Genomic DNA, 56,105 nt, shown 5'->3' with positions numbered 1-56,105 from the left:
GCCTTTCCCTTTTCTGCGGCCGGGTTCAGGCCCTCGGACGGCGCCCGCTCACGCCACATCCGAAACAACGACGCCATGATTTGAGGGGGATTCCTATGCGCCGCGTTCCGCAGGCCGTACGACCCGTAAGGCCCGTAAGGCCCGAACCGCTCGTGTCGGACGGTGTGAAGAGCAGCAGAGTCCTGGACGAGCTGTCCGAGTCGCTCTTCGCCCCGCTGCCCCGCAGCGACCAACGGATCAAAGGTGCCCAGTATCTGAGCGGACTGATCGCGGCCGACGGCCGCAAGTCGGTCCGGAACATCGCCTCGCACGTCGGCGGCCCCGAACTGGCGCAGAGCCTGCACCACTTCATCGCCTCCTCCACCTGGGACTGGGAGCCGGTCAGCAGCGCTCTTCAGCGCTATGCCGACAACGAGCTGCGGTTCGCCGCCTGGGTGGTGCAGTCACGGCCCATCCCCAGGGGGACCGGGCAGGCCATCGGAGTGTGGGGTGTGGCCAAGAACGTCACCGTCCCCGTGAAATGGAACCTGCTGCGTTCCGGCCAGCAGGCCGCGGAGTGCGTCGCGTCGGCGACTCTGGGATTCGACCAGTGTGCGGTCGGGCCTCGTCCGGTGGTCCTGGACATCCCAGGGGCCGACCTGCGTCCGGCCTTCGACCGGTACATGGACGCAGGCGCGCCCCTGCTGTCCGCCGTGCCCGCCAACCTGATGGTGCAGGATCAGGCACAGGGACGGGCACGCCGTTCGCTTCCCGCCGCCCGGCTGCTCCAGCTCAGCCGCATGCTGCGGCGTCCGGTGGAGTGGACGGACCCGGCGACGGGCGACGTGCGCAGAAGCCTGGTCGCCGGTGTTCGTGTGGAATGGGCCGACCGTCCACTCCTGCTGTTGGGCCAGTGGGACACTGGACAGGAGCAGCCGGTTCGGTGTTGGCTCACCAACCTGGTGGCAACACCCCTGGGGGTCCTCCTGCGGCTTGCCAATGCCACGCAGCGCGTCGAGCAGGATTTCGCCAGTTCCGCATCACATGTGGGGACCCTCGACTACAAGGGACGGACTTCCGACGGCTGGCATCGGCACATGACCTTGGCGGCGGCCGCGCACGTCGCTCAGGTGGTCGCGGCGGCCAGGGCCCGGGTCCGCCCGTGGAGCCAGTGCATGGACTCCATGGAGCGGATCGGCCATGGGGCGTAAATGACCAAAACGGACACTGGGTTGGCTAAACATCTTTCTCCGGGCTGTGTCACCTCTCCGCGAGGTTCTGACACAAGGGACTTGATCGCATCGCCCGCGCGGCCCCTGGGGACCCATCATCGAGCCATGCGCATTCTGGTTGCCGGCGGTGGCATCGGCGGTCTGGCCACAGCGGTCGCTCTGGGGAAGAGGGGCCACCACGTTCTCGTACTGGAGCAGCGGCCGGTCTTCACCGAGAGCGGAGCGGGGGTCCGGTTGGCGCCCCATGGCTTCCAGCTCCTGGACCAGCTGGGAGTGGGCGAAGCCGTACGCGAACGGTCGCTGACGATCAGTGAATTCCGCGTCATGGACGGCTCGACCGGGGAGCCGGTCACCTCGGAGCCGCTGCCCGCCGGTCACGGGTGGCCCTGTTCGGCACACGCGACGGCTCACCGGCTGGATGTGTACGAACCGCTGCTCGAGGAGTGCTGGGATCTGGACGCCGTCCAGCTGTGTGCGGACAGCCGCGTGGTCGGCTACACCCAGCACGGTGAATCGGTGGTTGCCGCCCTCGCCGACGGACGTAGCGTCACCGGGGATGCCCTGATCCTCACCGATGGCGCCCGCTCCATCGCCCACGACGAAGCGCAACAGGCCTGCGCCGCTGCGCAGGAGCGGCGTGCGGTCTACCGCGCCGTCATTCCGATGGAACTGGTCGCCAGCCGATGGCAGCATCGCGCGGCGACATGCTGGCTCGGGGCGGAATGGCATGTGTCGCACTACCCTCTGCCCGACTACAGGTACCTGAGTCTTTCGGCCACCCGGCACCGTCACACCGGCGACAGCCTCCTCGGCGCACGAGTGGATCTGGAGCAAGTGCTCGCGGCCTTCCCGGACATCGGATACGCCGCCCGCAACGCCCTGACGATGGGCGAGCACTGGCGGGCCTGGACAGTCCCCAGCCGCAAGCCCACGTCGGGCTGGGCGGGCGGCAGGGTCGCGCTGGTCGGTGACACCACGCAGCCGGCACGTCCGCTCGAGGTGTCAGGCATGCACCACGCGCTGAAGGACGCCGTCGAACTCGGCAAGTCGTGGGACGCCTCATGCGGAGGTGCGCGGGGGTGGCTTGCCGAGTACGACACACGCCGCGGTGAGCAAGCGCGTGACATCCCTTCAGGATGCGGACCCGGGTACGGCGAGTCCCGTTGGACTGACGATCAAGCCCTCGCGCACGACTTCCTTCCGACAGGCACCGCGTCGGATCGCTTGGACGGCGTGCCATGCGGAGTTTCCCAATTCTGCGGCAGGGGTGCGGGATAGGCAGGCCGGGTGTCTGCGCGTGCGGCCGGTCGCCCTCGTGCGCGTGTTGATGACCGACGTGATGTGCGCGGGTTCCGCCGACTTGCTGACGAAGCCCTGGACTCCGGCGGCGTTCCCGTGGCGGACTCCCTGTGGGGGGTGGCCGCCCGGTCAGGGCCGCGCACGGTCAGGGCCTGTGGCGGCCCCCACTCACTCCCGCCGGCCCGTGTCGGCCGGGACCGGGTCGCCCACGGTTCCCGCGGTGGCCCTCCGTACGGCGTTCGCGATGCGGGCGGGGGCGTCGGCGAACTCCCGAGGGTCGACGCCGTCCAGGAGGGCGGCTCCGATGTACTCGTTGACGACCCGCAGAGCTGCCGAAGCCGCCGCGGCGTGCAGGCGTACCTCAAGGTCGTCGGCCTTGAGCCCCAACCGGATCGCGACGATCTCGGCCATCTCGCGTTCCACCTGGTCGCAGGCCATCAGCCAGGCCGTACGAAGGGCCGGCTCCGTGTCGGCCAGCCGGATCATCTTGACGCCCAACATGGTGTCGGCACGCTCCATCGCACTGGCCTCGCGGGCGAATCTGCTCGACTCCGCGGCGAAATGCTCTTCGAGGGAGAGATTCGGAGGCCAGCTGCGCAGGGTGGTCATCTCCCATTCCACGCTCTGCGTCACGATCGGTTCGGCGCAGCTCTCCTTGCTGCGGAAATGACGCCAGATGGTACGGGTCGACAGGCCGACCGCCGCCGCGATCTGGTCGCCGCTGGTGGCATCCACGCCCTGTTCCCAGAACAGGCGGGCAGCCTCACGCGAGATCTCCAGGCGCACGCGACGGCGCCGTTGCTCGCTCATCCCGCCTCGGCTGCGCTCGGTCGAAGCCACGCACACCACCCATCCGCTCATCGCTCATGACGGCACACCAAGTGTCACGATGACTGTAAGTGACGCTTGTTGGAGCACCGGGCGGCCCAGGCGACCACCAGGAGAGCAACGCCCAACAGCGGGTAACCCATGACGATCTTGGCCACGCCCAGCGCGTCGACCTTGTCCGCCTTGTAGAGGTACCCCTGGACAACGAACCGGGCACCGAACACGAAGGCCAGCACCAGGGTGGCGATGTCGTAGTAGAACCGGGAGCGCCTGTCCGCGCGCCAGGCATCCCCCTTGCCGGTCGCGGAGTTCCAGATCACACCGGCCAGGGGCCGGCGCACCAGCACGGAGGCGAGGAAGAGGACGGCGCCGGCCAGGCTTGCCCAGATGCCGATGAGGAAGTAGTCCTTGGCGGAACCGGTCCACCAGGAGATGCCGGCGGCGATCGCGACACCGAACACTCCGCCGAGAGCCGGCATGACCGATTCCCTGCGCGCCAGACGCTCCACGGCGATGCCCAGCGCGAGGGCGATCGAGGCGACGATCGCCGTCCTCAGCCCGCGGGCGTTGTTGGCGACGACGAAGGCCAGGACGGGCAGCGCCGAGTAGACCAGTGCCTTGGTCCCGCCCGCCTGCTCGAGGGCCGACTTCCGCTCCGGCTGACCGCTCCTCGCGGTCGCCTGCGCGTCGTTCGTCGTGTCCTGGTGGGGCGTGGTCTTCATGGTGATCATCTCTTCCGGGTTCGTAGGGGACGAGTCACGGCTCCGGTGTGTCACTTAATGACATCTTGGCGTCAAGTGACAGAGTCGGGCTACCGTCTGCGGTATGACGTCCGTCACGTGATGGAGGGAGTGCGCCGGACGTCCGGAAGGCCGCATCAGTCGAACTGGGGTGTGGCGAACAGGGACTTATGCGAATTCACGTCGGATACTCCGCTCATGGGAGATCACGGACGTTGGTGGCCATGGCTCGTGGGCGCGGCGGGACTGGCCGGCCTCACGGCACTCGTCGTCGTGGCGGTACGCACCGGTGGTGAGACCGCCGTGACGTCCCTCAGCGTGCTGCTGTCCGCGACCGTGGGCGTCCTGGGGTGGTCGCGGCACCGGTCCCGCCCCGCCCGTCCCGCGAGCGTCGACGAGCTGGACCGGGCCGCCGGGGCGCTCTCCGCCATGGTGCGCCGCCAATGGACCGAGGAGGTGGCGGCGCAAGGCCTGCTGGACCCCAGCCCGCTGGCCGTTCGCTGGCGCAGCGCCCAGACGGAGGCGGGCGACCATGTGCGCATCGTCGGCAGGGTGCTCACCGGCCGCACCGACGACATCGCGGGCTTCACGGCGGGCTTCCGCGCCCTGCCCCACCGCCGCCTGGTCATCCTCGGAGAACCCGGCTCGGGCAAGACCACGCTGGCCATGCTGTTGGTGCGCGAACTCGTGGAGCACCCCGAGCCCGGACAGCCCGTACCGGTGCTCCTCGACCTGTCGTCGTGGAACCCGCGCCACGAGCCGCTGACCGGATGGATGGCGCGCCGCATCCACGAGGACTACCCGGCGTTGCGCAACCACGAGGAGTACGGCAGGTACGCGGCCAGGAGGCTGGTCGCCGAGGCGCGGGTCCTGCCCGTGCTCGACGGACTGGACGAACTGCCCGAGGCCTTGCGGCCGGAGGCACTCACGGCCGTCAACCACGCGATCGCCGTGCACGGTCCGCTCGTCCTCACCTCGCGGGCAGCCGAGTTCGACCAGGCCGTCGGGGCCGCCGACGTGGTCACCGGGGCGGCCGTGGTGATGGCCCGGCCGGTCGCCGCCGACGACGTCAGCGACTATCTGCGGGACACGGTCGCGCCGCGTCGTATGAGCGCGTGGCAGCTCGTCATCGACGAACTCGAACGCGACCCCCAGGGAACGCTCGCGACGACGTTCTCGCTCCCGCTCAACGTCTGGCTCGCCCGCACCGTCTACGCCGCACCCGGCACCGACCCCGGCCGGCTCGCCCGCTTCACCGATCCGACAGCCCTCCAGCACCACCTGCTGGACGCGCTCGTCCCGGCCGTCTTCAACGGCACACGCACCCCCCTGGACCCCTCCGTCCCCGACGCCCGCCGCGCGGCTGCGGCGCGCTGGCACCCGGAGGAGGCCCACAACACGCTCCGCTTCCTCGCCGCGCACCTCGAGCGCCACGACACGGACGACATCGCCTGGTGGCAGCTGCACCGGACGCTGCCGCACGATCCGGCGGGGCCGCTGTCGGCGCCGTTGGCGGGGGCGGTGCTGGGGTTGGGGGCGGGGTGTATGGCCGGGGACTGGTTCAACTTCGTGTTGGGGCCGTTCGCTCGGCTTGTGGGGTTCCTGGTCATCACGATCGCCACGGGGGTGGCGGGGGCTGTGGCGATCCGGCAGGCGTATGTGGGGGGCGGGGGAGTGAGGGGGAATGGGGAGGGTTTCTGGGGTGGCCTGCGTCGCGTGGGCATCCTGTGCGCGGTCATCGCGCCGCTGGCGGTATGCGTCGGTGCGTTCATCGAGCACTGGACCGATACAGCCGCCCCGGTGTTCGACCGACCCGACCACGCCACGGGTATGGCGCCCATGACGGGGCTCAGGATGGGCCTCCTGTGGGCCGCGTTCATGGGCCTGTTCACACTGGGCGTACTGCTGGTCTCGGTGCTGCGGCGGGCACTCCACGGACATGCCGTCATTCCCCACCGGCGGCACAGGGGATCCGTGGGCCTGGCACGGCTCCGGAAAGTGCTTACCTTCGGATTTCTCTTCTGGCTGGGCACCGAACTCGCGGGAGCCCTCGCGTACCTCTCGATCCGGCAGGTGCCGGATCAGCCCGTGCTGGGACTGGAGTTCGTGGACCTGTCCGGCGATCTGTCGTTCGCCAACCAACGCGCGAGCTTCCGGGCGTTGTTGTTCCTCCTGATCATCGGTGTGCTCACCGGCCTGGGACTGAGCGGCGGCTCCTCACGGCCGACGTATCTGGACTTCCGTCTCCGGGGCCGAGGAGCCCTGCTGCTGTCGCAGTTCCCCCACACGCTCGGTCGCGGCCTGCTGTTCGGTTCGGCCCTGGGACTGGTCCTCGCCTACCTCTCCCCGTGGGACGGCCACGTTCCTGTGTGGGAGAGAATCGCGTCCGCCGTCGCTCTGGGCGCGTACTTCGGGATCCTCTTCGGTATCGGCCTTGCCATTGTCCGCTGGGCCCGTACGTCTGCCGATCTGGATCAGGCCACTCCCCTGTCGACCCTGAACGGTGACCGGAAGGTCGCCGCCACGGTCGTCGTGCTCGCTCTGGTACCGCCCATGCTCAAGTGGTGGGTCGTCTACCTGGCGGACCTGACCCACAGCATGCAGGCGGTGCATGCGATCGGCGATTGGCTGGCGAGCCCGGAGGCGTGTTTCGCCATCGGACTCGCCGCCGGTGTGCTGGTCGCCTCGGACACGGCCTATTTCATGTACCGCGAGACGTGCATGCGACTGGCCGCGACACGGAGACTTCCGCACTCCCCGGTCTCTTTCCTGGAGGACGCGCGGCTGCTCAACGTGGTGAGACGCGTGGGTTCCGTCTACCAGTTCTGTCACGCCAGGTTGAAGGACCGCATGGTTCTCACCGAAGCGGTGACGGGTGAGACCGGGTGAGGGGCAGCCTCATGCGTTCAACCGTTGCACCTCCACAGGGGACATGACGGAGAAATCGGCTCCTTCCGGGACCGAGATCAGTGTCCCCTCGGGCGGGGCGAAGCATCTGTCGCCGCATCCGGGGAGCCCGCAACTTGGCGCGCTCCACCCGGGGGCCTGCTCGGCCCACTCGAAGATCTCCTTTATCGACCACTGCCCGCCTGGGCGGGACGGCAGTTCTACGGCAAAGCCGTTCACCTGGACGGTGAAGCCGTTCTCGGCGGTCGCGGTGGGAGCCAGGTCTTCGTGCGCCATGGCACAGCCTCCTCAGGCAGGACTTGTCGGTCGGCCGTGCTCGCAACCCCCCAAGCAGCGGCCACGATCCCCTCGACCACGCTAGATCAGCCCCTTCCCCCTCGCCACCGGGAAGGGATGGCGCGGCAGCAGTGAGGCACGCAGCGAGCCGGGCTGTCCAACCTTCCAAGATCTCTCCACGGTTGGTGTCCGATTGCCTGCGAGGAGCGGACTGGCCCGGTTCCTCGGACGAGAGGCTTCGGGCGAGGCCGCCGAGGAAGAACTCCAGGCGGCGGGCGAGGAGTTGGAAAGTACCCGGGCGGCGGGTGACGCAGGCGCGTCACGGCAGCTGTCCAGGCCCGGTGGCGGCAGCGGCTGGAAGGGGCAGCTCCCGGTGACGTGGTAACGCTGCGGGTGTGTCCGACTCGCCGACTGACTGACGTCTCGAACGTCCGGGTTGGGGTTTGTCGGCCCGCCGGGCGTCACGTCGAAGGAAACAGCCGACCGTTTTCGGGCCGGTCAGCCACGCACCGCAGCCAGGCACTCGTCGTACAGGTCCATGATGTCGCCCTTGCCGTCATGGTTGACCCACGTCATCGATGCGGCATCCAGGCATGCGAACGCCGTCGTGATCACTGCGCGGGCCTTCGCGTCCACGCCGGCCGGCGTCCGGGTCGGCAGCGGGTAGCACTCAACCCCGGCGAGCGGCTCCGTCCGGCCACACGACGTCCACAGGGATGTCCGCCGCCTGTGCTTCGAGGACGGTGTCGGCGGTGCCGCCGCCCTTGCCGGTGGGGGGTTCCCCGTTCCATACGGCGACGAGGCGGTCGGCGCGTTCGATGAGCACGGCGTTGGCGGCCTCGTACGCCTGCCGGTCGGCGGTCTTGTGGGGAAGCACGAGGACTTCTTCGGCAGCTTCGACGAGGCGGTCGAAGAGGGCGGAGTGGTCGGGCTTGACCTTGTTCTGCCGGTAGTCCTGGGAGGGGATGACGACGGTCAGGCGTCCGCCGGCGGCGAGGACGGCTTCGGCGAAGAGGGAGTCGGCGCCCTTGGCGATGCAGGAGACGCCGACGAGCCGGCGGTCGTCGGCGTACTGCTTGAGCAGGTTGTCCAGGGCGGTGCGGACCAGAGGGATGCTGTCCTCGGTCAGGTCCATGTGCCCGGTCACCGCGATGGTCGTCACGGTCCTCTCCTCTTTCAGGTCGACAGCAGGTCGCGGATCCTATCGCGGGCCTCGCGCACGGGTCGGGCCGCGCTGTTGCCCACGGTGTAGGGGTAGAGCTCGCCGAGTTGTGCGCGCACGCGGCTGGAGCGTGTGGCGCGTGCTGCGTCAACCGCGTGGTGGGTTTCCTCCACGGCTCCGGTCAGGTCGCCGAGCAGGAAGTGGCACTGGGCCAGGCCGATGCGGTCCAGGGCGTGGCTGCGGCTCGCCTCGGGGCCGCGTCGGGCCAGGGCCTGGCGGATTTCGGTGGCTGCGGCTTCGGCGTGCTGTTTCGGGTTCTGGCGGGCGAGGTCGAGGAGTCGGCCTCCGGTGGTGCCGGCGAGTTCGGCCTCGTCGAAGTAGGCGATCCAGTACGGCTCTTCGCTGGGCTTGGCGGTGGCCAGGGCCTCGGCTGCCTGGACGGTGGCTCGCTGGAAGGCGGCGATGCGGCCCATTGCCGCGTACGCCCATGCCTCCCGGGTGTGGAGCATGGCGCGCGTCTTGGGGCCGGCCACGTCCCGGGCGCCGTCCTGGGCGAGACGGATCAGTTCGAGGGCGTCTTGGGGCTGGTCGCGGTAGAGCATCTGGCGGGCCATGCCGGCCAGGACGTTGGCGCCGAAGACCATGTCGTCGCCCGCGTGGGAGGCGCGCAGGGCGAGTAGGTAGTAGTTCTGGGCGCGGCGCTGGAGTCCCGTATCCCAGGCCATGGTGGCCGCCGTGCCGGCCAGCTGCGCCATGACCTGGTACAGGCGCTGCTCGACTTGCGGCGCCTGGTGTTCGTCGAGGTGAGCGGCGACCTCGCTGAGCTGGCCCAGTACGGCCTTGCGGCGCAGACCGCCACCGTACTTGTGGTCCCAGGCTCGGAACGCGCGAGCAGTGGACTCCAGCTCCTCGACCTCCCGTAGCCCGAGCCGACCGCGGCGACGTGACCGGGCGGCGGAGCCCGCAGGCTGGAGCCACCCCTCCAGGGGGTCGAGCAGGCCAGCGCCGGTGACGGCGGCCCCGGCCAGAGCGCGCGTCGCGGCTCGTCGGTCCATCACGAGATCGCTCCTCGTCAGGTTCGCGGCCAGATCCACGGTGGCATCCGGCCGCCAGGGGACCTCATCGGCGCCGGCCTGCTCACCTTCAGGGTCCGGCAAGGGCACCTCCTGGACCGGCCGGGTCTCCCAAACACGCGGAGCGAGTCCAAGAAGGTGGCCCGGGATCCGGAGTCCGTCGGAGATGCGGCAGATGACCTCGAAACTTGTGACCTGCTGCTGACCACTGATGATCGTGGAGACCTTGCCCGGTGTGAGGTGGCAGGCGGAGGCGATGCGGTTCTGGGACAGGCCGCCGTACTTCTTGATCAAGGCGAAGGCGCCTGCGAAGTCGTGCTCTGCCAGGGCTCGCCGGACATCCTCGCGTTCGAGGAGGTCGGGAGCGAGCGGGCCGGGGGTGGTGGCGTCCATGAGGCCAACTTCCGGTGTGATCGTAGGCGCGATCAAGCTTCTTACGAAGCCGGGAACGAGTGTATTCCCGCCTCGGTAACACCCGCTGGTCATACCGCAGTTGCTCACGCCCGGCGACGCTTGGTGAACACCTGAACCTCGTCGGTGACGGACCACGAAGGTTCGGCGACGAGATTCCAGCGGACGGAGGAGAGCCATGGCCCTGCACTCACATCAGCCCCGCCTGCCCCGGGCGACCTGGGCGAGGCGTCTGAGTGAGCCGACACTCTTCGCCGCCGGCCAGGACTGGGATGCCATCCGCGTAGAGGCCGCCATCGGTGTACGGGCCGTGCGCTTTCTCGAAGCCTCCGGCACTCCCGTGGGGCCCGTGCTGCACGACCAAGGCAACGGCCAGGCGTACTTCCTCACCCCGCCCGGCACCGCACGGAGATGGCAGCAGGAGCAGACCCACGCGCTCGGCGAGGGCTCGTGGGTCGTGCTGGCTCCTCCAGGGTGGGAGGACGGACTGCTGCGCTGGGTGAGCGATCCCGCCGACGGCCCCGCTCACACGGCCGCCGGCGACCTCACCATTGCACTGACCGTCGTTGGGGAGACCAGCGGGGCTGGCCGGCCCGCTTCACCGGACCGCTACTGATCGTCATGATCTCCGCGTCCTGCGGCTTGGTGATCGGCGTCGCGGTCTCGACCGTCCCGTCCACCCTTTGAATTCCTGCTCTCTGCCGGTGACCGCACTCCTTTTCAACGGCTCCCCCAGCCGCATGGTCCCGGCAGAGAGCGGGGCAAAGCCCCCGAGATTCAGCGGCCCTCAGCGCGCCTGAACGCGGTATCCGCGCAGCCAGCTGCATGCAAGCCCGTGGCAGCCGGGTGCGGGGGGCCCGCGCTCCCCCGTCCACGCTTCCCGTGGGCGGCCAACCACCCCTTCGGAGGTACTGGAATGGCAACCGCGACGCCCGAGACGGCACCCATCACCAGCGACGACTGGCAGCTCACCATCGCGATCACGGACGCGCCGGTGCCGGTGGCCGAGGACTGCGACACCAGCGACGGGTGCGAGTCCACCTGCGCTTCCTCCTGCACGAGCTGACCAACGCTCCGATCCGGTGCGGGCCGGAGCCACTCCCGGCCCGCACCGGCCTTAGCCGGACGGGAACCCACGATGACGCAGACCAGACAGCTCCAACGCGGTGACGCACTCCTGCTGCGGGCCGCCGTGCTCCCGCTCACCGCTCAGCACACCCAGTGGCCCGAGCTCGACGATCCGGCCGACTGCCGCCGTTGGCTCGCTGACGTTTGGGCCCTCCTGCCCTTCGCTGCCGCGGTGCGGGCGGCGTCCCCACAACTCGCGCGTGCCGTCGACCACATTCTTGAAGAGCACAGTGTCCAGCCGAAGCAGGCGCGGAAGGCAACGACTGCGATCGCCCGGTATCTCCTACGCGCAGCCGGACGTCCCACGCCGTTCGGTCTGTTCGCCGGCGTGACTGCCGCAGAGTGCGGTCCGGCCGAAGGCCGAGTGGGCACCGGCCACCGCGCCATTGCCCGTCCAGACACGCTTTGGCTCGACCACGTCCGCCGGGACCTCCAGCGGCGGCCGGACGTCCTGTCCCACCTGACCGTTCAGATCAACGATCTGGCGGCCCAGCACGGCGACGTACTGGTGCGCCCCCTCTCCGGTGGACGCACCGCGAGCGCAACAGTCACCCGGCCTCTCGCTACGATCCTCGCGCTGGCCGAATACCCCGTTCCGTGCCAGGAGATCACCGATCGGCTGATCGCGCTGGGCGGCACGGCCGAGCAGGTCCAGCGGCTCCTCACGGACACGTTGGAGGCAGGCCTCCTGATCAGTGACGTGTCGGCACCCCTGACGGACCCCGACCCCTTCGGGCACATGCTGCGTGTTCTGCGTCCCCTCGCAGACCGCCTGAAGCCCGAAACGGTCAGTCTGCTCGACGACTTGGAAGACGTGTGTCGTCTGCTCGCCGAGCATGATGTGGCAGGAGATCCGGCCGCTGCGCAGGAACTGCGCGGTACGGCCGAGAAGCGCATGAGTGGCGTCAGTGAACGCGGCCGCGTACGGCTCAGCGTCGACCTGCGACTCGACGCCACGGTCCGCGTCCCGACACCGGTAATGGAGGAGGCCGAGTGCGCCGCGAACGCACTGCTCCGGATGACCCGGAACGTGGGCGAGAAGCCCATGTGGGCCGCGTACCACGGCCTGTTCTGGGAACGGTACGGGGCCGGCAGCCTCGTACCGCTGCGGGATGCGGTCGATCTGGCCGCCGGGGTGGGACTGCCGGCCGACTTCCCGATGTCGGTGTGGCCAGAGCCCCCGGCGAAGGCACTTCCGCGTGATGAGCTGCTGATGACCAAGGCGTGGAAGGCAGCGCTCACCGGCGTCCGGGAGATCCGGCTCACTGACGCGGATCTTGATGAGCTGTGCGCCCACACCAGCCGTGACGACGCGGCCATCGCCCCACACGTCGAGATGGCGGTGCGGGTACACGCGTCGTCGACACAGGCCCTGGACCACGGTGACTTCACGGTGTCCGTGCGTCCCGCCTGGAGCACTGGCACCCTCACCGGCCGGTTTGCCACCGCCCTCCCGGACAGCGGCCTCGACGAGGTTTACCGGCGACTGCCCACTCTGGTCGACGGCGCGCTGCCCGCCCAACTCTCCTTCGCCCCGGTCCACCCGCACGCCGAGAACGTGGCCCGCACTCCCGCCCTGTTGCCCTACGTGATCCCCGTCGGCGAGCACCGGGCCCCGGCCGACAACTTGATCCCGCTGGATGATCTGGCGGTGCTGTCGACCAGCAAGCGGCTGCATCTGGTCAGCCTCTCGCGGCGCCGTATTGTCGAGCCGGTCGTCCTGCACCCGCTCGCCCTGGAGAAGCAGGCCCCGCCGATCGCTCGCTTCATCGCACTCCTCGGCCGCGGCTTCGCCACCGCCTGGACTCAGTTCGACTGGGGACCCCTCGCGGTCGGGATGCCGTATCTACCTCTCGTTCGCTACCACAAGGCGATCCTCTCCCCGGCCCGCTGGCGCCTGGCCGCCACCGACCTCCCACCCGGGCCCTTCCAGCCGGCCTGGCAGGCGGCGCTGGCCGACTGGGCGCGGACGTGGAAATGCCCGCAGCTGCTTGAACTCTGCGACAACGACCGCACCCTGCGCCTCGATCTGACCGAATCACTGCACGCACGGCTCCTCCACGGCCACCTCCGGCGCCACGGCAATGCCGAGCTACTCGAAGCCCCCGACGAGCGGGACTTCGGCTGGATCGGCCACGCCCACGAAATCACCCTGCCGCTCACCTCCACCCTGCCGCCCCTACCCCACCCGGACCTGGCGGCGGCCCCGGTCGTGACCAACCGGACACTGCCGATGCCCGGAGACGACCAGCAGCGGTGGGTGCAGGCCAAGTTGTTCACCCATCCGACGGTCATGGACCAGATCCTCACCCGCCGTCTGCCCGGCCTCCTCGAATCGCTGGGCGCCCCCGACAGTTGGTTCGTGCGCTACCGCACCGGGCAGGAGGAGGACCACCTCCGGCTGCGTATCGCTGCGCACCGCCCGGAACAGCACGCAACGGTGACTCAGGCCATTGCCTGTTGGGCCACGCACCTGCAGCGCGATGCGCTCGCCTCCCGGCTCGTCTTCGACGGCTATCGGCCCGAGTCCGGCCGATACGGGGCCGGGCCAACTCTGAGGGCCGCCGAGGCCGTGTTCGTCGCCGACAGTGACGCGACACGGTACGCACTCACCGACCTGACTGGCCTGGACCGGCATGTCCTGTGCGCACTCGGAATGATCGACACCGCGTGCGGGCTCCTCGGCGAGGAGGACGGAGTCCGCTGGCTGACAACCACACCCGCTCGGGGCAAGGGCATCCTCAGCGTCACCCGCCAGACGCTTCGCCGAGCTCGAGCCCGAGCCGAAGCCCTCACGCGACACCCAGAGGGGCTGGCCCGCCTGGCCAACGCGTACGAACGGCGTCGTACCGCCCTCGCCAAGTACCGGTCTCATCTCACCGACGAGCAGACTGGCCCGGTGCTGGAATCGCTGCTGCACATGCACCACAACCGGATCATGGGTCCGGGCCGGGAAGCCGAGGCAGCCTGCCGCCATGCCGCCCGGCAGGCATGCCGCTCCGTCCTGGCGCAGGGGGCAACATGGTGAACGACGCCGTCCACGACCTGGGCCGTGGGTTCGCCGGAACCGCCCTCTACCGGGTGGTCCTCGCCCAGGACAGTGGGCAATGGGACACGGCACACACCACCGCAAGGACTCTGGCCGGACAACCGGCCGCCGTCCATCCCGCCGGTGCGAGCCTCTACCGCGGGGCACCGGCCGTGGCCTACGTCCTCCACACAGCCGGCCACTCGGCCTACCGCTCCGCACTGGGCAACCTCGACAGCGTGCTCACCACGCTCGTACGCACACGACTCGCGGACGCTCATCGCCGCATGGAGGCAGGCCGCCCGCCGCGAATGCGGGAATACGACCTGATCTCTGGTCTGACCGGGCTGGGCGCGCTACTTCTGCAGCGAGGCACGCAACCGGAGTTACTCGACGATGTCCTGCGCTACGTGGTGCGGCTTCTCCAAGAGTCGATCACAGTGCACGGGGAGGAAGTACCGGGTTGGTGGACCTCGGACGGTCCGAGCGGCCGGCCCGGCACCGCCTGGCCGACGGGGCACGGCAACTTCGGCATGGCGCACGGTGTGGCCGGGCCTATCGCGCTCCTGGCTCTGAGCACTCGCGCTGGGCACAGCGTGGCCGGCCAGCACCAGGCCCTGACGCAGGGCTGCCGCCTGCTGGAAGAGCGAGCGCACTACCTCACCGACGGCAGCCCCGCTTGGCCTGAGTCCCTCACTCTCAGCGAGTGGCTCAGCAGATCACCCGTACCGGAGTGCCCCAATAGACCATCTAGACCATCGTGGTGTTACGGCACTCCCGGCATCGCACGCGCCCTGCAACTCGCAGCAATCGCGTGCTCGCGTGCGACGCCCCGGCGCCTGGCTGAGGACGCCTTCACGGCCTGTGCCGCTGATCCCGAACAACTCGCCCGGGTCGACAACGCAACGGTCTGCCACGGCTGGGCCGGACTCTGCCTTGCCGCGGAACGCTCGGCCGCCGACACCGCGCAGGACAGCGCACTCCGACGTGTTCTGCCATCCCTCCGCTCCCGCTTCGCCACCCACGTGGCCGATCAGCCGCTACCCGATACTGCCGGGCTCCTGACCGGTGGCGACGGAATCCTGCTCACGCTCCACACCCTCAACCCCGCACGCCCCATTGCCACGGGGTGGGAGACCTGCCTCCTCCTCAACTGAAAGAGCCACGGTGAACAACACCCCCGCCATCGAAGACCTGCGCAACCGACTTGTGGACGAGATCATCGCCAAGCGTCCGCTGCCCGCCCCGATCGAGCAGGCCATGCGCACCGTCCGCCGTGACCTCCACCTGCCCGGTCTTGACCCGGCCGACGCCTACACGAATCGGGCCGTCACCATCAAGGACAACCCCGGCGGCCCGCTTGCCCTGTCCTGCGCCTCCGTGCCTTCCACGGTCGCGATGATGCTCGCCCAACTCGACCCGCAGCCCGGCGACCACATCCTGGAGATCGGCGCCGGCACTGGCTACAACGCCGCTCTCCTCGCCGAACTCGTCGGTCCCGACGGGCAGGTCACCACCATTGACATCGACCCCGGCGTCGCCCTGCACGCTCGCGAGGCCCTCAACCGCACCGGATACGAACACGTCAGGGTCATGGAACGAGACGGCCTGAAGGGCGCACCCGAGCACGCCCCTTATACCCGGATGATCGCCACCGTCGGCCTGTGGGACGTCCCCACCACCTGGTGGCAGCAGCTCGCTGACGGCGGCCGACTCGTCCTCCCGCTCCGCTGGCGCGGCCAGACCCGCTCCGTCGCCCTCACCCGCCACGGCGACGCTTTGATGTCCGACGACATGGAACTGTGCGGCTTCGTCCCCATCATCGGTCAGCGCGGCGAACGCACCACCGAACTGGCCAACGGCGCCGTCCGCCTCCACCACGACCAGGACCAGCCCGTCGAACCCGGCCAGCTCGCCGAGGTGTTCTCCGCCCAGTACACCGAACTGTGGTCGCAAGCCCGGGTAGGCAGCGAGGAGACCTTCGACGGTATCTGGCTGCGCGCCACCGCGTCCGACGACACCGTCTGCCGCATCGAAGTCACCAAGCAGGCCCTGGAGGACGGTGTACGACGCCCCGCAATCCCCGGCCGCAGCCCTGCCCTCGTATCCGGCAGCTCCCTTGCCTTCCTGATCGCCGAACGTGACAACGCAGATCTCGAACGACCGTCCCGACTTGGCGCTGCTGGCTACGGGCCTCACGCGACCCCCCTGGCGCGGAACCTGATCGCCCACATCACTGACTGGGGTACCGACCGCGCTGCGGTACCGCACATGACCATCCATCCGGCCGGCGCCCCAGACAGCGAACTGCCGAAGGGGCATGTCATCGACAAGCCGGATAGCCGCAGCGTCCTGTCCCTGACCGAGACGAACGCCTAGCCGTGCGACATGCTCGCCGTCCGAGGGCGCGGCCTGATTGATTCCATGCCCTCCGGACATCAGGCGATCACCTTGCTCTTGGTCGACGAAGGGATTTTCTGTGGCTCAGCCGAAGACAGACGACCAGCCCGAAGCCCTCAAACCCGCCTCCGAATCCATGACCCTGCTGGTCGCCGCCGTCATCGTCCACGACAAGGCCACCAACCGTGTCGTCCTCCTCCAGCGCAGCGAGAACGCCAAGTTCGCCCAGGGCATGTGGGACCTCCCCGTCGGCAAGAGCGAACCCGGCGAGCCCATCACCGAAACAGCCGTGCGGGAGCTGTACGAGGAGACCGGCCTGACCGTGAAGCCGGAAGCGCTGAAGGTCGCCCACATCAACCACGGCGCCTGGGGCGTCGAAGCACCGAACGGCTTCCTCACCGTTGTCTTCGCCGCCCATGAGTGGACGGGCGAACCCGAAAACCGCGAACCCCGCAAGCACTCCCAAGTCTGCTGGGCCGACGCTGACGCCATCCCGGAAGAGTTCGTGGACACCACCGCCAGCGCCCTCCACCATTACCTGACGGACGGTCCTCAGGTCTCGCTCGACGGTTGGCGCTGACGGACTGACGGACTGACGGACTGACGGACTGACGGACTGACGGACTGACGGACTGACGGACGTGGCGGCGACGCCGGGCGCATGCACAGCCCGCTTGCCTGAGCCCAACCCATCCGCAAGTCAAGGCCGTTGACCCACCCCACCCGCACCAGCACAATGAGCCCGCGCTCGCGAGAGCGCTCTCACCTCCCGAAGGAGACCCATGACCGGCAGGCAAGGCCCGCCCCTCAGCCGCCGTACGTTCGTCGGCACCGTCGGCGGCCTCGGCCTGAGTGCCGCGGCGCTCACCGTGGCCGGTTCCGGTGCGGCTCACGCTGCCGGGAGTTCCGCGCTCCAGGACCCTCGGGGACGAGGGCACGCCTTCCTCGCCGCCGCCATGGACGCCTACCCGGACCATGGCAGCATCCGCCTGACCCAGAGCTACACCGACCAGGCGGGTCTGTTCAGCACCGCGTTCACCTACGACAACGCCCTCGCGGTCCTGGCCCACCTCGCGGCGCGTACTGAGGGGGGCGAGGCGAGAGCCGTGGCTCTCGGGGACGCGTTGCTCTTCGCCCAGGCCCATGACCCGGCGTACGACGACGGCAGGCTGCGTCAGGCCTACAACGTCGGGCCGTATGTCTTCTTCGACGGTTCGCCGCAGCCGGACGGCTTCGTGCGGGCGGACGGCACCGCCAACGTCGGCACGCAGTTCGGGTTCACGGGTACGGCGGTGGGCGACATGGCCTGGGCCGGGATCGCGTTGAGCGCGCTCGCCGGGCGGACCGGGGCCCGCCGTTTCCTCGCCGGTGCCGTGCGGATCGGGGAGTGGATCGAGCGGAACGGCTCTACCGACCAGCCCCTCGGTGGCTACACGTTCGGGGTCGACGGGGCGGGCGCGAAACTGCCCTTCACCTCGACCGAGCACAACACCGACCTGATCTGTCTCTTCGGACGGCTCGCCCGGCTCACCGGGGACCGGGTGTGGCTGGAGCGGCGCGCGCGTGCCGAAGCCTTTGTGCTGAAGACATGGGAGCCCGCCGGGGGCTTCTTCTACACCGGCTCCAACGACGGGGCGACCATCAACACCTCACCGATCCCCGAGGACACCCAGACCTGGACCCACCTCGCGCTCGGCTCCCCCACCCACTCCCGCTCCCTGGACTGGGCCCAGGCCCACCTCGCCGTCCTGGACGACGCCGGCCGTACGAACAGCACGGTGCCGGCGGGGCAGTCGTATGAGGGAGTCACCTTCAGCTCCGCGAGTCTCCTGGCGAACGAGGACGCCCCCATCGCCGAGTTCCAGCCCAGGCCCGACCGCAACGGCGTGTGGTTCGAGGGGACCGCCCACCTCGCGCTCGCCCTGCGGGACCGGCGCGGGCGTGGGGACGAGGCGCGCGCCGGGCGGCTGATCGCGTCCGTCGAGCGGGCTCAGGATCTGCTCGGCGGCGAGCAGACCGTCGGCGGCAAGGCCCTTCCCGAACGTTCCGGAGTCGTCTCCGCGAGCAGCCCGCTCGACACCGGATTCGGCTTCGGCTACTACCCCTACCGGCACACGGGCGCGACCGCCTGGTACCTCCTGGCCGCGGCCCGCTCCAACCCGTTGCGGGCCTGAACGAGCCGCGGCCGTCCCTGTCCTTCCAGTGCCGTGGCGGGACTCCTCAGGCGCCGATCCTGGCGGCGATGATCGGTGCGAGGCGGTCGGTGATGGCGCGGTGGCCCTGGTCGTTGGGGTGGACGGAGTCCGTGAGGTCGCCGGAGCCGAGCCAGCCCGTGGTGTCGACGAAGGAGAGCCGGGAGTCGCCGGCCTCCACCGCTGCCTTCACGGCGGCCTCGGTCTGCGGGACGTACCGTCCGCGGAAGGTCTCCAGCGCGAAGATCCACGCCTGCGGATAGGCGGCGCGGGCCTTGCGCAGCAGGCTGGTGTAGGCCGCCTGGAACTGGGTCGAACTCACGCCGTGTCCGACGTCGTTGGTGCCGAGGTTGATGACGACGGCGTCGGCCCGGTAGCGGGAGAAGTCCCAGGCGGGTGTCGCCGCGTTCGGGTTGAGCGCGGTGAACTGCCGCTCCAGGCCCACGCATCCGTCCGCCGCGGCGACGAGACAGGCGCCGCCCTGGGCGATCTGCGTGTGCTCGGTGCCCAGCCGTTCCCCGATCAGCCAGCCGTAGGCGGTACGGGCGTTCTGCGAGGTCGTCGTGCCCACGGTGATCGAGTCGCCGACGAACTCGATCAGCTTGGCGGGGGAGGCGGGTGCGAAGGTGGTCGCGCCGCTGTCCAGGGCCAGTCCCTGGAAGACGGCGTCACCGCGATAGGAACCCGCGACCACCTGGTAGTTGACCTGGAGGGTGTGCCGGCCGGCGGGGAGTGCGGACGGGGTCAGGTTCACCGTTCCCTTGACGTCGTCGTAGAACTTCACGGGTCCGTCGTCGATCCGCGCCCAGAAGTCGATCGTGTTCCGCTGCTTCAGTTTCACGGTCGTACCGGTGAAGCCGACGCGGTAGTACGCGCCTGCCCAGTAGGGCGTGTAGGCGGTGGTGGAGCTGGTGGTGTCCCAGCGTCCGACGAACTTGATGTTCGGGTCGCCGGGCTGGCCGGGAGCCGCCGCCGTGGCGGAGCGGGCCGTGGCGGCGCTGATGACGGGGGCCAGGCGGTTCGCGAACTTGGTGTGGCCCGCCTCGTTGGGGTGCCCGTTGCCGTCCTCGTAGTCGGCGTTGTCGGTGAGCCAGCCCGTCGTGTCGACGTAGCGCACCTTCGTGTCACCGGCACTGGTGCGGGCGTTGACGGCGGCCCGGGTCTCGGTGACGTAGCGCTTCTTCAGCGTCTGCACCGCGAAGAGGGTCGCGTTCGGGTACTTGGCGCGGATGTCTCGCAGGAACGTCGTGTACGCGGACTGGAACGCGGCGCCGGTCACCCCGTGTCCGATGTCGTTGGTGCCGAGGTTGATGACGACCGCGCTCGCCTGGTAGCGGGAGAAGTCCCAGGCCGTGTCGCCCGTGCTGGCCGTCCTGAAGAACTGGCCGCTGAGACCGGTGCAGCCGGACTGGGCCACGAGGCAGTAGCCGGAGCGGGCGACCTGGGTGTGCCGCGCCCCCAGCTGTTCTCCGGTCTTCCAGGCGTACGAGTCGAGCGCCAGCCGGTCGGTGAGGGCGCCGGCGGTGATGGAGTCGCCGACGAACTCGATCAGCCCGGACGGCGCGCCCGGAGCGACCGTGCGGGCACCGGCGTCCAGGACCAGGCCCTGGAAGGCGGTGTCTCCGGAGCGGTAGGCGATCCGCAGGGTGTGGGTGCCCGCGGGGAGGGACTGCGGAGTGAGGTTCACCGTGCCGCGTACGCCCGCGTGGAAGACGTCGGGCTTGCCGTCGATGCTCACGTAGAAGTTGACCGCGTCTCTGGCTTTCACCTTCACGGTGGTGCCGGTGAAGGACGTCTGCACGTACGCGCCGGTCCAGTTGGCCACGGCCGTCGTGCCCGAGGAGGTGTCCCAGCGCCCGACGTAGGCGATGTTGGGGTCGGACACCGATCCGTCTCCGGGCGCGGCGTGGGCGCGGGGGATGCCGGTCAGGGACAGCAGACAGGCGACGAGGACGGCTGTGAGGACGGCCGCCAGTCCTCTACCGGACGTGCGCGTTCCGGACGGGCGAGGTCTGACCGGGTGGGGGGAGGTCTGCATGCGGACTCCTTGAAGAAAAGACTGGGAGCGCTCCCATGGAGCCACCTTGGCGAGTGCACGTCAATACATCGCGCACGCGCCTCCCTCGCGCCGCTCCACGTTGACACGGGGCGTCACCGGGCGTTGACTGGCCGCGCGGCCCAGGTTCATCCCATTCCGGAGCAGAGGCCCGTCGATGTTGTGAATCCTTCTCCTGCTGCCGACCTTGGTGGGGCACCGAGGGCTTCCGCCCGACGCGACGTACAGGAAAGCGACATCACATGATGTACGACCAGACACGCGCTCAGCAGCCCGCTGACAACCGCTCCGGCTCGGCCGGGCGCCGCACCACGGGCCCGGAGCCGTTGCTCCCGTCGGACGAACGGGCTGAGCTCACCCTGCGCCTCCAGCACGCCCTCAACACCTTCGCCGACAGTCCGCGCGAGGCGCTGGAAGAGGCCGAGGGCGCCTTCGACGAAGCCATCGCCCGCCTGATGAACACCCTCGCGGAACGGCGACGCGACCTGCACGAGGGCTGGCGGGATCCGGACCCCGAAAAGTCGGACGCGCTCCGGTTCGCGCTGAGGGAGTACCGGGAGATCACGCAACGGCTGCTGCGCCTGTAAGCGGCTGCTGCGGCGTACGGCTGGCTGCCGCGTGGCGTACGGCTGGCTGCTGCTGTGGCGTACAGAAGGGCGCATACGAAGGGCGCATACGAAGGGCGTACAGAAGTGCGTCCTTACGGGCGTACTTATAAGCGTACTTAAGACGTCCTTACCGTGAACGGCTAGCATCGCGGGCGCAATGGTCGGCCGGGATGGGGTGAGGGACGTGCGGGTGCCGAGGATCGCCGTCGCCGTGGTGACCATGGGCAACCGCCCCGACAAGGTCGACGCGCTGCTGGAGTCCGTGGTCAAGCAGGACCTCGCCCCCGCACGGATCGTGATCGTCGGCAACGGCTGCCGACTGCCCGAGTTCGCCGAGCGACTCTCCCTGCCCGGTGAGGTCACCGCCATCGACATCGAGGAGAACCTCGGCTGCCCCGGCGGGCGGAACGTCGCCCTCGCCCGGCTGAGGGAGTTCGGCGACGTCGACGTCGTGGTCGAACTCGACGACGACGGGCTGCTCGTCGACGGCGATGTGCTGCGCCGCGTGGGGGACTTGTTCGCCGCGGACCCGCGCCTCGGCATCGTCGGCTTCCGCATCGCCGACGAGCAGGGGGAGACCCAGCAGCGGCATGTACCGCGGCTCGGCTCGGCCGACCCCCTGCGCGGCGGATACGTCACCGGGTTCCTCGGCGGCGGGCACGCCCTGCGCACGGCGATGCTCGACGAGATCGGGGACTGGCCCGCCGAGTTCTTCTTCGCCCACGAGGAGATCGACCTGGCCTGGCGGGCCGCCGACCGGGGGTGGCGGATCCTGTACGCCCCCGAACTGCTGCTCCAGCACCCGAAGACCTCGCCGGCCCGGCACGCCATCTACTACCGCGTGAACGCCCGCAACCGGGTGTGGCTGGCCCGCCGCCGGCTTCCGCTGGTGCTCATCCCCGTGCATCTGGGCGTGTGGACGCTGCTCACACTGCTGCGGGCGCGATCGGCGGACGGGCTGCGCGCGTGGTTCGGCGGATTCGCGGAGGGCGTACGGGAGCCGGCCGGTGAGCGCCGGCCGATGCGCTGGCGAACCGTGTGGCGGCTCACCCGGCTGGGCCGGCCCCCGGTCATCTGAGGGGGCGCGCGGAGATCACGCGCTCTCCCCTCACCTCAACTTCCCTCAACTTCCCTCAACTCCCTTTATCCGCCGCTCACTTCGCATCCGCATAACACTCCACCACCGCCGTAGTGAACGGAAACCGCACCGGCGTCTGCCCGAACGTCAGGCGACCGGCCAGGTCCGCCGCCTCCCGGATCGCCGCCACGACCGTCTCGGTCTCCTCCTCGGGGCAGTGCACGATCACCTCGTCGTGCTGGAAGAAGACCAGTTCGGCCGCCAGGTCCGCGCAGGTGCGCCGCAGCGCGGCGAGCAGCAGCAGGGCCCAGTCGGCGGCGCTGCCCTGGACGACGAAGTTGCGGGCGAAGCGGCCACGGGCGCGGGCGTTGCTGGAGGCGTACCCGGGCACCCACTCCTGGCCGCCGGCCTGCCCACCGGCCTGCCCGCCGGACTCGTCCTCGGTGGCCGGGATGCCGGCCTCCTCCGCCGCGTCGTCGCCCGCCCCGGCGGCCGGTGGGCAGGTCCGCCCGAGCCAGGTCCGGACGAGACGCCCCTCCTCGCCGGCGCGGGCCGCGTCATCGACGTACGCCACCGCGCGCGGGAAGCGGCGTCTGAGCGCGGCGAGGTTCTTGAGGCCGTCGCCGGAGGTCTGGCCGTAGACCGCGCCGAGCACGGCCAGCTTGGCCTGGGCGCGGTCGCCGGAGAAGGCGCGGTCGGACACCGCCTGGTACAGGTCGCTCTCCCGGCCGGCCACCTCCATCAGGCCGGGGTCGCGGGAGATCGCGGCCAGCACGCGCGGTTCCATCTGGTCGGCGTCGGCGACGACGAGCCGCCAGCCCGGGTCGGCGACGACGGCACGCCGGATGACCTTGGGGATCTGCAACCCGCCCCCGCCGTTGGTGACCCAGCGACCGGTGACCGTCCCGCCCGCGAGGAACTCGGGCCGGAAGCGGCCGTCGCGCACCCAGTCCTGAAGCCAGGACCAGCCGTGCGCGACCCAGATCCGGTACAGCTTCTTGTACTCGACCAGCGGTTTGACGGCCGGATGGTCGACCGACTCGATCTCCCAGCGCCGGGTCGACTTGACCTTGATCCCGGCCTGCGCGAACGCCTTGATGACATCGGCGGGCAGATCGGGGCGGACCCGGCGGCCGAAGGCGGCGGACACCTCGTCGGCGAGCTCGGCGAGGCGACGGGGCTCGCCGCCGGCGTAGCGCTCGCCGAGCAGTTCGTGCAGCACCCGGCGGTGCACGTCGGCGCTCCACGGCAGCCCGGAACGGTTCATCTCGGCGGCTACCAGCATCCCCGCCGACTCGGCGGCGGTCAGCAGGCGCATGCGGTCGGGCTGCGCGGTGGCGTCGTGGCGGCGCTGCTGCTCGGCGTGGACCTTGGCGAGGTCGGCCGGCGGCACGTGCACGGTCTGCGGCTCGAACAGGGGTGACTGGGAGCCGGGTTCGGCGGAGCGCTGCCGTGGATCCGGCGGTACGGGGCCGCCGCGCAGCCGGGCCAGGGCGGCGGCGGCCGACCGGGGCTCGCCGTACCGCCCCTCGTGGCCCAGCAGCAGCGTCTCCGCGGCCTCGATGTCGTAGCACCGCTCCACTCGCACCCCCGTGGCGAGCAGACGCGGATACATCTCGGCCGTGGACCGCCACACCCAGCGCGCGACGTCCGGCAGGCCCCGCACCGCCTCGGCGGAGTCGGGCGCCCGCCGCACCGGCCCGGCGAGCAGCCCGTCCGGACCGAGGGGGGCGAACTCCACGCCACCTTCCTCGGCCGGAGCGAGAACCCACCGGTCGGTCATGAAGGCGAGTGTGGCACCAGGGTCTGACAATGGCCCTCCGGTCCTGCTGCCCCACGCTGCCCACGGCCCTTCAGTCCTGCTTCTCCGCCGCGGCCTTCTCCGTGATCTTGGTGAGCGCGGCGGCGATGTTCGCCTCCACGGCCGGCTTGGCGATGCCGAGGCTCGCGAGGATGCCCTGGCCGTCCTCGAACTCCAGCAGGGCCAGCAGGATGTGCTCGGTGCCGATGTAGTTGTGGCCGAGGCGGAGGGCCTCGCGGAAGGTGAGCTCCAGGACCTTCTTGGCGTCGGAGCCGTAGGGGACGAGCTCCGGGACCTCGTCGGCCGCGGGCGGCAGCCCGGCGGTGGCGGCCTGGCGTACGGCGTCCAGGAGGACGCCCTGCGCGGTGATCGCCTTGGCGGCCAGGGCCTCCGGCTCGGCCAGCAGGCCGAGGAGCAGGTGTTCGGGGCGGCCCTCGGGGTTGCGGGCCGCGATGGCCTCGTTGTGGGCGGCCATCACCACGTTGCGGGCGCGTGGCGTGTAGCGGGCGAAGCCCTGGCTCGGATCGAGGTCCGCCGACTCCTTCGGCACGAACCGCTTCTGCGCCGCCTGCCGGGTCACCCCCATGCTCTTGCCGATGTCCGTCCAGGAGGCGCCGGAGCGCCGGGCCTGGTCCACGAAGTGGCCGATCAGGTGATCGGACACCTCGCCGAGGTGCTCGGCCGCGATGACCGCGTCCTGGAGCTGGTCGAGGGCGTCCGCGTGAACCTTCTTGATGGCCGCGATGAGGTCGTCGAGGCGTACGGATGACGTGATGTTGGGGTTCGTCGTCATGTGTCAACCCTAGGTTGACAGCCTCTGGCGCGTCAACCCGAAGTTGACACTACTTCGGCGACGCGGCCAACCGCACCGCCAGCCCCGCGAACACCGTCCCGGAGACGACGTTCAGTGCCCGGTTCACCCGCGCACTGCGCCTCAGGACGGCCGCCAGGCGCCCGGAGAGCAGCCCGACGAAGCCGTCCCACAGGAAGCCCATCACCACGATCGTGAAGCCGAGCAGCAGGAACTGGCTCCGCACATGGCCGAGCGACGGATCCACGAACTGGGGCAGGAACGCCACGTTGAAGAGGATCACCTTGGGATTGAGCAGGTTGGTGGCGGCGCCCTGCCAGAAGGCCCGCCGCATCCCCGGCCCGGCCGCGGCCCCCTCCTCGCCCGGCACCGAGCGGTCCCGGAACGCCTGCACCGTCAGGTAGAGCAGATAGGCCGCGCCCGCCCAGCGCAGCACCTGATACAGCGTCGGCAGCGTCAGGAACAGCGCCGACAGACCGAGCGCCGCGGCGACCGCGTGCACGAGCATGGCGCAGGCCACGCCGAACGCGGCCATCACCCCGGCCGTGGGCCCGCCTCGTCCGCCCATCGCCACGATGAACATCATGTCGGGGCCGGGAGTGACGCAGAGCGCGAAGGCGGCTACGAGGAACGCCGTGTACAGATGCATGTCCACCATGCGGGCCATGCTCGAAGCCGCCTGACGGGGCGGCGACCGAATTTCGGGGAGTGAGACGATCGCCGGGTGAGCAGCACGAACGACACGAACAGCAGGAGCAACCCGGGCGACCCGGGCAAGGCGGGCAGTACGTCCGGCACCGTCGAACGCGCCTTCCAGGCCGCCCTGTACGCCGACACCGACACCGCCCTCGACACCGGTGCCTCGCTGCTCGCCGCCGATCCCGCGGCGGACGCCGAACTGGCCCGGCGGGGCGAGGATTTCGTGGCGATGGCGTGGCGACGCGGCTGGCAGCCCGCGGACGTCGTACGGATGGTGAGGCGCGAGCTGGACGAGGCGCACGCGCGCGTGCTGTCCGCGCTGATCCGCTCCCAGGCGCCGCACGACCGCCGGCGCGGCCCCCGCTGGACCGGACAGCTCGACGGGCTGCCCGCCGAGCCTCCGCCCCGCACGGACCGCTTCTCGTACGCCACCACCGTCCTGGAGCTGTACCGCCTCCTCCTGAGCCTGCCGGCCATCGAGCCCTTGGAGGAGCCCGCCGCCGCCCGGCACCACTCCAAGTCGGAGTCGCGCATGCTCACCCGCATCCGCGCGCTCCTCGCCAAGGCGGAGGCGACCGGCTTCCCCGAGGAGGCCGAAGCGCTCAGCGCCAAGGCGCAGGAGCTGATGGCCCGGCACAGCGTCGACGAGGCGCTGATCGCGGCCGGGGCGCCCGCCGCCGACGCGCCCGGCGCCTGCCGGATCAGGGTCGAGCCGCCGTACGAGCAGGCCAAGGCGGTGCTGCTGGACGCGGTCGCCGACGCCAACCACTGCCGGGCCGTGTGGAACGAGGCCTTCGGCTTCTCCACCGTCGTCGGCTTCGAATCCGACCTGGATGCGGTCGAGCTCCTCTACACCTCGCTCCTCGTGCAGGCCCAGTCCGCCCTGACGAAGGCGGAGGCGGCGCAGCGGGCGGGCGGCCGCAGGCGGACCAAGACCTTCCGGCAGTCCTTTCTCGCGGCCTACGCCCACCGCATCGGCACGCGCGTGCGTGCCGCCGCGAAGACCCCGGTCAGCGAGGACCTGCTCCCGGTCCTCGCCTCCCGCGAGGTCGCGGTGACCGAACGCCTGGACCGCATGTTCCCGCAGACCACCACGACCCGGCTGCGCGGAGCCGACGACGAGGCGGGCTGGACGGAAGGCGCACAGGCGGCCGACCGGGCGCAGGTCGGGCACCGACGACCCCTGGAGTGACGTACGCCCCGACGGGCTCGGTCGCCGATGGGCTCGGCCCTCGATGGGCTTGGCCGCCGATGGGCTCGGCCCTCGATGGGCTTGGCCGCCGATGGGCTCGGCCCTCGATGGGCTTGGCCGCCGATGGGCTCGGCCCTCGATGGGCTCGGCCGCCGATGGGCTCGGCCCTCGATGGGCTCGGCCCTCGACGGGCCCAGCCCTCGACGGGCCCAGCCCTCGACGGGCTCAGTCGCCGACGGGCTCGGCCACCAACGAGCTCAGCCGCCGGCAGGCTCAGTCGCCGGCGTGGGTGAACGGCCCCACCGAGGCGTCCGGTTCGCTGCCCTTGAGCGCCACCGGGCCGTACGACCACGGGAAGGTCTGCTCGTCGTCGGCCCCCGGCATGCTGATGTGCAGCGTCTTGACGGCGAGGCTCTTCGCGCCGGCGGCCCCGCCTCGGACGTAGGTGACGGTGAAGGTCAGGCTGTCGCCCTTGGCGAGGGTCAGCTTCTCGGACTTGGCGCCGTCGGTGGGGGCGACGGTCGCGGACTCGTTGCCCGCGTGGAGGGCGATCCCGGCGAAGCCGTTCAGGGTGCACGGTCCGCTCTGGTTGGTGAGCGAGACGGGGACGTCGCCCGTGTCACCGGCGGCCGGGGCGACGCCGGCCGGACCGACCTCGACGCCGAGCGAGCCGATCCGGCAGGCGTCGCCGTCCTTGCCGGAATCGCCGCCGTCACCGCCCTTGTCGCTGCCGCAGGCGGTCAGGAGGAAGGTCGCGGCGAGGGCGGTGACGGCGAGGGGAGTGGCGCGCATGTGGGGTCCTCTGGGGCGTGATGTCGGTACGTGAGGTCGGTAACCGGGTGCAACGATCATCACGTACCGAGGGGGCGGCACGCTCGCCGACCCCCTGGGCCGGTTACGACCCAAGGAGCCGGTTACGACCCAAGGCTCGCCGTCGGCAGCCCGCTGGGCAGCGTTCCGCCCTCCGAACGGGTGTAGGTCTCCGCGCCGAGACCGTCCTTCCAGGTCACCTTCAGGGTGGTCTTGTCGACGGAGTCGACCGTCCCCGTAGCGCGGTCCTCGCTGCCGTCCGTGCACTTGAGCGCGATCGTCTCCGTGCCCGACTCCTTGCCCGCGGTGCCGGTGCACACGGTCCCGCCGGTGGCGAAGAGCCCGGCCTCGGTGCCGGTGATGACCAGCGCCACGGCCTTGCCGCCGGTCGTCGCCAGCCAGCTGCCGGCCAGCCCGTCGGACCCGCCGGACCCGCCGGACCCGTCGGCGTCTCCGGTACCACCGCCGGTCTCCGCGCTCGCGCTCGCGCTGGGACCGGCGGAGGAACCGTCCTTGGAGCCGGAACTGGAGCTGGAGTCGGACCCGGAGCCAGAGCCCGAGTCCGAGCCCGAGTCCCCGTCGCCGCTGCACGCCGTCAGCGCCAGCACCCCCGCCAGGCACCCGGCGGCGGCCGCGATCCGCACCCGCCGCCGACGCGACACCGGCCCCGAGAAGAACGTATCCGCGCGCGAAGAGCGCGAAGAGGCCGTATCCGCGCGTGAGGAGGCCGTACCCGTGCGCGAGAAGGTCGCAGAAGTCACTGGAAGCTCCCAAGCTGTAGCCGGTCGGCCCGGCCGGCCCGGTCGGCCGGAAGGACCGCAGCACGCTACCAGGGCGCCTCCGAAGAGTACTTACCGCACATCCGCCAAGGCACCTACCAGGACGACTTGCGAACCCCCGGCAGGAACCCGGCGTGCGCCTGCTGCCGCAACCCCACCCGGGACAGCCCGAAGGCCCGGAAGTACCCGCGGGGCCGCCCGTCCACCTGGTCGCGGTTGCGTACGCGCGTGGCGCTGGCGTCGCGCGGCTGCCCGCGCAACTCCCGCTGGGCGGCGAGCCGTTCGGCCTCCGTCGACGAGGGCAGCCGGATGATCTCCTTCAGCTCGGCCCGGCGCTCGGCGTACCGCGCGACGACTTCCTGTCGCTTCTCGTTCTTCGCGATCTTGCTCTTCTTCGCCATCAGACCTTCACCCCGCGCGCGCGGATGCGGGCCACGGCCGCCTCGACGCCGATCGTGTCGATGGTCTTGATGCCCTTGGTGCTGAGCCGCAGCCGGACGTGCCGGCCCTCGCTCGGCAGCCAGTAGCGCTTGGACTGGATGTTGGGGTCGAAGCGGCGCGAAGTGCGCCGGTGGGAGTGCGAGATGCGGTTGCCGAAGCCGGGCTGGGCGCCGGTCAGCATGCAGTGGGCGGACACGGGTGATGCACCTCTCTCGAAGTGGGGATGTAAATGGTATTCATTTTCAGTAAGATACCAGCATGGCACGCAACGAACTCCGACCGGTCATCAAACTCCGGTCCACCGCCGGGACGGGCTTCACCTATGTGACCCGCAAGAACCGCCGCAACGACCCGGACCGCATGACCCTGCGCAAGTACGACCCGGTCGTCGGCCGCCACGTCGACTTCCGAGAGGAGCGCTGAACCGCCATGCGCAAGGCAATCCACCCCGCCTACGGTCCCGTCGTCTTCCGCGACCGTGCCGCGAACTACGCCTTCCTGACCCGGTCGACGCTCTCGGCCACGGCGCGCGACAAGACGATCGAGTGGGAGGACGGCAACACCTACCCCGTCGTCGACGTCGAGATCTCGGACGTCAGCCACCCCTTCTACACCGGCACCGCCCGCGTCCTGGACACCGCCGGACGCGTGGAGCGCTTCGAGCGCCGGTACGGGAAGCAGGGCTGACCAAGTGCCCGAGCTCTCCGTCGTGATCGTCGGCGGGCTGCACGCCGACGCCCGCAAGGCGGCCGTCGAGCGGCTGCTCGCCGACGTGCCCGGCAGCGTCGTACTCCACCACGACCTGGCGACCGCCGCGGCCGGCACGGTCGTACGGACCATCCGCGACGCCACCGGCATCGTCGACGCCGGCGAGGCCCCCCTGGTCAACGACTGCGCGTGCTGCGCGCTCCGCGAGGACCTGGTGCCCGAGCTGCGCCGGCTCGCGGACGCGGGGGACACCCGTCTCGCGGTCGTCGAACTGTGGGACTCCGTCGAGCCCAAGGCGATGGCCGAGGTGGTGACGGCCGGCGGGCTCACCGTCACCGGCGTGATCACCGCCGTCGACCCGGCGCTCGTCCTGCCGTACCTCGGCAACGGCGACGACCTGGCCGAGGGCGGCCTCGCCGCCGCGGCCACCGACCAGCGGACGGTCGCCGACACCTTCGCGCGACAGCTGGAGTACGCCCCCGTCCTCGCCCTCGCCGACTCCCCGGAGGCCGACGACGAGGACCGCGAGCTGCTCGCCCAGCTGCACCCGACGGCCCGTCAGGTCCCCATCGAGGGCGGCCACCCTGGGGACCTGGCGGGTTCCTCCCCGATACGCCGGGACACCGAGGGGCGGTCGGGGCCGCACTCCGCGCTGGCCGCCGCCGCCCTCGCCGGGTTCGACGTGGAGGCGGCCGACGCCGCCCAGCACCCGGCGAGCGCGCTGCTGCCCGCCGAGGCGGACGCGCACGGCGTGTCGACCCTCGTCTGGCGCCGGCACCGGCCCTTCCACCCGGAGCGCCTGTACGCGGCCCTGGAGGACATCACCTGCGCCGCCGCCCGCAGCCGGGGCCGCTTCTGGCTAGCCGACAAGCCGGACACGCTGCTGCACTGGGACGCGGCGGGCGGCGCCCTGTGCGTGGAGAGCGCGGGCCCCTGGCTCGCCTCCCTGCCGGACGCGGCCTGGGACATGGTCCCGCCGGTGCGCCGGGCCGCCGCCGCGCTGGACTGGCACCCCGAGCACGGTGACTGCTGCCAGCACCTCGTCTTCACGTCCCCGGGCCTGGACCGCGACGGACTCGAAGCGCTGCTGGAGTCCTGCCTGCTGACCGACGCCGAGTACACCGCCGGGCGCGACGCCTGGAAGCGGCTGCCGCCCGCCTTCGACACCCTCCTGGAGGTCTGACCCGCCATGCCCCGCAAGCCCGAACGCAAGCCCGCCAAACAGCGCCCCAACCCGCTGGACCAGGCCAAGATCACCTATATCGACTACAAGGACACCGACCTGCTGCGGAAGTTCATCTCCGACCGCGGCAAGATCCGCAGCCGCCGCGTCACCCGCGTCTCGGCGCAGCAGCAGCGGCTGCTGGCCCGCGCCATCAAGAACGCGCGGGAGATGGCGCTGCTGCCGTACTCCACCCGTTGACGCGTCCCACGACCCCCACGACCCCCACGAAGAGCGGGGCGGCACCTTCTCGGTGCCGCCCCGCTCTTCGTGTGTGAAGTGCGTATCCCAAAAGACGGAACACGAACAGCTTCTGACGCGTCTCTCCATAGAGCACACGGTTTCGTGCACGCTCCTGCGGTTAGACGTCGGCCCAAGCTGTCAGGCGACCGCCCAAGCTGTAACCGCAGGAACACCCCGCGTGCACGTGCATCTGCCCATGCATCTGCACATGAACAGGGCTATGATCCGGATCAGTTGACCACCTGCATCCATGGCCTCACCAGCCAGTGCACCACCGGGGAGCGACCTGTGGACCACGACGTGTACGACGTTGCCGACGCGTCCGGCGTTTACAACGGCATGGCCGCCACCCGGCTGGACGGGGTGGCCTGGCAGAAGAGCCGGCACAGCAACTCGCAGGGTTCCTGCGTGGAGTTCGCCCGGCTGCCCGGCGGGGAGGTGGCGGTGCGCAACTCGCGCTTCCCCGACGGCCCCGCGCTCGTCTACACCCGCGCCGAGATCGAGGCGATGCTGCTCGGCATCAAGGACGGCGAGTTCGACCACCTGATAGTGGGCTGAGGCCCGGCCGGCCCCCGAACGGCCGGGCAACTCAGGGCAATCGAGGCAACACGCCCCGTAACGCGCGTAGAAATCCGGGATCAGAAAACGCCGCGGGGCGTCACTCGGCCGACCCCGGCAGGTGCAACCGGAACAGCGCCCAGACGACCTTGCCGCCCAGCGTGCCGGCGAGCGGGTGCCAACCCCAGCTGTCGGCGAAGGAGTCGACGAGGAACAGGCCGCGGCCGGACTCCGCCGAGAAGTCGTCCGTCTCGCGTGCGACGGGGCTCTCCTGACTGGGATCGCGCACCGCGCACACCAGCCGCTCGGTCCACCGCATCATGTGCAGCCGCACGGGCGGACCTTCGTCCGGGATGCGCGGGGCATTGGCGGGCAGCGCGTGCCGCAGGGCGTTGGTGACCAGTTCGGAGACGACCAGGCACACATCGTCGAAGCGGTCGGACAGCTCCCACTGGTCCAGCGTCCTGCGGGTGAACTGCCGCGCCTCGCGCACCGCTTCGTAGCGGGCGGGCAGCGCGCAGGACGCGGCGTTGGACACGGCCGCGGGGTCCAACGGCGGAAGGCCCTGCCGTAAAGGCTTGAGCATGGTCGATCCATTCGTCCCCATGCGAGGCACTCCCGGGAATTCGCGGTCGTTGCGATCAGCGGTGGCGCGAGACCATGGTTTCGGATGCGTAGGGCAGATGCAAGGGCAGATGCACGTGCACGCGACCGAATTGGACCCACCCGTACCGCTTGTTGGCCATTTTTTCCGCCATCTTCTCCCCCTCTTCTTGCCTCCTCCTTCCCGGAACCTGTCTCGTGTCTGTGCCGAAACTCTGATTTCTTTCCATCTCTGTAATCGGACGAGTACTGCTTGGAGTGTTTTAGTGGCAGACTTCGGGCCCTGAAGACGTTGGGGAGGCTGGCGAACGTGAGCGCGGGAGAGCCCGGATCGGTGGTGCGGCGGATGCTGCTCGGCTCGCAACTCAGGCGACTGCGTGAGGCACGCGGCATCACGCGCGAGGCGGCGGGGTACTCGATCCGCGCCTCGGAGTCGAAGATCAGCCGGATGGAGTTGGGCCGGGTGAGCTTCAAGACGCGGGATGTGGAGGACCTGCTGACGCTGTACGGCATCACGGACGAGGCGGAGCGCGCTTCCCTGCTCTCCCTCGCCAAGGAGGCCAACGTCGCGGGCTGGTGGCACAGTTACTCGGACGTCCTGCCGAGCTGGTTCCCCACCTATGTGGGCCTGGAGGGCGCGGCAGCCCTGATCCGCGCGTACGAGGTGCAGTTCGTGCACGGACTGCTGCAGACCGAGGCGTACGCCCGCGCGGTCGTCCGGCGCGGCATGAAGGGCGCGAGCCAGGCCGACATCGAAAAGCGCGTCGCCCTGCGCCTGGAGCGGCAGAAGTACCTCGTCTCCGAGGGCGGCCCCGAGTTCCACATCGTCCTGGACGAGGCAGCCCTGCGCCGGCCGTACGGCGACCGCGCGGTGATGCGCGGTCAGCTCCAGCACCTGATCGAGGTCTCCGAGCGGCCCAACGTACGGTTGCAGATAATGCCGTTCGGCTTCGGCGGCCACTCCGGCGAGTCCGGAGCGTTCACCATCCTGTCCTTCCCGGAGTCCGACCTGTCGGACGTCGTGTACCTGGAGCAGCTCACCAGCGCGCTGTACCTGGACAAGCACGAGGACGTCGCCCAGTACGAGAAGGCGCTCAAGGAGCTCCAGCAGGACAGTCCGGGGCCGCACGAGAGCCGTGATCTGCTCCGGGGCCTCCTCCAGCTGTCTTGAGTGGTCTCTCCTTCAACTCTCCTCATACACAAGTACGATGACGTGTGATCAGACCGTGACGTAGTTGATCGTGTCTGCTAGTGATTGAGGGATCACATGTCGTCCTACTTCACCGACCTTGCTCAGCAGTACATCGACGGTGAATGGCGCCCGGGCACCGGCTCCTGGGACATCATCGACTTCAACCCGTACGACGACGAGAAGCTCGCGTCGATCACCATAGCCACGGTCGACGAGGTCGACGAGGCCTACCAGGCCGCCGCCCGCGCCCAGAAGAAGTGGGCCGCGACCAACGCGTACGCCCGCCGCACGGTCTTCGAGAAGGCCCTCCGACTGATCGAAGAGCGCGAGCAGGAGATCAGCGAGGCGATCATCGCCGAGCTCGGCGGCACCCGTCTGAAGGCCGCCTTCGAGCTCCACCTCGCCAAGGAGTTCCTGCGCGAGGCGATCCACCTGGCGCTGCGCCCCGAGGGCCGGATCATCCCGTCGCCGATCGAGGGCAAGGAAAACCGCGTCTACCGCCTGCCGGTCGGCGTCGTGGGCGTGATCAGCCCCTTCAACTTCCCCTTCCTGCTGTCGATCAAGTCGGTCGCCCCGGCGCTCGCGCTCGGCAACGCCGTCGTCCTCAAGCCGCACCAGAACACGCCGGTCGTCGGCGGCTCCCTGGTTGCCAAGATCTTCGAGGACGCGGGCCTGCCCGGCGGTCTGCTGAACGTCGTCATCACGGACATCGCCGAGATCGGTGACGCCTTCATCGAGCACCCGGTCCCGAAGGTCATCTCCTTCACCGGCTCCGACAAGGTCGGCCGCCACGTCGCCACCGTCTGCGCCGCGAACTTCAAGCGCTCAGTCCTCGAACTGGGCGGCAACAGCGGGCTGGTGGTCCTCGACGACGCCGACATCGACTACGCCGTCGACGCGGCGGTCTTCAGCCGGTTCGTCCACCAGGGCCAGGTCTGCATGGCCGCCAACCGTGTCCTGGTGGACCGTTCGATCGCGGACGAGTTCACCGAGAAGTTCGTCGCCAAGGTCAAGACGCTGAAGGCGGGCGACCCGCGCGACCCGGAGACCGTCATCGGTCCGGTCATCAACTCCTCCCAGGCGGACGCCATTTCGGGCGTCGTGGAGCAGGCCGTCGCCGAGGGCGCGACCGCCCTGCTGCGCGGCACGACCACCGACAACCTGGTCGAGCCGTCCGTCCTCGCCGACCTGCCCGCCGACTCCGCCCTGCTCCGGCAGGAGGTCTTCGGCCCGGTCGCCTTCCTCATCACCTTCGACGGTGAGGAGGAGGCCGTACGCCTCGTCAACGACACCCCGTACGGCCTGAGCGGCGCGGTCCACACGGGAAACATCGAGCGGGGTGTCGCGTTCGCCAAGCAGGTCGACACCGGCATGTTCCACGTGAACGACGGCACGGTCCACGACGAGCCGATCGTCCCCTTCGGCGGCGAGAAGAGCTCCGGCATCGGCCGCCTCAACGGCGACACGATGCTGGACTCGTTCACCACGCTGAAGTGGATCTCGGTGCAGCACGGGCGGAGCGGGTTTCCGTTCTGAGGGGCTGAGGCTTGAGGGGCGGGGCGGGTCAGAGGCCGGCCCGTCCCTGTCTGATCTACCGGCAACGAGCCGCCCACTGAAGTGTAATCCAGCTGTACACTAGATTCATGTCTGCTACGTACCCCATCGCTGAAGCCAGAGGCAAGCTCGGGGACCTCGCTCGCCGGGCCGCCCAGCACGAGCACATCACGCTGACGGACCGTGGCGTCCCCACCGCGGTGCTCGTCTCTCCCGCGGAACTCGAAGACCTCGAAGACGCGCTCGCGCTCGCCCGCCTGGAGCGTGACCGTGCTCTCGGGATCGCCGGAGCCCCCGTCCCGCACGCCGAGGCGCGCCGGATACTGCTCGAAGCCGCTGGGAGGAGCCAGGCGTGACCTGGGTTGTCCAGTGGGAGCCGATGGCGCTCAACGAGGCCGCCGGTCATCTCAAGGACGACCCGCAAGGTGTGGACGGGCTACTACAAGCCGCCGACCAACTGACTGAGAACCCCAGGCCTGAAGGGGCCCGTGCCTGGGGCACCGACCAACGCCGCCTCTATCACGGCCCCTGGCGGATCCTCTATCGCGTCGATCAGGACGCTCGGATCGTCCGCATCGAGCACATCGGGCGCACTGGCGCCTGACCGGGCAGGGAGCGGGCTCGCGATTGAGTTCCTCAGGCCCGCTCCTTGCGGACAGAATCTGACCGCATGGGCCCGTAACTTCGTCGGTGCCAGGGGGAACTCCCCGATCCCGACGAAAGGCGGCCGGTCATGGTCACTCACGTGCGAGCCGAGGCACAGGGCGACGAGCGCGGAGCACTGCTCTCCTTCCTCGCGGAACAGCGCGGCGGCATCCGGCGCGCGGTGCTCGGGCTGACCGAGGAGCAGGCTGCCGGCAAGCCCAGCGCCAGCGAGCTCTCGCTGGCCGGTCTGCTCAAGCACGTCGCCGAGGTGGAGCAGGGCTGGATCGCCCGGGCCAAGGGCGAGCCGCCGGCCGTCAAGCGGGACGAGTCGAACTGGCACGAGTGCTTCCGGCTGACGGGTGACGAGAGCGTCGAGTCGCAGCTCGCGTACTGGGAGAAGGTCGCCGCCGAGACGGAGGCGTTCGTCCGCTCGGTGCCGACCCTCGACGACACCTTCGCGCTCCCCAATGACCCCTGGTTCCCGCCGGACGAGCGGGTCTCGATGCGCTGGGTGGTCCTGCACCTGATCCGCGAGACGGCCCGGCACGCCGGCCATGCCGACATCATCCGAGAGTCCCTGGACGGCGCCTCGGCCTGGGACCTGGTGGCGAAGGAGCAGGGCACCTCCTGGGGATGACCGGCGGCGGCCTAATCTGGACCCCATGTCAGCGATCCGTCTCCTCGTGCTGGGCGCGGTGCGCCAGCACGGGCGGGCCCACGGCTACCAGGTGCGCAACGACCTGGAGTACTGGGGCGCGCACGAGTGGTCCAACGCCAAGCCGGGCTCGATCTACCACGCCCTGAAACAGATGGCGAAGCAGGGACTGCTGGTCGCGCACGAGATCGCGCCGTCCACCGCGGGCGGCCCGCCGCGCACCGAGTACGAGATCACCGAGAAGGGCACCGAGGAGTACCTCTCGCTGGTCCGCCAGTACCTCACCGCCTACGACCAGAGACCGGACGTACTCACCGCCGCGCTCGGCGCCATGGTCGACCTGGACCGCGCGGAGGTCATCGGCCTCCTGGAGGAGCGCGTGCGCAGGATCGAGGAGTGGCGCAAGTCGGTCACCGAGTACTACACGCCCGAGGAGGGCCCCGGCCAGCTCGGGCACATCGGCGAGATCATGAACTTCTGGGTCCACTCCGCCGACACCGGCGCGGAGTGGACCCGGGGTCTCATCGAGCGCATCCGTGGCGGGGCGTACACCTTCGCGGGGGAGGGCGAGCCCTTCGTCGGCGTCCTGGCGGTGGGTGAGAAGAACCCGTACGCGACCGGGGGACGGCATCCCGGGGACGCGAGCTAATCAAGTTTGACCAAAGCGGATGGACGCGCTACCTTCTGCCGAACTAGTCAAGTTTGACTAACGAGGGAGTGGAGTGACAGTGGCCGACCCGGCGATCACCGTCGAAGGCGCACACAAGAAGTACGGCGACAAGAAGGCACTGGACGGACTCGACCTGCTGGTCGGGCGAGGCACGGTGCACGGCGTCCTCGGGCCGAACGGCGCGGGCAAGACGACCCTGGTCCGGATCCTCTCCACCCTGCTGCGGCCCGACGCGGGACGGATCGAGGTGGCGGGGCACGACATCGTCACCCAGGCCCAGGCGGTCCGCTTCCGCATCGGCCTGCTCGGCCAGCACGCGGCTCTCGACGAGGAGCTCTCGGGCCTGCAGAACCTGGACATGTTCGCCCGCCTCTACCACCTGGGCCCCCGCCACGCGCGCGTGCGCGCCGACGAACTCCTGGAGCGCTTCAGCCTCTCCGGCACCGGCCGCAAGCCGGTCAGTGCCTACAGCGGCGGCATGCGGCGCCGCCTGGACCTCGCCGCGTCCCTCATCACGGACCCGGAGGTCCTCTTCCTGGACGAACCGACGACCGGCCTCGACCCGCGCGGCCGGGCCGAGGTGTGGTCCGCGGTCCGCTCCCTGGTCGGCGGCGGTACGACGGTCCTGCTGACCACCCAGTACCTGGAGGAGGCCGACCAGCTCGCCGACCGCATCTCGGTCGTGGACCACGGCCGGGTCATCGCCGACGGCACGGCGGACGAGCTGAAGGCGACGACCGGCGGCGACCGGGTCGACGTGGTCCTGCGGGACGCGGGCCAACTGGGCGCCGCCGTGGCCCTGCTGCCCATGCCGAAGGACGACATCTCGGTGGACGCCGACCGCCGTCTGCTCAGCGCCCCGGTCACCGACCGCATGGCCGCGCTGTCCGCGGTCGTACGGGCCCTGGAGGAGGCCGGCATCGAGGCGGAGGACGTGGCGCTGCGCCGCCCGACGCTGGACGAGGTGTTCCTGCACCTCACGGGAGACGAACACCGAGTCAAGGAGGCCGCGTGAGCACCTACGCACTGACCGATTCCTGGACCATGACCCGCCGCGAACTCGCCCACTGGGCACGGCAGCCCGTGCGGGTCGTGGTCGGCCTGGTCTTCCCCGTGATGCTGCTGCTGATGTTCGCCTACCTCATGGGCGGCGGCCGGGGCGTCGAGGGCGACTACGTCGACTACCTGGTCCCCGGCATGCTCGCCCTCACCATGGCCTTCGGCCTCGAGGGCACGATGCTCGCCGTCACCCAGGACCTCAACAAGGGGGTCATCGACCGCTTCCGCTCGATGCCCATGGCCAACGGCGCGGTGCTGGTGGGCCGTTCGGCGGCCGACATGCTCCAGTCGGCGCTGGCCCTGGCGATCATGATCGGGGTCGCGCTCGCACTCGGCTGGCGGGCGCACGGCGGGGTCGCCGGCTTCCTCGCAGCCGTGGGTCTCCTGCTGCTGTTCCGCTTCGCCATGCTGTGGATCGGCATCCACCTGGCGATGGTGGCCGGGAAGCCGGAACTGGTGCAGGCCGTACAGATCCTGGTCTGGCCGGTCGGCTTCCTGTCCAACGCCTTCGCGACCCCCGAGTCCATGCCCGACTGGCTGGGCACGGTCGTCGAGTGGAACCCGATGTCCCAGACGGCGACAGCCGTACGGGACCTGTTCGGCGGGCCGGGCGGGGAGGCGGGGCACGTCTGGGCCGCGGTGGTCTGGCCGGTGGCGCTGCTGGCGGTGTTCTTTCCGTTGGCGGTACGGCGGTTCGGGGCGTTGAGCAAGTAGGGCGGGACGGGGCGGGACGGGTGCAAGGGCCCGGGGTTATCGGGAACCCCGTCGTCAGTGATGGAACCCCGTCGCCGCCTCCTTGTCCCGAGTCAGCGGCTGCGACTGCCGCCGCAGCTCCGGCAGCAACCGCCCCAGGTCCTCCACGAACAGCTCTGCGAGGTCGCTGGAGAAGCCGTTGCGGCACACCACCCGCAGCACGGACAGGTCCTCCCGGTTCGGCGGGAAGGTGTACGCGGGCACCAGCCAGCCCCGCTCGCGCAGCCGCCGGGAGACGTCGAAGACGTCGTACGACTCCACGCCCGGCGCGGTCGTGAACGCGAAGACGGGCAGCTCGTCGCCCCGGGTCAGCAGCCGGAAGTCGCCGAGCGCCTCCACGCGTTCGGCGAGGCCCAGGGCCACGTCACGCGTCGCCTGCTGCACCGCCCGGTAGCCCTCGCGCCCCAGCCGCAGGAACGTGTAGTACTGCGCGACCACCTGGGCGCCCGGCCGGGAGAAGTTGAGCGCGAAGGTCGGCATGTCGCCGCCCAGGTAGTTGACGCGGAAGACCAGTTCCTCGGGCAGGGCCTCCGCGTCGCGCCACAGCGCCCAGCCGACGCCCGGGTAGACCAGCCCGTACTTGTGTCCGGAGGTGTTGATGGAGGCGACCCTCGGCAGCCGGAAGTCCCACACCAGGTCCTCGTCGAGGAAGGGCGCGACCATGGCGCCGGACGCCCCGTCCACGTGCACCGGGATGTCCAGCCCGGTCCGCTCCTGGAGGGCGTCGAGGGCGGCGCACAGTTCGGCGATCGGCTCGTAGGAGCCGTCGAAGGTGGAGCCGAGGATGCCGACGACCCCGATGGTGTTCTCGTCGCACAGCGCGGCGGCGGCCTGCGGATCGAGGTGGAACCGGTCGCCGTCCATGGGCACCAGGCGGGCTTCCACCTCCCAGAAATTGCAGAACTTGTCCCAGCAGACCTGGACGTTGACGCCCATGACGAGGTTCGGGCGGGCGCCCCCGGCGGGATACCGGTCGGCGTTGCGCCGCGCCCACCGCCGCTTGAGCGCCATCCCGGCGAGCATGCACGCCTCGCTCGACCCGGTCGTCGAACAGCCCACGACCGCCGCCGGGTCGGGCGCGTTCCACAGGTCGGCGAGCATGGCCACACAGCGCCGCTCCAGCTCGGCGGTGCGCGGATACTCGTCCTTGTCGATCATGTTCTTGTCCCGGCACTCGCCCATCAGGGCCCCGGCCTGGGGTTCCATCCAGGTCGTGACGAAGGTGGCGAGATTCAGCCGCGCGTTGCCGTCCAGCATCAGCTCGTCGTGCACGAGCTGGTAGGCGGTCGTGGGCGGCAGGGGAGCGTCCGGGAGGCGGTGCTTGGGCGGGGCCTCGGTCATGCCGCCGACCGGATTGGCCTCGCCGTGGAAGGGGTTGACGGCGAGCCTGCGCCCGTCGCCCTTGACGTCCGGTGCTCCGCTGTCGCCTGGGTGCAGTGGCATGCGTACGACGGTAGATCCGGGCCGCCGGACTTGCACCTCACGCCACGTAAGGATTCATCGTGAAAGGCGTAGGAAGGGAGCGGACGAAGTGAGCTACTCCGTGGGACAGGTCGCGGGCTTCGCCAACGTCACGGTGCGCACGCTGCACCACTACGACGACATCGGCCTGCTCGTCCCGAGCGAGCGCAGCCACGCGGGCCACCGGCGCTACAGCGACGCCGACCTCGACCGGCTGCAACAGGTCCTGTTCTACCGGGAGCTCGGCTTCCCGCTCGACGAGGTCGCCGCCCTGCTCGACGATCCGGCCGCGGACCCGCGCGCGCACCTGCGCCGCCGGCACGAACTGCTGACCGCCCGGATCGAGAAGCTGCGGAAGATGGCGGCGGCCGTGGAGCACGCCATGGAGGCACGCACGATGGGAATCAATCTCACGCCGCAGGAGCGGTTCGAGGTCTTCGGCGACAAGGACCCGGAGCAGTACGCCGAGGAGGCGGAGCAACGCTGGGGCGGCACGGAGGCGTACGCCGAGTCGCAGCGGCGCGCGGCCCGGTACACCAAGGAGGACTGGAAGCGCCTGATGGCCGAGGCCGACGAATGGAGCGAGCGTTACACGGCCCTGATGGCCGAGGGCGAGCCGCCGGCCGGCGAGCGGGCCATGGACATGGCCGAGGAGCATCGACGGCACATCGGCACGTGGTACTACGAGTGCCCGTACGAGATGCACCAGTGCCTCGGCGAGATGTACGTGTCCGACGAGCGCTTCAAGGCGTTCTACGACGCCATGCGCCCGGGCCTCGCCGAGCACCTGAGGGACGCGATCACGGCGAACGCGGCCCGCCACTCCGCGTAACCCCCTGGCCCGGGACGCCTACTCCCGGGCCAGGACCACCGCCGTCCCGTAGGCACACACCTCGGTGCCGACGTCCGCCGCCTCGGTCACGTCGAAGCGGAACATCAGCACTCCATTGGCCCCACGCGCGCGTGCCTGCTCAACCAGCCGCTCCATGGCCTGGTTCCGGGTCTGCACGAGCGTCTTGGTGAGCCCTTTGAGCTCACCGCCGACCATCGACTTCAAGCCGGCGCCGATCTGGCTGCCGAGGTGCCGGGAGCGCACCGTCAACCCGAAGACCTCACCCAGCACCTCCTGGACGCGATAACCGGAAACGTCGTTCGTGGTCACCACCAGCACATCGGGCTCCGGGCCCTGGCCACCGCCGTAGTCTTCGATACCCATGGCTCACAGCATCGCCCCAGGCGGACCACGGCGCATCCTGGAGTCACCGGTGGAACCTGGGCCGGACACATTGCGTTGATAGCGTTGTGCGGCCGCACAAGAACGCCGTACCTTCCTCCACCCTCAGGAGCCCGGAACCGTGATGACGATTGCCCTCGGACCGAGCTGGCTGGACCCCAACTATCTGCTGGACACCTACAGCATCTGGGGTCTGCTGCTCATCGTCTTCGCGGAGTCGGGGCTCCTCATCGGCTTCTTCCTGCCGGGTGACTCGCTGCTCTTCACCGCCGGCCTGCTGATCACGTCGGGCCAGCTGGACTTCCCGCTGTGGGGGGCGATCGCCCTCATCTGCGTCGCCGCCATCCTGGGCGACCAGGCGGGTTACATGTTCGGCAAGAAGGTCGGCCCCTCGCTCTTCAACCGCCCGGACTCCCGCCTCTTCAAGCAGGAGAACGTCGTCAAGGCGCACGAGTTCTTCGAGAAGTACGGCCCCAAGTCCCTGGTCCTGGCCCGCTTCGTGCCCATCGTGCGCACCTTCACGCCGATCGTCGCCGGCGTCAGCGGCATGCGGTACCGCTCGTTCCTGGTCTTCAACGTCGTCGGCGGCGTCCTGTGGGGCGCGGGTGTGACGTTCCTCGGCTCCTGGCTGGGCGACATCGACTTCGTCAAGACCAACATCGAAGCGATCCTCATCCTGATCGTCCTCCTCTCGGTGGTCCCGATCATCATCGAGTTCCTGCGGGCCCGCTCCAAGTCGAAGAAGAACCCGCCCCAGCCTCCCGCCCCGCAGCCCCCGATGATGGACGACGCGACGACCCAGCTCCGCCGCATCCCCCCGACCGACCAGCCCCAGAACCCCCAGCAGTACGGCTACAACGACCAGTACTACAACCAGCCCCCACAGCAGCCGTACAACGACCAGTACCCCTACAACCGCGGCCACTGAAGCGCCCCTAAGGGGCGCGGGGAACGGCGCGAGCAACCACAACGAACCCGCACTCGCCGTCGGACACAAGGCACCGAGCCAGTAGGCGCTCAGAACCCCCGCGTCCGCTTAGCAGCGCGCCTCCCCGCCGCACTCCCCATCCCCGGCAGCCGAAGGAACAACCGCGAAATCTCCGACCCGAGATTGACCCCGATGGCAATCGCCATCGCCAGCGCCGCCGCCTTCGACAGTGAGACCAGCCCCGCGTCGACCTCGTTCTGCGCGATCGACAACAAGCCGAAATACGTGGCCGATCCCGGCAGCAGGGGCCCGATCGCGGCCGTCGTGTACGGCAGCGCGGACGCGAACCGGTACCGGGACAGCAACTGCCCGAACAGCCCCACCAGCCCCGCCGCCACGGCCGTGGAGGCCACCGGCGAGAGCTCGCCCGCATAGTGCATCGCGCCGTACACCGACCACGCGACGCCGCCGTTCAAGGTCACCGCGAGCACAGTGGAACGTTCCTGCTGGAGCAGTATCGCGAAGCTCAGTGCCAGCAGCATCGACGCGCCGATCTGCCACAGCGGCCCTTGCTCCCCGCTGCTGAGGACGGCTTCGGGGGTGAGGCGGGCGCCCAGTTGCACGCCGACGTAGAGCATGATCAGCACCCCGACGACGATGCCCACGAAGAGGTAGATGACCTCCAGCAGGCGCGCGGACGCGGTGATGTAGAAGCCCGTCAGACCGTCCTGCACGCCCGCCACCAGCGCCCGCCCGGGCAGCAGCGCGAACAGCCCACCCGTGATCACGGCGGACGCCTGTACTTCCACATGCGCCAGCGTCAGCGTGATGGCGATCGCGGCCGGCGGCATCGCGGCGACCGTGAACTGGTAGAACTCCGGCAGCCCGCGCCCCGCGCACAGCCACGCCAGCCGGTCGCCGAGCATCGCGCCCAGCGCGGCCGCGATGAAGACGACCACGGCACCGCCGACGAGCACGGAGGCCGAACCCGCCAGCAGCCCGCTCGCGACGGTCAGCACCCAGCCGGGATACGGGTGCCGGTTGCGGCGGATCTCCGCCAGCCGCCGGTAGGACTCCTCCAGGGAGAACGTCGTCTCCGGGTCGCTGAGGTCGTCCACGAGCTGGTACACGCCCGCCAGGCGCGTGTAGTCGGTGCCCCGGCGGCGCACGGTCCGTGAGGCCGTCACCGGGTCGTCGACGAGGGACGGCTGGTACGAGATGGACAGCAGGGTGAAGGTGACGTTCGGTTCGCAGCGGTCGAGGCCGTAGGACCGGCAGACCGCGAACATGGCCGCCTCGACGTCCTCGGCGCCCTCCCCGCCGGCCAGCAGCAGCTCGCCGATACGCAGGGTCAGGTCGAGCACGCGCGGAACGGCCGGCCCTTCCTCCTCCGCCGCCTTGTGCACGAGCTCCGGCGCGGGCCGCTCGGCCACGGGCAACCGCAGCATCGTGCGCATCCGGTCCTGCCAGGGCAGGTCCTTGGTCAGGCTGACGATGGGGATGCCGGTCGGCGGCGTGAACGCGGGCGGGGCGTGCCTGGCGCTGTAGGTGCGCGGCGGGGTGAAGGCCGAGCCCTCGGACTCGGCCGGCGGCGCGTGCGGGACATCGAGCCCCTCGGGGACGGCGAACTCGGACGTCGTCTCCGGCTCCGCGCCGGTCGTCGAGACCGCGAGCCCCTGGGGGATCGCGAACTCGGACGTCGTCGACGACTCACTGTCCGAGCCGCCCCAGCCGCCCGCGCCGCCCGAATCGTCCGTCCTCGGGGGAGCGAACATGCTCCTCGCCTCGTCCGACCGCGGCTTGCGGTCCTCCGCGTGGGTCACTCCGCAGGCTCCCTGTACGACACTTCAGCAAGCCTCAGTATGCGCACAGATGCGCGAAGGGACCGCACGCGCCTGCGTGCGGCCCCTTCGCGACAGCGGGCTCAGTGACCGCCCTGCTCCTTCAAGCGCTTGTACGACCGCTCGATCTCGGCCTCGGCGTCCGCGCGGCCCACCCAGTTGGCGCCCTCGACGGACTTGCCGGGCTCCAGGTCCTTGTAGACCTCGAAGAAGTGCTGGATCTCCAGCCGGTCGAACTCCGACACGTGGTGGATGTCCCGCAGGTGCTCCACGCGCGGGTCGTGGGCGGGCACGCACAGCAGCTTGTCGTCGCCGCCGGCCTCGTCCGTCATGCGGAACATGCCGATCGTGCGGCACTGGATGAGGCAGCCGGGGAAGGTCGGCTCGTCCAGGATGACCAGCGCGTCCAGCGGATCGCCGTCCTCGCCGAGGGTGTTCTCGACGAAGCCGTAGTCGGCCGGGTAGCTGGTCGAGGTGAAGAGGCGACGGTCCAGGCGGATCCGACCGGTCTCGTGGTCCACCTCGTACTTGTTCCGCGAACCCTTCGGAATCTCGATCGTGACGTCGAACTCCACCGGTGGCTCCTCCATGATCAACACATAGTTCTGGTGGTTAAGTGTCCCTCACGCAGGTGTGTGATCGCGAAAGGGGCTGGTGGTCGTGCCAGAGCTGAGGCCTTGGCGAGCCGCGAGACCGCGTGTGGCGCGGCTCGCGAACGCCGTACGACCGCGTCTGGCGCAGGCCGCGAACGCCGTACGGCCCCGGGTCACGCGAGCCGCCGACGCCGTACGACCGCGTCTCGCGCGGGCCGCGACGGCCGCGAAACCGCAGGTCGCACGGCTTGCGCGGATTTCGATGCCGAAGACCGTCAAGACCTGGCAGTACACCGCTGGTGCCGCCACCGCCGGGCTCGCGCTGGCTGCCACCGTGGTGACCGCCGCCGGCCCGTGGGACTCCACCGGCCAGCGTACGGCGGAGCGGGACCGGGTCGCCGCCCTCGAGCGCACGGGTGGCGCAGATCACGACGGCTCTTCCGGTGCCTCCTCCGTCACGGCGGACGGGGCGCCCCTGCCCGCCCCCAGCGCCGCCTCCGTCCTGGCCGGCCTCGGCGGCGCCACGAACACCGTCAAGTCGGCCCCGACCGGACGGGCCCTCGCCGGCGTCCTGGCCCCGCTCCTGAAGAACCCGGCACTCGGCACCCGCCGCACGGCCGCGGTCGTGGACGTCGCCACCGGCAAGCGCCTCTACGCCGCCGGCGCCGACCTGGCCCTCACCCCCGCCTCCACCACGAAGATCGCCACCGCCGTGGCCGCGCTCTCGGCGCTGGGCGCCGACCACCGCCTCACCACCCGGGCCGCCCTCGAACCCGACACCAACGAACTCGTCCTCGTCGGCGGCGGCGACCCCACCCTCACCGCCCACCCGGACGCCGAGGGCTGGGCCAGCCTGCGCACCCTCGCCGACGGCACGGCCGCCGCCCTGAAGAAGCGGGACATCCGCGAGGTGACGCTGTCGTACGACACCACCCTGTACGCCGGCCCCGGACTTCACCCCATCGGAGTCAACGACAACCTCGCTCCGGTCACCGCCCTGATGACCGACGAGGCCCGCACGGACGACTCCACCAGCGGGCCCGTGCCCCGCGTGGCGGACCCGGCTGCGGACACGGCCCGCGAGTTCGCCGTCCTCCTCAAGGACCGAGGCATCAGGACGACCTCGCCCGGCCCCTCCAAGGCGACCGGCCGCGCCGCGACCCTCGCCACGGTCTCCTCACCCCCGCTGTCCGCCCTCGTCGAGCGCATGCTCACCAACAGCGACAACGACATCGCCGAGGCCCTCGCCCGCCAGACGGCCGTCGCGAGCGGCGAACGCGCCGACTTCGCCGGCGCCGGCAAGGCGATCGGCGGGCAGCTGGCGAAGCTCGGACTGCCCATGGCGGGCGCCCACTTCAAGGACGGCAGCGGCCTCGACCGCGCCGACCGACTCACCGCAGGCCTGCTCACGGCCCTGCTGACCAAGGCGGGCGACCCGGCCCACCCGGAACTCCGCCCGGTCCTGACGGGCCTCCCGGTGGCCGGCTTCACGGGCACCCTGACCAGCCGTTACGCGGGCGGCGCGGCCGGCATCGTACGAGCGAAGACGGGGACGTTGACGGGCGTGAACACCTTGGCGGGCACGGTGGTCGACCAGGACGGCCGCCTGCTGGCCTTCGCCTTCCTGACGTCGAACACGACGGATCCGATGGCCGCCCAGTCGGCGCTGGACCGGACGGCGACGGCCCTGGCGGCGTGCGGTTGCAGGTAGCCGCGCCGCGGCGGCGATGCCACCGACCTCAGCCCGCCGGACTCTACGGCCTGCCCCCAACGGCAGGGCTCACGTACGGTTGACGCATGACGAGCATCGGTGGTGCCGAGATGGTCGACTGGAATCTCGCGGTGGCGACCGCGACCCGCCTGGTGCGGCCGGGCCCCGACGTGAGCCGTGACGAGGCCAGGGCCGTCGTCGCGGAGCTGCGCCGACATGCCAAGGCCTCGGAGGGACACGTCCGGGGCTTCACTCGTATGGGCACGGAGAACATCCACGACACCCCGATCCTGGTCGTCGACCGCCCCGGCTGGGTGCGGGCGAACGTCGCCGGGTTCCGGGAGATCCTCAAGCCGCTGCTCGACAAGATGCAGGAGCGGCGCAGCAGCACCCCCGGCGGCGCGGTCCTCGGCGCGGTCGGCGGCAAGGTCACCGGCGTCGAACTGGGGATGCTGCTGTCCTTCCTGGCCTCCCGGGTCCTCGGCCAGTACGAGACCTTCGCCCCGGCCACCCGCGAACTCCCGGCCGGCGGGCCCCCTGACGCACCGGGCGGCGGCCGGCTCCTGCTCGTCGCCCCGAACATCGTGCACGTGGAGCGCGAACTCGACGTGGAGCCCCACGACTTCCGCCTGTGGGTGTGCCTGCACGAGGAGACGCACCGCACGCAGTTCACGGCGGTGCCCTGGCTGCGGGACCACCTGGAGGGCGAGATCCAGTCGTTCCTGGGGGAGACCGAGGTCGACCCCATGACCGTCCTGGAGCGCGTGCGGGAGGCCGCCCAGTCCTTCGCGGGCGGTCGCCCCGAGGGCGAGGAGGACGAGGGCGGACGGTCCCTCGTGGAAATCGTGCAGACGCCCGCCCAGCGGGAGATCCTCGGCCGTCTCACCGCCGTGATGTCCCTCCTGGAGGGCCACGCCGACTTCGTGATGGACGGCGTGGGCCCGGACGTCGTGCCGAGCGTCGCCGAGATCCGCGAGAAGTTCCAGCAGCGTCGCGCCAAGGGCGCCTCCCGGCTGGACATGGCCCTGCGCAAGCTGCTGGGTCTGGACGCCAAACTCAGGCAGTACAAGGACGGCGAGCGCTTCGTACGGGCCGTCGTCGAACAGGTCGGCATGGACGGCTTCAACCGCGTGTGGACGTCCCCCAACACCCTCCCGACCAAGACGGAGATCGCCAAACCGGCGGACTGGGTCGCGCGGGTGCATCGCAAAGCCGAGTCGTGAACACGGTGCCGAGGTCGTGAAGCGAATCCCGCCGACGGCAGGCGAACGCCCCTTCAATCACCCGTCCGAGGGACCGTGAGCCTTGCGTAGGCGTGCAATGCTCGGGGAACGGCCCGGTTCTGTCACCATCTACACACTCTGAGTGACCGAACTCGGGCTCACCCCCCGAAAAAACTTCATGAAGGGAACCGGACATGGGTCCCCATCCTGCGGTCGCGGCGATACGCCTGGCGGTCCGCCGCGTCCTCCACGACATCCTCACCGAACACAGCCGTACCTCCGAAGACACCCCGCTCTCCGGAGACACCTCGCACGAGCGCCCGTCGGCGCCGCTCGTGCTGGTCGCGTGCTCCGGTGGCGCCGACTCGATGGCCCTCGCCTCCGCCCTCGCCTTCGAAGCCCCCAAGCTCGGCATCCGGGCCGGCGGTGTCACCGTCGACCACGGCCTCCAGGCCGGCTCCGACCTGCGCGCCGACGAAGTCGTGCTGCGCATGCGCGAACTCGGTCTGGACCCCGTCGAGTCCACCGCCGTGGCCGTCGGCCGCGAAGGCGGGCCGGAGGCCGCCGCTCGCGACGCCCGCTACGCCGCCCTCGACGCCGCCGCCGTCCGCCACGGCGCCGTCGCGATCCTGCTCGGCCACACCCGCGACGACCAGGCCGAGACCGTCCTGCTCGGCCTCGCCCGCGGCTCCGGCATCCGCTCCCTGTCCGGAATGGCGGCAGTGTCCGGGGGTCCGGGCGCCACCCGCCGCTACCGCCGCCCCTTCCTCCAACTCGACCGGCAGACCGCCCGCAAGGCCTGCATGGCCCAGTCCCTGCCCGTCTGGGACGACCCCCACAACGCCGACCCGGCGTACACCCGCTCCCGGCTGCGTCACGAGGGCCTGCCCGCCCTGGAGAAGGCGCTCGGCAAAGGCGTCGTCGAAGCCCTCGCCCGCACCGCCCAGCTCTCCCGCGACGACGCCGACGCCCTCGACGCCTGGGCCCGCCAGGTCGAGGCCTCGGTGCGCGACGCCGCCGGCCTCCTGGAGTGCGCCAAGCTGTACGCCCTGCCGCCCGCCGTGCGCCGTCGGATCCTGCGCCGCGCCGCCATCGAGGCCGGGGCGCCCGCCGGTTCGCTGTTCGCCCGGCACATCGAAGAGGTCGACCGGCTGATCACCGGCTGGCGCGGCCAGGGAGCCATCAATCTGCCGGGCAAGGTCGTCGCCCAGCGGCAGGGTGGCAGACTGGTGATTCGGCAAGGCTGAATCCGGACCTTCCCACGGGGCGGTCCGAGTGGCCGGTGGGACGGACGACCGAAAGTGATGCGGGTGGACGCGAAAGACATGGGTGCCGACCTCCAGACGGTGCTCATCACCAAGGAAGAGATCGACGCGAAACTGGTCGAGCTGGCCGCGAAGATCGACGCGGAGTACGCGGACAAGGACCTGCTGATCGTCGGCGTCCTCAAGGGCGCGGTGATGGTCATGGCGGACCTGGCCCGGGCGCTGTCCACCCCTGTCACGATGGACTGGATGGCGGTGTCCTCCTACGGGGCGGGCACCCAGTCCTCCGGTGTCGTGCGGATCCTCAAGGACCTCGACACCGACATCAAGGGCAAGCACGTCCTGATCGTCGAGGACATCATCGACTCCGGTCTGACCCTGTCCTGGCTGATCTCCAACCTCGGCTCGCGCGAGCCCGCCTCGCTCAAGGTGTGCACCCTGCTGCGCAAGCCCGATGCCGCCAAGGTCGCCATCGACGTGGAGTGGGTCGGCTTCGACATCCCGAACGAGTTCGTCGTCGGTTACGGTCTGGACTACGCCGAGAAGTACCGCAATCTCCCATTCGTGGGTACGCTCGCGCCTCACGTGTACGGCGGCTGAGCCAGACGGGCCAAACCCTGTAAGACGATCGGGAACCCCAGCGGGTTTCACGGCGTTGGAGCATGCAGACGGGTTGACCAGACGGCCTGTGCGGCTTCGGCCCACAATGCTGGGGTACCGTCAGAAGAACTGTCTTATCAAACTCACTATGGCAGGAGGGACGGGGCGGCACCGCTCCGTATGGATGGACGTGAAGCGATACTTCCGTGGGCCGGTCATGTGGATCGTGCTGGCCGTCCTTGCCGTGGTCGTGTTGATGCAGGTCGTCGGCTCGTCCGGTGGCTACAAGACGGTGGACACCGGCCAGGTGATCCAGGCGATCAATGACAACAAGGTCGAGTCGGCCAAACTGACCACCGGCGACGAGCAGACCGTCAAGGCTCAGCTCAAGGACGGCGTAAAGATCGAGGGCAGCTCGAAGATCCAGGCGAGCTACATCGGTGATCAGGGCGCGACCCTCGCCGGCACGCTGCAGAACAAATACCAGGACAAGCAGATTCCGGACGGCTACACGGTTTCGCCGACGAAGCAGAACGCTTTCGTCGGGATCCTGCTGTCCCTGCTCCCCTTCGTCCTCATCGTGGTCGTCTTCCTGTTCCTGATGAATCAGATGCAGGGTGGCGGCTCCCGGGTCATGAACTTCGGGAAGTCCAAGGCGAAACTCATCACCAAGGACACCCCGAAGACGACGTTCTCGGACGTCGCAGGCTCGGACGAGGCCGTCGAGGAGCTCCACGAGATCAAGGAGTTCCTCCAGGAACCGGCGAAGTTCCAGGCCGTCGGCGCCAAGATCCCCAAGGGCGTACTGCTGTACGGCCCTCCCGGCACCGGCAAGACCCTTCTCGCGCGTGCTGTCGCGGGTGAGGCGGGCGTCCCCTTCTACTCGATCTCCGGTTCCGACTTCGTCGAGATGTTCGTCGGTGTCGGTGCCTCCCGAGTCCGTGACCTGTTCGAGCAGGCCAAGGCGAACGCTCCGGCGATCGTCTTCGTCGACGAGATCGACGCGGTCGGCCGCCATCGCGGCGCCGGCCTCGGCGGCGGTCACGACGAGCGGGAGCAGACCCTGAACCAGCTCCTCGTCGAGATGGACGGCTTCGACGTCAAGGGCGGTGTGATTCTCATCGCCGCCACGAACCGTCCGGACATCCTCGACCCGGCGCTGCTGCGTCCCGGCCGCTTCGACCGCCAGATCGCGGTCGACCGTCCGGACATGCAGGGCCGTCTGGAGATCCTCAAGGTTCACCAGAAGGGCAAGCCGGTCGCACCTGACGTCGACCTGTCGGCGGTCGCCCGCCGTACACCGGGATTCACCGGTGCGGACCTGGCGAACGTGCTGAATGAGGCCGCGCTCCTGACGGCGCGCAGCAACAAGAAGCTGGTCGACAACAACATGCTCGACGAGGCGATCGACCGTGTCGTGGCGGGCCCGCAGAAGCGGACCCGGATCATGTCGGACAAGGAAAAGAAGATCACCGCGTACCACGAGGGCGGCCACGCCCTGGTCGCGGCGGCTTCCCCGAACTCCGATCCGGTCCACAAGATCACGATCCTGTCGAGAGGCCGTGCGCTCGGCTACACGATGGTGCTGCCGGACGAGGACAAGTACTCCACGACGCGCAACGAGATGCTGGACCAGCTGGCTTACATGCTGGGCGGCCGCGCGGCCGAGGAGCTGGTCTTCCACGACCCGACGACCGGCGCTGCGAACGACATCGAGAAGGCCACCGCAACGGCCCGCGCGATGGTCACGCAGTACGGCATGACCGAGCGTCTTGGCGCCATCAAGTTCGGCGGCGACAACACGGAGCCGTTCCTTGGACGTGAGATGGCTCACCAGCGCGACTACTCGGAAGAGGTCGCCGCGCTGGTCGACGAAGAGGTCAAGAAGCTCATCGAGACCGCGCACAACGAGGCCTGGGAGATCCTGGTCGAGAACCGAGACGTTCTCGACAACCTGGTCCTTCAGCTGCTGGAGAAGGAGACGCTGGGCAAGGAGCAGATCGCCGAGATCTTCGCTCCCATCGTCAAGCGTCCGCCCAGGCCCGCCTGGACGGGCTCCTCCCGCCGTACGCCGTCCACCCGTCCGCCGGTGCTTTCCCCCAGGGAGCTGTCACTGACGAACGGTGCCAATGGCGCGACGCCGGCGATCAGCACCGCGAAGGCCACCGCGGCGGAGCCCGCCCCGGCGGCCGAGCCGGCTCCCGAGGAGCGCCCGGAAAGCTGACACTCCGGACGGCTCCAGGGCCCCGGTGACCTCACCAGGCCCGGAATGGATGCCGCGCCCCCCAGGTTCTAGCCTGGGGGGCGCGGCATTTTCGTATGCCTATGCGAGACAGAACAGGAACGAGGCACCACATGACCGACCCCGTGACGCTGGACGGCGAGGGCACGATCGGCGACTTCGACGAGAAGCGCGCCGAGAACGCCGTACGCGAACTGCTGATCGCGGTCGGCGAGGACCCCGACCGCGAGGGTCTGCGGGAGACGCCGGCGCGGGTGGCGCGGGCGTACCGGGAGATATTCGCGGGGCTGTGGCAGCGGCCCGAGGACGTGCTGACGACCACGTTCGACCTCGGGCACGACGAGATGGTGCTGGTGAAGGACATCGAGGTCCTCAGCAGCTGTGAACATCATCTGGTGCCGTTCGTCGGAGTCGCCCATGTCGGGTACATCCCGTCGACCGATGGCAAGATCACGGGTCTGTCGAAGCTGGCCCGGCTGGTGGACGTCTACGCTCGCCGGCCTCAGGTGCAGGAACGGCTCACCACGCAGATCGCCGACTCCCTGATGGAGATTCTGGAGCCGCGCGGGGTGATCGTCGTCGTCGAGTGCGAGCACATGTGCATGTCGATGCGGGGAGTCCGCAAGCCCGGGGCGAAGACCATAACGTCGGCGGTGCGTGGCCAGTTGCGTGATCCCGCGACGCGCAACGAGGCGATGAGCCTGATCATGGCCCGCTGACGCCGTCCGGCGCGATACGCCTCACGCCGCCGGAGCCGCCCCCGCGCCGTTGCCGTTGTGTTCGTCGTCCTCCGGGAGCTTGCAGACGCGCTCCAGGAAGATGGCGGCCGCTATCACGGCGATGCCGGCCAGGACCGAGAAGCCGGCGTAGATCGCCTGGTCGCGGCGGGCGGGGATGTCGAGGGACTCCAGAAGGAAGACGCCGGTGCCGCCGTACATGCCGGACACCAGGGCGGCGACCAGCGCGCTGGCCTGTCCGAAAACGACCGCGCGGGCCGCCATCAGCGGGTCGACGCCCTTGGCCTCGGGGCGCCGCTCGCGCTGGGCCTTGAGGCGGGCGCGGATCGAGAGCGCCGTGGACAGCAGCACCGTTGCGATCAGGGCGAGGACGATCGGGGCGGCCAGGGGGACCCTGGGGAGCGTCCCGATCGAGTTCCACAGGCGGGCGCCCGCCCAGGACAGGATCCCGGCGACGACGAAAACGCCCGCCAGCACCCTGATACGCAGTTCTCTCACGGTGTCCCTTCAACTCCCCGGACTCAGTGGTCGTCTTGACCTTAACGGCTACTCGGGCAGCCGGAGTTCCAGGTCCTTGCGGGGTTCTACGCCTTCGCGGGTGACGATGTCGAGGAGGCCGGCGATCTCACCGCGCCCGGGCAACTGTGCGGCGGGCTCCAGATCGTGCCAGGGGGCGAGGACGAAGGCGCGTTCGTGGGCGCGCGGGTGAGGGAGGGTGAGGTGCGGGTCGTCGGTGACGATGTCGGCGTACGCGACGATGTCGACGTCGAGGGTGCGGGCGCCCCAGCGCTCGTCCCGTACCCGGTGGAAGGCCTCTTCGATCGCGTGCGCCCGCTCCAGCAGGGAGGACGGGGGAAGCGTCGTCTTCAGGACCACCACCGCGTTGAAGTACGAGGGCTGGCTGCCGGGCTCGACGCCCCACGGCTGAGTCTCGTACACCGGGGAGACCGCCTTGACGCGGACGCCCGGGGTGTCCTCGAGGGCGTCGATGGCTCCCTGGAGCGTCTCCAGACGGTTGCCGAGGTTGGCGCCGAGGGAGATCACGGCCTGTTTCGGATTCTGCAGGGTGGTGTCGGCGGCGTCGACCTTCTCGACGACGGAGGCGGGTACCGGCTGTACGGTCGGATCGCTGTGACCCTTGGCGAACGAGGCAGTCATACTCGGCTCCGGGTGATGGTGACGGTCACGTCGTCGAAGGGGACCGTGATCGGGGCGTCCGGTTTGTGGACGCAGACCTCGACCTCCTGGACCCCTTCGTGCTTCAGACAGGCCTGGGCGATGCGTTCGGCGAGCGTTTCGATGAGGTTGAGGGGCTCGCCCTGGACGACGGCGACCGCCTCCTCCGCCACGATGCCGTAGTGGGCGGTTTTCGCCAGGTCGTCGTCGGCGGCGGCGGGCCGGGTGTCCAGGCCCAGGACCAGGTCCACGATGAAGGTCTGGCCCTCCTCGCGCTCCTTGGGGAACACGCCGTGGTGCCCGCGGGCCTTGAGGCCGCGCAGCGCGACACGATCCACGCGAATCACTCCTGCAATCGTCGGTGACGGCCGGTTCGTACCGCGTGGGGGCGGCACACCGGCCTCGAACGAATCTACCTGCGGGCACCGACAGGGCCGGGCCGCGGGGGCGCGTGCCCGAGCCGGGGTCAGGAGGTTTCACCGTATGTTTCCCCTGGGGAACCCGGCGGCTCACGGGCTGGTAGCCGCCCCTACCCACGGGTTCGTGATTCCAACCACTTGCAGGAGTCGCCTACCCACTCAGGCGGGTGTGTCGTCGCCTTCCTCCTCATCGGTTTCGGCCAGAACCGGAGAGGCGTGGTGGGACCAGAGCTTCCAGCCGGCGGGTGTGCGGCGGAACACGTTCGTGGCGACCACCAGCTGGCCGACGAGCGGGCCGAGTTCCTCGCCGCCCTCGGGGGCGGGGCCGCCGCTGAGGATGTTCTCGGTGCAGGTCACCAGGGCGGTGTCGCCGGTGACGGACACATGCACGTCGGTGAGGAAGAACTGGATGTAGTCGGTGTTCGCCATGATCAGGGCGTACGACCTGAGGACCTCGCCGCGGCCGGTGAGCACGGGCCAGCCGGGGTGCACGCAGGAGACCACGCCGGTGTCGGCCGGGTCGTGGTACGTCTCGTCGACGCCCAGGTCGGTAGGGGTGAGCCAGAGCGAGGACACCTCATCGAAGTCGCCGCGCTCCATTGCCTCGTAGAAGGCGGTGTTGGCGAGTTCGACCGCTTCGACATCGGTGTGGGGGGCGCTCACCGGGCTCCTTCTGCGCCATCGCCGGCGAGGTCCGTGTCCGCGACACGCGCTCCGTGCACGGCGCGTGCGACCCGTACCGCGTCCGCCGTCGCGCGGACCTCGTGGACGCGCACCGCCCATGCGCCGGCTTGCGCCGCGAGTGCGGAGACGGCGGCCGTGGCCGCGTCGCGCTCGCGCGCGGGCGGCGGCGCGCTCCCCGGGCCGGCCAGCACGCGACCGAGGAACCGCTTGCGGGAGGCGGCGACGAGCAGCGGGTGGCCGAGGCCGAGCAGACGGTCGAGGTGGGCGAGGAGCGTGAGGTCGTGCTCGGCGTCCTTGGAGAAGCCGAGGCCGGGGTCGACGACGATGCGGTCGGCGGCGACACCGCCGGCCAGGACGGCCTCCACGCGCGCGTGCAGTTCGTCGACGACTTCGGTGACGACGTCGTCGTACACCCCCTTGACGTTGCCGCCCTCCAGGAAGCCGCGCCAGTGCATGACGACGAAGGGGGCGCCCACGGAGGCGACGACGGGGATCATCGCGGGGTCGGCGAGGCCGCCGCTGACGTCGTTGACGAGGGCGGCGCCGGCCGCGAGGGCCTGTTCGGCGACACGGGCGCGCATGGTGTCGACGGAGACGGTGACGCCCTCGGAGGCGAGGCCGCGCACGACGGGGATGACGCGTTTGAGTTCCTCGGCCTCGTCGACGCGGGTGGCGCCCGGTCGGGTGGACTCGCCGCCGACGTCGACCAGGTCGGCCCCCTCGGTGACCAGTTCGAGGCCGTGCTTGACGGCGGCCGTCGTGTCGAACCAGCGGCCGCCGTCGGAGAAGGAGTCGGGAGTCACGTTCACGACCCCCATGACCGCACAGCGGTCCCAGTCCGGAAGGCCCGCGACGCGCCCGCGTGCGCTCTTCGTGCTCATACGTTCAGCGTAGGCCCAGCGCGGGACCGGAAGATGCCGCCAGTCCGCGTCAGGCCGCCCGGACCGTGCGTTCCGCCGCCTGGTGGGCACACGCGCGCCGGGCGGCCGTACGGCGGCGCAGGAAGCGCGGCAGCGGGAGGGCGAGGTTGACGAAGCCTTCCGCCTGCATCGCGGCGAAGCCGATGCGCGGCAGGTCGCCGGAGGCGCGGTAGACGACGAAGCGGGGCTCCCAGCGGGGCTGGAACTTGGCGTTGAACTTGTACAGGGACTCGATCTGGAACCACCGGGAGAGGAAGACCAGCAGCCCCCGCCAGGCGC

59 protein-coding genes (1 of these 59 only partly in view) are annotated in these 56,105 nt (G+C 70.1%); 34 read left to right on the top strand and 25 right to left on the bottom strand.

The genetic code is table 11. From position 1 onward, the window contains the following. The first annotated feature begins 164 nt into the window (after positions 1-164). Positions 165-1,190 (top strand): transposase, encoded by a 1,026-nt coding sequence (locus AB0I77_RS39310; protein ID WP_363287603.1) that lies wholly within the window; start codon positions 165-167, stop codon positions 1,188-1,190. 126 nt (positions 1,191-1,316) lie between these two features. Next, positions 1,317-2,489, top strand: a complete 1,173-nt coding sequence (locus tag AB0I77_RS39305; RefSeq protein ID WP_363287602.1) for an FAD-dependent monooxygenase — start codon at positions 1,317-1,319, stop codon at positions 2,487-2,489. 189 nt (positions 2,490-2,678) lie between these two features. Here AB0I77_RS39305 and AB0I77_RS39300 read toward each other — a convergent pair whose 3' ends face one another. Further along, complete coding sequence (locus AB0I77_RS39300) at positions 2,679-3,350, bottom strand: helix-turn-helix domain-containing protein (protein ID WP_363287601.1); 672 nt, start codon at positions 3,348-3,350, stop codon at positions 2,679-2,681. A gap of 44 nt (positions 3,351-3,394) precedes the next feature. Further along, a complete protein-coding gene (locus tag AB0I77_RS39295) occupies positions 3,395-4,060 on the bottom strand; it encodes a DUF3159 domain-containing protein (RefSeq protein ID WP_363287600.1) in 666 nt (221 codons plus the stop codon). A gap of 216 nt (positions 4,061-4,276) precedes the next feature. Here AB0I77_RS39295 and AB0I77_RS39290 point away from each other — a divergent pair, with 216 nt between their 5' ends. Further along, positions 4,277-6,967 (top strand): NACHT domain-containing protein, encoded by a 2,691-nt coding sequence (locus tag AB0I77_RS39290; RefSeq protein ID WP_363287599.1) that lies wholly within the window; start codon positions 4,277-4,279, stop codon positions 6,965-6,967. A 9-nt stretch (positions 6,968-6,976) separates the two neighbouring features. On the opposite strand, the gene AB0I77_RS39285 is transcribed toward AB0I77_RS39290, so the two are convergent. The 4 genes from AB0I77_RS39285 to AB0I77_RS39270 form a co-directional block, all read right to left on the bottom strand. Continuing rightward, a complete protein-coding gene (locus AB0I77_RS39285; RefSeq protein WP_363287598.1) occupies positions 6,977-7,261 on the bottom strand; it encodes a hypothetical protein in 285 nt (94 codons plus the stop codon). Between the two features lie 498 nt (positions 7,262-7,759). Next, positions 7,760-7,897, bottom strand: coding sequence for a hypothetical protein (locus tag AB0I77_RS39280; RefSeq protein WP_363287597.1), 138 nt, complete (start codon positions 7,895-7,897; stop codon positions 7,760-7,762). A 34-nt stretch (positions 7,898-7,931) separates the two neighbouring features. Continuing rightward, entirely contained in the window at positions 7,932-8,423 is a 492-nt protein-coding gene (locus tag AB0I77_RS39275; protein WP_363287596.1) for a hypothetical protein, read from the bottom strand. 14 nt (positions 8,424-8,437) lie between these two features. Further along, positions 8,438-9,889, bottom strand: coding sequence for a hypothetical protein (locus AB0I77_RS39270; protein ID WP_363287595.1), 1,452 nt, complete (start codon positions 9,887-9,889; stop codon positions 8,438-8,440). Between the two features lie 196 nt (positions 9,890-10,085). On the opposite strand from AB0I77_RS39270, the gene AB0I77_RS39265 reads away from it, so the two are divergent. The 7 genes from AB0I77_RS39265 (at position 10,086) to AB0I77_RS39235 (ending at position 18,637) form a co-directional block, all read left to right on the top strand. After that, the gene (locus tag AB0I77_RS39265; RefSeq protein WP_363287594.1) at positions 10,086-10,523 is read left to right on the top strand and encodes a hypothetical protein; all 438 of its coding nucleotides are present in this window, start codon (positions 10,086-10,088) and stop codon (positions 10,521-10,523) included. 300 nt (positions 10,524-10,823) lie between these two features. Next, positions 10,824-10,973, top strand: coding sequence for an FxLD family lanthipeptide (gene fxlA, locus AB0I77_RS39260; protein ID WP_363287593.1), 150 nt, complete (start codon positions 10,824-10,826; stop codon positions 10,971-10,973). Positions 10,974-11,045: 72 nt separating this feature from the next. After that, positions 11,046-14,063: a lantibiotic dehydratase gene (locus tag AB0I77_RS39255; protein WP_363287592.1), complete on the top strand. Its 3,018-nt coding sequence runs from the start codon at positions 11,046-11,048 to the stop codon at positions 14,061-14,063. Next, on the top strand, positions 14,057-15,220 hold the full coding sequence (locus AB0I77_RS39250; protein WP_363287591.1) for a lanthionine synthetase C family protein: 1,164 nt from the start codon (positions 14,057-14,059) through the stop codon (positions 15,218-15,220). Before AB0I77_RS39255 ends, AB0I77_RS39250 begins: the two co-directional genes overlap by 7 nt. A 10-nt stretch (positions 15,221-15,230) precedes the next feature. After that, positions 15,231-16,442 carry a methyltransferase, FxLD system gene (fxlM, locus tag AB0I77_RS39245; RefSeq protein ID WP_363287590.1) on the top strand — a complete coding sequence of 404 codons (1,212 nt, stop codon included), beginning with the start codon at positions 15,231-15,233 and terminating at the stop codon, positions 16,440-16,442. A 100-nt stretch (positions 16,443-16,542) separates the two neighbouring features. Further along, a complete protein-coding gene (locus AB0I77_RS39240) occupies positions 16,543-17,043 on the top strand; it encodes an NUDIX domain-containing protein (protein ID WP_363287589.1) in 501 nt (166 codons plus the stop codon). 202 nt (positions 17,044-17,245) lie between these two features. Further along, positions 17,246-18,637, top strand: a complete 1,392-nt coding sequence (locus tag AB0I77_RS39235) for a Tat pathway signal sequence domain protein (RefSeq protein WP_363287588.1) — start codon at positions 17,246-17,248, stop codon at positions 18,635-18,637. Positions 18,638-18,683: 46 nt separating this feature from the next. Here the strand turns inward: AB0I77_RS39235 and AB0I77_RS39230 are convergent, their stop codons facing one another. Then, positions 18,684-20,693: a GDSL-type esterase/lipase family protein gene (locus AB0I77_RS39230; RefSeq protein WP_363287587.1), complete on the bottom strand. Its 2,010-nt coding sequence runs from the start codon at positions 20,691-20,693 to the stop codon at positions 18,684-18,686. A gap of 263 nt (positions 20,694-20,956) precedes the next feature. Here AB0I77_RS39230 and AB0I77_RS39225 point away from each other — a divergent pair, with 263 nt between their 5' ends. After that, positions 20,957-21,298, top strand: coding sequence for a hypothetical protein (locus AB0I77_RS39225; RefSeq protein ID WP_363287631.1), 342 nt, complete (start codon positions 20,957-20,959; stop codon positions 21,296-21,298). Between the two features lie 205 nt (positions 21,299-21,503). Beyond that, the gene (locus AB0I77_RS39220; protein WP_363287586.1) at positions 21,504-22,397 is read left to right on the top strand and encodes a glycosyltransferase; all 894 of its coding nucleotides are present in this window, start codon (positions 21,504-21,506) and stop codon (positions 22,395-22,397) included. Between the two features lie 76 nt (positions 22,398-22,473). Here AB0I77_RS39220 and AB0I77_RS39215 read toward each other — a convergent pair whose 3' ends face one another. The 3 genes from AB0I77_RS39215 to AB0I77_RS39205 form a co-directional block, all read right to left on the bottom strand. Continuing rightward, entirely contained in the window at positions 22,474-24,180 is a 1,707-nt protein-coding gene (locus AB0I77_RS39215) for a bifunctional 3'-5' exonuclease/DNA polymerase (RefSeq protein ID WP_363287585.1), read from the bottom strand. Between the two features lie 70 nt (positions 24,181-24,250). Further along, positions 24,251-24,991: a Clp protease N-terminal domain-containing protein gene (locus AB0I77_RS39210; RefSeq protein ID WP_363287584.1), complete on the bottom strand. Its 741-nt coding sequence runs from the start codon at positions 24,989-24,991 to the stop codon at positions 24,251-24,253. Between the two features lie 49 nt (positions 24,992-25,040). Further along, entirely contained in the window at positions 25,041-25,667 is a 627-nt protein-coding gene (locus AB0I77_RS39205) for a LysE family translocator (RefSeq protein ID WP_363287583.1), read from the bottom strand. 165 nt (positions 25,668-25,832) lie between these two features. Here AB0I77_RS39205 and AB0I77_RS39200 point away from each other — a divergent pair, with 165 nt between their 5' ends. Then, positions 25,833-26,900, top strand: a complete 1,068-nt coding sequence (locus AB0I77_RS39200) for a DUF2786 domain-containing protein (RefSeq protein WP_363287630.1) — start codon at positions 25,833-25,835, stop codon at positions 26,898-26,900. 273 nt (positions 26,901-27,173) lie between these two features. Here AB0I77_RS39200 and AB0I77_RS39195 read toward each other — a convergent pair whose 3' ends face one another. The 4 genes from AB0I77_RS39195 to rpmB form a co-directional block, all read right to left on the bottom strand. Next, entirely contained in the window at positions 27,174-27,692 is a 519-nt protein-coding gene (locus AB0I77_RS39195) for a DUF4232 domain-containing protein (protein WP_363287582.1), read from the bottom strand. Positions 27,693-27,814: 122 nt separating this feature from the next. Next, the gene (locus tag AB0I77_RS39190) at positions 27,815-28,372 is read right to left on the bottom strand and encodes a hypothetical protein (protein ID WP_363287581.1); all 558 of its coding nucleotides are present in this window, start codon (positions 28,370-28,372) and stop codon (positions 27,815-27,817) included. A gap of 212 nt (positions 28,373-28,584) precedes the next feature. Continuing rightward, a complete protein-coding gene (gene rpsN / locus AB0I77_RS39185) occupies positions 28,585-28,890 on the bottom strand; it encodes a 30S ribosomal protein S14 (protein ID WP_363287580.1) in 306 nt (101 codons plus the stop codon). Further along, a complete protein-coding gene (gene rpmB, locus AB0I77_RS39180; protein WP_363287579.1) occupies positions 28,890-29,126 on the bottom strand; it encodes a 50S ribosomal protein L28 in 237 nt (78 codons plus the stop codon). Before rpmB ends, rpsN begins: the two co-directional genes overlap by 1 nt. 62 nt (positions 29,127-29,188) lie before the next feature. On the opposite strand from rpmB, the gene rpmG reads away from it, so the two are divergent. From rpmG to AB0I77_RS39155, 5 genes are all read left to right on the top strand, one after another. After that, positions 29,189-29,353: a 50S ribosomal protein L33 gene (gene rpmG / locus AB0I77_RS39175; RefSeq protein WP_019753828.1), complete on the top strand. Its 165-nt coding sequence runs from the start codon at positions 29,189-29,191 to the stop codon at positions 29,351-29,353. A 6-nt stretch (positions 29,354-29,359) separates the two neighbouring features. Beyond that, positions 29,360-29,617, top strand: a complete 258-nt coding sequence (locus AB0I77_RS39170) for a type B 50S ribosomal protein L31 (protein ID WP_363287578.1) — start codon at positions 29,360-29,362, stop codon at positions 29,615-29,617. 4 nt (positions 29,618-29,621) lie between these two features. Further along, positions 29,622-30,821, top strand: coding sequence for a GTP-binding protein (locus tag AB0I77_RS39165; RefSeq protein ID WP_363287577.1), 1,200 nt, complete (start codon positions 29,622-29,624; stop codon positions 30,819-30,821). Positions 30,822-30,827: 6 nt separating this feature from the next. Continuing rightward, entirely contained in the window at positions 30,828-31,061 is a 234-nt protein-coding gene (gene rpsR / locus AB0I77_RS39160; RefSeq protein WP_363287576.1) for a 30S ribosomal protein S18, read from the top strand. Between the two features lie 330 nt (positions 31,062-31,391). Beyond that, the gene (locus AB0I77_RS39155) at positions 31,392-31,661 is read left to right on the top strand and encodes a DUF397 domain-containing protein (RefSeq protein WP_363287575.1); all 270 of its coding nucleotides are present in this window, start codon (positions 31,392-31,394) and stop codon (positions 31,659-31,661) included. Between the two features lie 100 nt (positions 31,662-31,761). Here the strand turns inward: AB0I77_RS39155 and AB0I77_RS39150 are convergent, their stop codons facing one another. Continuing rightward, positions 31,762-32,247 (bottom strand): ATP-binding protein, encoded by a 486-nt coding sequence (locus AB0I77_RS39150; RefSeq protein WP_363287574.1) that lies wholly within the window; start codon positions 32,245-32,247, stop codon positions 31,762-31,764. A 363-nt stretch (positions 32,248-32,610) separates the two neighbouring features. Between AB0I77_RS39150 and AB0I77_RS39145 the strand changes: the two genes are divergently transcribed. The 8 genes from AB0I77_RS39145 to AB0I77_RS39110 all read left to right on the top strand — a co-directional run bounded on the left by AB0I77_RS39145 (position 32,611) and on the right by AB0I77_RS39110 (position 38,753). After that, positions 32,611-33,435 (top strand): helix-turn-helix transcriptional regulator, encoded by an 825-nt coding sequence (locus AB0I77_RS39145; protein WP_363287629.1) that lies wholly within the window; start codon positions 32,611-32,613, stop codon positions 33,433-33,435. 96 nt (positions 33,436-33,531) lie between these two features. Then, entirely contained in the window at positions 33,532-34,992 is a 1,461-nt protein-coding gene (locus AB0I77_RS39140; RefSeq protein ID WP_363287573.1) for an aldehyde dehydrogenase family protein, read from the top strand. Between the two features lie 107 nt (positions 34,993-35,099). Continuing rightward, the gene (locus AB0I77_RS39135; protein ID WP_363287572.1) at positions 35,100-35,366 is read left to right on the top strand and encodes a type II toxin-antitoxin system prevent-host-death family antitoxin; all 267 of its coding nucleotides are present in this window, start codon (positions 35,100-35,102) and stop codon (positions 35,364-35,366) included. Beyond that, positions 35,363-35,614 (top strand): type II toxin-antitoxin system RelE/ParE family toxin, encoded by a 252-nt coding sequence (locus AB0I77_RS39130; protein WP_363287571.1) that lies wholly within the window; start codon positions 35,363-35,365, stop codon positions 35,612-35,614. The genes AB0I77_RS39135 and AB0I77_RS39130 overlap by 4 nt, the downstream gene beginning before the upstream one ends. A gap of 129 nt (positions 35,615-35,743) precedes the next feature. Then, on the top strand, positions 35,744-36,292 hold the full coding sequence (locus AB0I77_RS39125; protein ID WP_363287570.1) for a DinB family protein: 549 nt from the start codon (positions 35,744-35,746) through the stop codon (positions 36,290-36,292). A gap of 25 nt (positions 36,293-36,317) precedes the next feature. Continuing rightward, positions 36,318-36,959 (top strand): PadR family transcriptional regulator, encoded by a 642-nt coding sequence (locus tag AB0I77_RS39120; protein ID WP_363287569.1) that lies wholly within the window; start codon positions 36,318-36,320, stop codon positions 36,957-36,959. A gap of 79 nt (positions 36,960-37,038) precedes the next feature. Beyond that, entirely contained in the window at positions 37,039-37,995 is a 957-nt protein-coding gene (locus AB0I77_RS39115) for an ATP-binding cassette domain-containing protein (protein WP_363287628.1), read from the top strand. After that, positions 37,992-38,753 carry an ABC transporter permease gene (locus AB0I77_RS39110; protein ID WP_363287568.1) on the top strand — a complete coding sequence of 254 codons (762 nt, stop codon included), beginning with the start codon at positions 37,992-37,994 and terminating at the stop codon, positions 38,751-38,753. Before AB0I77_RS39115 ends, AB0I77_RS39110 begins: the two co-directional genes overlap by 4 nt. 54 nt (positions 38,754-38,807) lie before the next feature. Here the strand turns inward: AB0I77_RS39110 and AB0I77_RS39105 are convergent, their stop codons facing one another. After that, the gene (locus AB0I77_RS39105; RefSeq protein ID WP_363287567.1) at positions 38,808-40,235 is read right to left on the bottom strand and encodes a glutamate decarboxylase; all 1,428 of its coding nucleotides are present in this window, start codon (positions 40,233-40,235) and stop codon (positions 38,808-38,810) included. 88 nt (positions 40,236-40,323) lie between these two features. On the opposite strand from AB0I77_RS39105, the gene AB0I77_RS39100 reads away from it, so the two are divergent. Further along, complete coding sequence (locus tag AB0I77_RS39100; protein ID WP_363287566.1) at positions 40,324-41,085, top strand: MerR family transcriptional regulator; 762 nt, start codon at positions 40,324-40,326, stop codon at positions 41,083-41,085. A gap of 18 nt (positions 41,086-41,103) precedes the next feature. Here the strand turns inward: AB0I77_RS39100 and AB0I77_RS39095 are convergent, their stop codons facing one another. Beyond that, positions 41,104-41,469 carry a YbjQ family protein gene (locus AB0I77_RS39095; protein ID WP_363287565.1) on the bottom strand — a complete coding sequence of 122 codons (366 nt, stop codon included), beginning with the start codon at positions 41,467-41,469 and terminating at the stop codon, positions 41,104-41,106. Positions 41,470-41,608: 139 nt separating this feature from the next. On the opposite strand from AB0I77_RS39095, the gene AB0I77_RS39090 reads away from it, so the two are divergent. Next, entirely contained in the window at positions 41,609-42,415 is an 807-nt protein-coding gene (locus AB0I77_RS39090; RefSeq protein WP_363287564.1) for a VTT domain-containing protein, read from the top strand. An 89-nt stretch (positions 42,416-42,504) separates the two neighbouring features. Here AB0I77_RS39090 and AB0I77_RS39085 read toward each other — a convergent pair whose 3' ends face one another. Together AB0I77_RS39085 and AB0I77_RS39080 are read right to left on the bottom strand one after the other, a co-directional pair. Then, the gene (locus AB0I77_RS39085; RefSeq protein ID WP_363287563.1) at positions 42,505-44,238 is read right to left on the bottom strand and encodes a threonine/serine exporter family protein; all 1,734 of its coding nucleotides are present in this window, start codon (positions 44,236-44,238) and stop codon (positions 42,505-42,507) included. Between the two features lie 101 nt (positions 44,239-44,339). Continuing rightward, the gene (locus AB0I77_RS39080) at positions 44,340-44,831 is read right to left on the bottom strand and encodes an inorganic diphosphatase (protein ID WP_164412192.1); all 492 of its coding nucleotides are present in this window, start codon (positions 44,829-44,831) and stop codon (positions 44,340-44,342) included. 124 nt (positions 44,832-44,955) lie between these two features. Here AB0I77_RS39080 and dacB point away from each other — a divergent pair, with 124 nt between their 5' ends. From dacB to folE, 6 genes are all read left to right on the top strand, one after another. Beyond that, the gene (gene dacB / locus AB0I77_RS39075; RefSeq protein WP_363287562.1) at positions 44,956-46,560 is read left to right on the top strand and encodes a D-alanyl-D-alanine carboxypeptidase/D-alanyl-D-alanine-endopeptidase; all 1,605 of its coding nucleotides are present in this window, start codon (positions 44,956-44,958) and stop codon (positions 46,558-46,560) included. 86 nt (positions 46,561-46,646) lie between these two features. Beyond that, a complete protein-coding gene (locus tag AB0I77_RS39070; RefSeq protein WP_363287561.1) occupies positions 46,647-47,783 on the top strand; it encodes a zinc-dependent metalloprotease in 1,137 nt (378 codons plus the stop codon). Positions 47,784-47,977: 194 nt separating this feature from the next. Continuing rightward, positions 47,978-49,030, top strand: coding sequence for a tRNA lysidine(34) synthetase TilS (tilS, locus tag AB0I77_RS39065; RefSeq protein WP_363287560.1), 1,053 nt, complete (start codon positions 47,978-47,980; stop codon positions 49,028-49,030). Positions 49,031-49,087: 57 nt separating this feature from the next. Then, positions 49,088-49,648 carry a hypoxanthine phosphoribosyltransferase gene (gene hpt / locus AB0I77_RS39060; protein WP_363287559.1) on the top strand — a complete coding sequence of 187 codons (561 nt, stop codon included), beginning with the start codon at positions 49,088-49,090 and terminating at the stop codon, positions 49,646-49,648. A gap of 184 nt (positions 49,649-49,832) precedes the next feature. Further along, positions 49,833-51,872, top strand: a complete 2,040-nt coding sequence (ftsH, locus tag AB0I77_RS39055; RefSeq protein ID WP_363287627.1) for an ATP-dependent zinc metalloprotease FtsH — start codon at positions 49,833-49,835, stop codon at positions 51,870-51,872. Between the two features lie 131 nt (positions 51,873-52,003). After that, positions 52,004-52,609: a GTP cyclohydrolase I FolE gene (gene folE, locus AB0I77_RS39050; RefSeq protein WP_363287558.1), complete on the top strand. Its 606-nt coding sequence runs from the start codon at positions 52,004-52,006 to the stop codon at positions 52,607-52,609. Positions 52,610-52,630: 21 nt separating this feature from the next. Here the strand turns inward: folE and AB0I77_RS39045 are convergent, their stop codons facing one another. From AB0I77_RS39045 to AB0I77_RS39020, 6 genes are all read right to left on the bottom strand, one after another. Next, on the bottom strand, positions 52,631-53,125 hold the full coding sequence (locus tag AB0I77_RS39045) for a DUF3180 domain-containing protein (protein WP_363287557.1): 495 nt from the start codon (positions 53,123-53,125) through the stop codon (positions 52,631-52,633). A 48-nt stretch (positions 53,126-53,173) separates the two neighbouring features. Beyond that, entirely contained in the window at positions 53,174-53,785 is a 612-nt protein-coding gene (gene folK, locus AB0I77_RS39040) for a 2-amino-4-hydroxy-6-hydroxymethyldihydropteridine diphosphokinase (RefSeq protein WP_363287556.1), read from the bottom strand. After that, entirely contained in the window at positions 53,782-54,141 is a 360-nt protein-coding gene (gene folB, locus AB0I77_RS39035; RefSeq protein WP_363287555.1) for a dihydroneopterin aldolase, read from the bottom strand. Before folB ends, folK begins: the two co-directional genes overlap by 4 nt. Before the next feature lie 240 nt (positions 54,142-54,381). Next, positions 54,382-54,885: a nuclear transport factor 2 family protein gene (locus AB0I77_RS39030; RefSeq protein WP_363287554.1), complete on the bottom strand. Its 504-nt coding sequence runs from the start codon at positions 54,883-54,885 to the stop codon at positions 54,382-54,384. Next, positions 54,882-55,787 (bottom strand): dihydropteroate synthase, encoded by a 906-nt coding sequence (gene folP, locus AB0I77_RS39025; protein ID WP_363287553.1) that lies wholly within the window; start codon positions 55,785-55,787, stop codon positions 54,882-54,884. The genes AB0I77_RS39030 and folP overlap by 4 nt, the downstream gene beginning before the upstream one ends. 49 nt (positions 55,788-55,836) lie before the next feature. Further along, positions 55,837-56,105: the end of a phosphatidylglycerol lysyltransferase domain-containing protein gene (locus AB0I77_RS39020; protein ID WP_363287552.1), read on the bottom strand. Its footprint extends 1,543 nt past the window's final position; 269 of the gene's 1,812 nt are visible here — the last part of the coding sequence; its start codon lies beyond the right edge, outside the window; the stop codon is at positions 55,837-55,839.

Origin of the sequence: Streptomyces sp. NPDC050619 (assembly GCF_040654815.1) — a bacterium.
Taxonomy (GTDB): domain Bacteria; phylum Actinomycetota; class Actinomycetes; order Streptomycetales; family Streptomycetaceae; genus Streptomyces.
Note: the sequence above shows the minus strand (reverse complement) of the source record. Positions and strands in the feature narration are given on the sequence as shown.

Coding starts and splice junctions, on each gene's coding strand:
- AB0I77_RS39305 (WP_363287602.1), top strand. CDS start 1,317: ATGCGCATTCTGGTTGCCGGCGGTGGCATCGGCGGTCTGGCCACAGCG.
- AB0I77_RS39295 (WP_363287600.1), bottom strand. CDS start 4,060: ATGAAGACCACGCCCCACCAGGACACGACGAACGACGCGCAGGCGACC.
- AB0I77_RS39290 (WP_363287599.1), top strand. CDS start 4,277: ATGGGAGATCACGGACGTTGGTGGCCATGGCTCGTGGGCGCGGCGGGA.
- AB0I77_RS39285 (WP_363287598.1), bottom strand. CDS start 7,261: ATGGCGCACGAAGACCTGGCTCCCACCGCGACCGCCGAGAACGGCTTC.
- AB0I77_RS39270 (WP_363287595.1), bottom strand. CDS start 9,889: ATGGACGCCACCACCCCCGGCCCGCTCGCTCCCGACCTCCTCGAACGC.
- AB0I77_RS39265 (WP_363287594.1), top strand. CDS start 10,086: ATGGCCCTGCACTCACATCAGCCCCGCCTGCCCCGGGCGACCTGGGCG.
- fxlA (WP_363287593.1), top strand. CDS start 10,824: ATGGCAACCGCGACGCCCGAGACGGCACCCATCACCAGCGACGACTGG.
- AB0I77_RS39255 (WP_363287592.1), top strand. CDS start 11,046: ATGACGCAGACCAGACAGCTCCAACGCGGTGACGCACTCCTGCTGCGG.
- AB0I77_RS39250 (WP_363287591.1), top strand. CDS start 14,057: ATGGTGAACGACGCCGTCCACGACCTGGGCCGTGGGTTCGCCGGAACC.
- AB0I77_RS39235 (WP_363287588.1), top strand. CDS start 17,246: ATGACCGGCAGGCAAGGCCCGCCCCTCAGCCGCCGTACGTTCGTCGGC.
- AB0I77_RS39230 (WP_363287587.1), bottom strand. CDS start 20,693: ATGCAGACCTCCCCCCACCCGGTCAGACCTCGCCCGTCCGGAACGCGC.
- AB0I77_RS39225 (WP_363287631.1), top strand. CDS start 20,957: ATGTACGACCAGACACGCGCTCAGCAGCCCGCTGACAACCGCTCCGGC.
- AB0I77_RS39215 (WP_363287585.1), bottom strand. CDS start 24,180: ATGACCGACCGGTGGGTTCTCGCTCCGGCCGAGGAAGGTGGCGTGGAG.
- AB0I77_RS39210 (WP_363287584.1), bottom strand. CDS start 24,991: ATGACGACGAACCCCAACATCACGTCATCCGTACGCCTCGACGACCTC.
- AB0I77_RS39205 (WP_363287583.1), bottom strand. CDS start 25,667: ATGGTGGACATGCATCTGTACACGGCGTTCCTCGTAGCCGCCTTCGCG.
- AB0I77_RS39195 (WP_363287582.1), bottom strand. CDS start 27,692: ATGCGCGCCACTCCCCTCGCCGTCACCGCCCTCGCCGCGACCTTCCTC.
- rpsN (WP_363287580.1), bottom strand. CDS start 28,890: ATGGCGAAGAAGAGCAAGATCGCGAAGAACGAGAAGCGACAGGAAGTC.
- rpmG (WP_019753828.1), top strand. CDS start 29,189: ATGGCACGCAACGAACTCCGACCGGTCATCAAACTCCGGTCCACCGCC.
- AB0I77_RS39170 (WP_363287578.1), top strand. CDS start 29,360: ATGCGCAAGGCAATCCACCCCGCCTACGGTCCCGTCGTCTTCCGCGAC.
- rpsR (WP_363287576.1), top strand. CDS start 30,828: ATGCCCCGCAAGCCCGAACGCAAGCCCGCCAAACAGCGCCCCAACCCG.
- AB0I77_RS39150 (WP_363287574.1), bottom strand. CDS start 32,247: ATGCTCAAGCCTTTACGGCAGGGCCTTCCGCCGTTGGACCCCGCGGCC.
- AB0I77_RS39145 (WP_363287629.1), top strand. CDS start 32,611: ATGCTGCTCGGCTCGCAACTCAGGCGACTGCGTGAGGCACGCGGCATC.
- AB0I77_RS39140 (WP_363287573.1), top strand. CDS start 33,532: ATGTCGTCCTACTTCACCGACCTTGCTCAGCAGTACATCGACGGTGAA.
- AB0I77_RS39135 (WP_363287572.1), top strand. CDS start 35,100: ATGTCTGCTACGTACCCCATCGCTGAAGCCAGAGGCAAGCTCGGGGAC.
- AB0I77_RS39125 (WP_363287570.1), top strand. CDS start 35,744: ATGGTCACTCACGTGCGAGCCGAGGCACAGGGCGACGAGCGCGGAGCA.
- AB0I77_RS39120 (WP_363287569.1), top strand. CDS start 36,318: ATGTCAGCGATCCGTCTCCTCGTGCTGGGCGCGGTGCGCCAGCACGGG.
- AB0I77_RS39105 (WP_363287567.1), bottom strand. CDS start 40,235: ATGCCACTGCACCCAGGCGACAGCGGAGCACCGGACGTCAAGGGCGAC.
- AB0I77_RS39095 (WP_363287565.1), bottom strand. CDS start 41,469: ATGGGTATCGAAGACTACGGCGGTGGCCAGGGCCCGGAGCCCGATGTG.
- AB0I77_RS39070 (WP_363287561.1), top strand. CDS start 46,647: ATGACGAGCATCGGTGGTGCCGAGATGGTCGACTGGAATCTCGCGGTG.
- tilS (WP_363287560.1), top strand. CDS start 47,978: ATGGGTCCCCATCCTGCGGTCGCGGCGATACGCCTGGCGGTCCGCCGC.
- hpt (WP_363287559.1), top strand. CDS start 49,088: ATGCGGGTGGACGCGAAAGACATGGGTGCCGACCTCCAGACGGTGCTC.
- ftsH (WP_363287627.1), top strand. CDS start 49,833: ATGGACGTGAAGCGATACTTCCGTGGGCCGGTCATGTGGATCGTGCTG.
- folE (WP_363287558.1), top strand. CDS start 52,004: ATGACCGACCCCGTGACGCTGGACGGCGAGGGCACGATCGGCGACTTC.
- folK (WP_363287556.1), bottom strand. CDS start 53,785: ATGACTGCCTCGTTCGCCAAGGGTCACAGCGATCCGACCGTACAGCCG.
- folP (WP_363287553.1), bottom strand. CDS start 55,787: ATGAGCACGAAGAGCGCACGCGGGCGCGTCGCGGGCCTTCCGGACTGG.